This window comes from Companilactobacillus nuruki, assembly GCF_002872255.1.
In the GTDB taxonomy this organism is placed as follows: domain Bacteria; phylum Bacillota; class Bacilli; order Lactobacillales; family Lactobacillaceae; genus Companilactobacillus; species Companilactobacillus nuruki.
Genome location: NZ_NIPR01000006.1, coordinates 1 through 57671 on the forward strand (window position 1 = coordinate 1; position 57671 = coordinate 57671).

A 57671-nucleotide genomic window follows, 5' to 3' on the forward strand; every position below is an offset into this window, starting at 1 on the left:
AAGATTAATTCCAATAAATAAAAACACGATTAAATTCCTTATTAAGGTTTTTAATCGTGTTTTTATTTATTATTTAATCATTCTCATGAACATCAAAAGCTGATAACAGCATCTCTTCAACACCAGGAGCATCCGGATTGTGGGAACCATGTCCTTTATCTAAAGTACGCATTTGATCAATTTCATCATCTGTCAATGAAAAATCAAATATGTTTAAATTACTGGCAATTCTTGCTTTATGAGTTGATTTAGGTAACACAATAATTCCCTCTTGATTTTCAAAACGAAGAATTATTTGACCAACGTCCTTATTGTACTTATCAGATAATTTTTTGATAATTGGTTCATTAAATAAATCTCTATTTCCTTGTCCTAATGGTCCCCATGCTTCAATCTTAACATTGTTCTTATCCAAAACTTTTTTCAATTCTACTTGCTGAAAATATGGGTTAAACTCTACCTGATTAACAGCCGGAATAGTCTTAAAATTGGGAACAAACTTTCCCCATAATTTAGGTGTCATATTGCTAACACCAATGGATTTAATTTTTCCTTCTTTTTTAGCTTCTTCAAGAGCCCTCCAAGCACCAGCTACGTCACCATATGGTTGGTGAAGTAAATATAAATCAATATAATCTAATCCCAATTTTTTCAATGATACTTCTAAACCTTTTTTAGCAGCCTCATAACCATAATCCTGTAACCATAACTTACTTGTCACAAAGATTTGGTCGCGTTCGATACCACTATCCTTGATTGCTCGGCCAACCTCTTCTTCATTAAAATAGGCCACTGCGGTATCAATATGACGATAGCCAGCCTCCAATGCATCTAAAACTGCTTGATAAGTTGATCCATCATTAGGAATTCTAAAAACTCCAAAACCAATTGCAGGTATTTCATTACCATCATTTAATAAAATTTTTTCCATTATTATTACCTCTTTCTTAATTGTTCCAAACTAGAACCAAAAATTTGTTCAATTGTAACTGGATCACGATGATCAAAAAATTGACTTTCGTTTCTATCCAATGAAGCAATTGATTTCATTTCTGAATCCGATAATTCAAAATCAAAAACATCTATATTTTCTTGCATTCTTTCTTTATGAACTGATTTAGGAATTACGACAATTCCTCGTTGCAGTAACCATCTTAATATAACTTGACCACTAGTTTTATTATACTTTTGACCAATAGAAGCAAGTGTCTCATTAGTAAAAATATTATGCTTTCCTTCAGCAAATGGCGCCCATGCTTCAACTGCAATATCTTCACTTTGAGCAAATTCAACTTCTTCTTTTTGTTGATGCCAAGGATTAACCTCAATCTGATTAATTACTGGTTTGATATCATTTGATAACTCCAAATTTTTTAACTGATCTGCATAAAAGTTTGAAACACCAATAGCCCTGATTTTTCCAGCTTCATAGGCTTCTTCCATTGCTCTCCATGCACCTGAAACATCACCGTAAGGTTGATGCATTAAATACAGATCTAAATAATCAGTTTTTAAATTTTTTAGGGTTTGATCGATTGCCTTTTGAGCCTTAGGATAATTTGCATCTGAAACCCATAGTTTAGAGGTTACAAACAGATTCTTCCGATCAATACCACTCTTCTTAATGGCCTTACCAACTGCGGTTTCATTTTGATAAGCGGCCGCTGTATCGAGTAAGCGATAGCCTGAAGCAATTGCATCAACCACTGCAGTTTCGCATTGTTGTAAATCTGTTATTTGAAAAACTCCAAAACCTACTTGTGGCATTTCTATGCCATTATTCAATTTAATAGTTTGCACTAATTTTATCCTCCCGCTAATTCATAGATTCATTCTAGAACTTAACTTATAATTTGAAAATTACTAGATAGACATGCTACTATACAAATAACGTATACTAAGAGGCAAAAAGAATGATTGATAATTACTTATTGCAAGAATTAATTACTTTTGAAAAATATGGAACTCTAGCCGCTACAGCAGAACAATTGTCTGTTACACAACCAACAGTAACTCGTGGTATGCAAAAGTTGGAAGACGATTTGGGTGTAAGAATTTTTGATCGAAAACCTAATAAAATTACTCTAACAAAGACTGGTCAAATTGCTGCAATTGAGGCAAAGAAAGTTCTCCAGCAAAATCAGCTTCTTATCGACAGGGTTCAAAAATATGATTACAACAATAGAATCCTAAAAATAGGTTCTATTGCCCCCGGTCCTTTAATCGTCTTAAAAAACATTCAATTGGAATCAAATGTCAGAATAATTAATGAATTTATTTCTAACCAAAATATTGATTCATATTTACAGAATAACGACTTTTCTATACTCATTACTAATCAAGAAATACAAAACAACACTTTAGAATCATATTTTATTGGATCTGAAAGGTTATCAGTTAATTTAGATAAGTTTACCTTCTTAGCAAATAAAGCCTCTGTTAAATTTAAGGACTTGAAAGGTATTAGTTTTATTGTTTTAAGTGAAATTGGAATTTGGAAGGACATTATTCAAGCACAGATTCCTAATGCCAAATTTCTTTATCAAAATCAAGTTGATGCCTTTACCGAAATTACCAACTATTCTAATTTTCCATACTTCACCACTAATTTATCGAAACTGGAACCTGATCGTCATCCTGACCCAAATGATGATCGAGTTCAAATACCCATTAGTGACCACAATGCCAAAATTGATTTCTACGCCGTTTATAAAAGGGACAATAGAAGCTTAGTTAATCCCTTAATTAAAAAAATCATTCAAACTTGGATTTAGGTCATCTTATTTCTCCAAAGTACTCTAGCGGCTATATAATTGATTATGCAATCACTTACAAAAAAATTTCGAAAGTGAGGCATAAAATTGAAATATCTTACCTTTAATCATCAGAATACATCTACCATTGGTATAGGAACCTGGCATATCGGTGAGGGAAACCATGAAAAAACTAATGCAGAAATTCAAGCAATGCGTTACGGACTAGATCATGGGATTAATATCATTGATACTGCTGAAATGTATGGTGAGGGTTTGTCAGAACGACTTGTAGGACAGATTATTAAAAATTATCATCGTCAGGATTTACAATTAATCTCCAAGTTTTATCCATTTCATGCTACGCCTAAGTTAATTGAGGAAAGCTTAAAAGCCAGTCTCAAGAGACTTCAAACTGATTATTTAGATCTATACCTACTACATTGGCGGGGTAATACACCACTTGCCCAAACTGTTTTCGGTCTGGAAAAAATGGTCCAAGCAGGATTAATAAAAAATTGGGGTGTTTCTAATTTTGATTTGAGCGATCTTAAAGAATTATCTGAAATTACCAATGGTAATAATTGTCGCGTAAATGAAGATCTTTATAATATAGGTAGTCGTGGAATCGAATATTCCATTTTACCTTGGCAAAAAAGTCATCACATGTCTTTTATTGGTTATTCTCCATTTGGATCAGATGGTAGTGAATATTTAAAAATTGATCCTATTTTAATAAAAATGTCACAACAAAAACATATCACTGTTCATCAACTTCTTTTAGCATGGGTTATTCGGAACCTCGATATTTTGAGTATACCCAAAACTAGTTCTATTGAGCATATGAAGGCAAATCTTGAAGCACTTGAGATTAATTTTACAAGTGATGAATTGGATTTACTTGATCAAATTTATCCTGCACCTAAACATGAAATTCAATTAGATACTATTTAATAAAATAAACCTAGAAATATTCTATTTTTAAATAAAGAACCCGATTTAATAACTATTTGTAATGGTTATTAAATCGGGCTTTTTGTTGAAATAATTTAACTTATATATTCCATTCTGACTATTTCAAACATTCAAACAAAAAAGCCCGATAAAAGTTTCACAACTTATATCGAACTAATTAAATTCTATGAATGTTTATGATTGATTTCAAAGCCTGCAATTCCAATTAACATTGTAAATCCAACAATTGATGCCAATAGATTTTCTTTATTTCCAGTCTGTGGGAACGTCTTTCCATTATATCCATTAGCTGCATATGGGTTGGTTGCAAACGTAGATAATGATGGATAAGAACTTACCCCGTGGTTGGCACTTGTATTGCCTGTAACTTCAGGTAATTCAGGTACAACTGGTTTCAAAGATTGTCCTGGTTTATTAGGTGATCCGGGATTAGTTGGAAAAACTGGTGTCTCCGGTTCACTTGGTTTTACCGGTGGATTTGGCTTCACTGGTTTTTCGGGTTCACTTGGTTCTCCTGGTTTTACCGGTGGATTTGGTTTCACTGGTTTTTCAGGTTCACTTGGTTCTCCTGGCTTTACCGGTGGATTTGGTTTCACTGGCTTTTCAGGTTCACTTGGTTCTCCTGGTTCTACCGGTGGATTTGGTTTCACTGGCTTTTCAGGTTCGCTTGGTTCGCCTGGTTGACTAGGTTCAGTAACTTTTTCATTTGTAGCTGTCAAAACTGTTACATCATTTGGCAAAACTGTAAAATGAATTGGTGTACTATTCAATTCATATCCTTCTGGTGCTTGAACTTCTACCAATGTATATTTTCCAGGAGTTAATTCATCAAAGAAAATCTTACCATCTTTATCAGTCGTTAGGGTCTTTGCAACGACATTTCCATTTTCAAATCTTAACTCATAAACTGCTCCTGGAAGCCCAACTTTAGAAGATTTATCTGTCTTAGTTAGCTTAAATCCACCAGTTGATTCACCACTATCTGGTTTAGATACATCTAATTTAGTAAGTTGGATAGCTTCGGTTTGATCTTTTGTAATTGTAAATTCAATCGGTGTGGTATCTAACTCATAACCTTCTGGTGCTTGAACTTCAACAAACGAATACTTTCCAGGTTGGAGTCCTGAAACCTCAAGTTTACCAGTTTCATCAGTATATAGATTTTCTTTAACCACATTACCTGATTCATCCAGTAATTTGAATTCAGCACCGGCCAACCCTTCATAAGTGGTTTCATCCAATTTCGATAGAACAACTCCTCCAGTTATTGGCTGATCTGTTTGACTCAATTCAATCGGTGCTGTTTCTTTGCCTGTTACTGTAAAGTGAATTGGTTCTTTATTTAATTCATAGCCTTCCGGAGCTTCAATTTCTACTAATGTATAGTCGCCCTTAGGAATATTGTACAAATTAATCTGTCCATTTGCATTTGTTGTTAGATGCTCTCTAACTACTTTACCTTCTGAATCAAGCAAATTATATCCAGCATTTGCTAATAGTGCTCCAGTTGTAGCATCCTTCTTAACAAGAGTAATACTAGAACTAGGGACTGTGCCGCCTCCTGTTCCAGAACCTCCCCAAGTTACATCGGCACTAGAATTACCTTGAGCTTGATCTGATGTCAAAGTTGCATCATTTGTCCAAATATTCCCACCATTGGGATTAACTGTGGGTTTAACCCTAAAGGTCATATTTACCGCTTTATCAACATTACCAAAGTCAAAGCTAATTTTGTTACCTTCGACTGTAACTTTAGGTGTTAACACTTTCCCATCAGGTAAGAAAAATCCACCCATACTAATATTTCCTGTTTGTGCATAGACACTAGAATCTACATATTCTTGATCAGGTCCTAAAGTATCAGTAATAACAACATTTGTCAGGTTTTCACCATTCGGATTAAAGATGATGTTCCAGATGATGTTCTTCAACATCCCATTCTCATCGTAATCATAAACCCAACCTGCCTTACTGATATTCCAATCATAATGGTTGGGATTCTTAGCACCATTTACAGTATAATAAAGCGACCCGTGTCTACCCTCTCCATTATAATTCTCGCTAAAGGTAATCGTTCCTGTCGTCTGATTAGCGCCAATAGAAAAGCTACCAATGACTTCTCCCTGTTCATTATAAACTGGAATATTAGTCAACCCATTAACGACTTTAACGCCACTTGGAACCTCAAACGTGGCTGTATCGCCGGGGGCTATTTGTACGCCATCAGCAATAGTCCAGTTATAATTTACTGTATAGTAATTGGTAGTAATCGCATCACTGCCGCTGACTACATTGCCGTTTTTATCTTTGATTACCGCACTACCGGCATCCAATCCAGAAACTTCCAATGCAGTTCGTTGTTGGGGAGCTGCAACTTGCGCGGCTGAAACGACTTTGAAACTTAAAAACATCCACGAAATAATAGCAATCATAATCGCTATGAATGTTATTAAAAGGGGTTTTTTATTAACTTTCATGGTCGTATCTCCCTTTTAACTATTTGATCTCCATAAAAAAGTTAAGTTCAGCTTTATTCTTCGATCAAATAATATTATATGCACCATTCATTTAAGTACAAATAAATAGACCATATATTCCTTAATAATGACAATACGACTACTTCAATAAAATATAGGACTCCCCACTTAAAGTAACTAGCGACATTTTCTATCATTCCTAATTTTAAGTTCTATCAATAAAATCTTTAAATAAAGCCAATTGTTTAGAATCATCTTCCCACATATTTTCAGGATGCCATTGTACCGCTTGAACTGATGCATCATCGCTTTCAATAGCCTCGATCACACCATCTGATGCTTTTGCAACAATCCTCAAATCGCTTGGAACACTCTTAATAGCCTGATGATGTCGGGAATTAACAAAAACATTATCACCAATCGATTTGAATAACGCCGAATTATGTATTACAGAAACAAAATGTGTAGGTTGATTTCCAGGAGCTTCTTGATTATGTTTCAAAACTTTACCTGGATATTGAGCTTTTAAATCTTGATAAAGACTACCGCCTAGAGCTACATCAATTATTTGAGCTCCACGACAAATTCCTAGAATTGGAATATGCTTTGCAACTGCGGTTCTAACTAATGCAATCTCGAAGATATCACGACTACGATTAGTTATTCCTAATTCAGGGATAGGTTCCTCACCCATAAAATTTGGATCGACATCTGGACCACCCGGAACAATAATGCCATCTAATCTTTCTAATAATCCATTTACAGATTCTTTAGGCACATTAGGTAAGCCTACCGGAATTCCTCCCGCAAAAATCACCCCATCAATTGTAGAATGTGGTATAAAATTCATCAATCTTTGATTAATAATAGACGTTGCGCCCAAATATACATCCGAACTAATCCCAATCAATTTGCTCATAAGCTTATCTCCTTTCATTTCTCACTTTAATTTTTAGATTATCACTCTGTTTTAATCTGTCAAATATTTTATTAATAATATTAAATAAAAACTAATAAAAGTCTATATAAACATATAACATCTTCTAATAATTTAATTATTCCAATAAAAAAAGATATAATTTTCAAATAAACATTCTTTTTGAAAATTATATCTTAAAATTATTCTCATTTATTTTGATTCAAACCATCTTCCTGTGTAATCCGTTGAATATGAATTATAAAATACAATAATTCTTTACTACTTAATTTTACTCCCATGACATTTTCAATCTTATTAACAATTTGTTTCGCAACATAGGCGGTTCCAGGATAAGTTTTTTCCATGTCTAATTCAATCTTCTTATCAAACCCGGTATCTTGAGAAATATTATTCAGCCTTTGCGATAGATACTGTAAATGAATCATAAATCTATCGTAATAATTACTATTACTTTTGGTTCGAAAAATATTATTACGTATCAAGACTGATTGAATCAATTTATTAAAATCAACTTTATCATCAACTCGGTATTTTGAAACTTGATTACTTTTAGCATTGATAAAATGAAGTGCCAAATTTTTTATCTCTGTTTCCGGTAAAGAAATCTGTAAATTATAATTTATAATATTTAATCCTTTACTGGCAATCAAATATTCATCCAGATATTGATTACTCATATCAGGAATCTGACTGGAATGGTACTTGCCGGCTTGAAAATTCTTATATGCACCAAAGATATGATCGCTCAAAGTAATATAAATATAATCAAGCAGTTGATAATTAAACATTTTTTTCGCATAATCAACTATCTCATACGTAGTAGTAACAATATCAATTGGAATATTCTTAATTAAGAAATAAAGATTTTTCTGTGAATCCACTGTATCAAGATAAAAGATTTTTTCAATTCTTTGGCTATTTAAATAAGAATTTTTCGACTTATTATATGCAATTCCCTTACCTTTAACTATTGCTCGCTGTCCATCTCCCAAATCAATGACGGCTGTATTATTATTAAAAACCTCTTTTATAACTAATTGCATAATTCCTCCTCATGTAATTAATTATAAAGTAGTTTAATTCAATGCAAATTTCTCAATCGCCATACCAACACCACTATGATTATTATCAGCTGTAACAAAATCACTAACATCTTTTACATCTGGCATCGCATTATCCATGGCAATACCTTTTCCAACTATTTTTAGCATTGGTATATCATTATCACGATCACCCATAGCCATGCAGTCTTTTAAGTCGATATTTAAAATATTAGTTAATTTTATTAAAGCCTGTCCTTTATTGACATCTTTTGGAAAAATCTCTAAAAACCCAACACCTGTTCGAACGACAAAATAATCCTTATCAAAACGCTCATGTACCATTTCTGAGATACCATCTAGTTTCTCTTTATTACCATTAATAATTGCTTTGGCTATTTGAAAATTACTTGGCAAATCAGCTGGTTCTTTAAAGTAGAGTCCATTGGCATTTTCATATGCTTGCATAATCGTATATTTATCAATCCATTCACGATTACTTGTAAAGGTTCGACCAAGATTATCAACTACGTTGTATTGTAATTTATTCTCATGAACAAATTGAACAAATTCCCGATAGAATTCATTACTCATCATTTTTTGAAATACGATTTTCCCTTCCATATCTTCTATAATGGCTCCACCATTTGTAATTATGTACTGATCCGAACCTTTAATATCAAGGTCATTTGCATACTGCATAACGGCGTTATGCGTTCTTCCTGAGCAAAGCACAATTTTGATTCCTTGATTTATCGCCTTCTTAATTGCAATCTTGTTTTGATCAGAGATCGATTTCTGAGTCGTTAATAATGTGTCATCCATATCTAGAGCTATTAATTTATAAGTCATAATTTTCCTCCGTTTAGTATTATTGTAATATTCTTTCAAAAAAAAGAGAGCAAAAGAACTAAAAACATAGTCTAAATTTGCACTATAAATACAAAAAAACATGTTCAGCAAACTGAACATGTTTTTTCCACTCTCTTTAACTATTTCATTGTATCTGAGAGTTCTTTAAACCATAAAGCACTCTTTTTGACATAACGTTTTTGATTATTAAAATCAACATAGAAAAGTCCATAACGCTTATTGTAGCCATTAGCCCAAGAGAACTGATCTTGTAAGGACCAAATAAAGTATCCGTTGACATCTACTCCTTCAGCACGTGCTTTTAATACGGCTTGTAAATGTTGATCGACATAATCGATTCTCTTAGGATCATCATAAATATAATCGTCAGATACATTATCTGGAACCTTTTCCTTCATGCCAACACCATTTTCGGTAATATAAATCGTTTTACAATTTTGATATTCTTTATGAATTCTAGTTAGAACATCATATAGACCTTCTGGATAAATATTCCAATCCCAATCAGTTATTGGTATATCTGGATTCTTAACTGTTTCACATACTCCATGAAATCTAAATGAACTTGTTCCCTTATCGCCAGTTCCATTAAAGGTATTTCCACTTTCACCATCATAGGCCTGAACATATTGATTTTGATAATAATTTAAACCAAAGAAATCATTTTGAGTACTTGCTCTTTTCAGGATTTCCATGTCATCTTTTTCAATATCTAATTTAGCATCATTTTTGTCTAGAATTTCATTGATCAATGCCATAGTTTCTTTACTGTACTCACCCAAGAATGTTCCATCCAGTAAAAAGCGATTAATAAATGCATCCTGTAGATCGGCTGCATGACGATTTTCTGGTGTATCGATAATTGGATAAACTGGTTGAATTACATGAATCAAACCAATTCTTCCTTTACATCTCATCTCTTTGAAAAGATTAACCACTCGAGCATGAGCCAATAGTTCATTATGTTCAGCTTGAATCGCACTAGAAACATCAAAGTGATGATTTGGTGGAAAATTACCACCAATGTACTGTGACTGAGCTAAAGAAATTAATTCATTGATTGTAAACCAGTTAGTTACTTCAGAAAATTCTTTAAAACAAAACTTAGCATATTCTACAAAGGCATCAATTTGTTTGCGATTCAACCAATCCCCCTGATCAAACAGAGTTTTAGGCGTATCAAAATGATGTAATGTAACATATGGTTCAATTCCATCATCCAAACATTGCTTAAACAATCGATGATAATATGTAACACCCTTTTGATTAGGTTCACCAGTTCCATCTGGAAATATTCGTGACCAAGCAATAGAAACACGAATAGCATTCAATCCATATTCTTTTGAAAGAGCTAAATCTTCTGGATAACGGTTATAGAAATCACTAGCGGGGTCAGGACTGAAACGACCTTGTTCTTTCAAATAATCGTCCCACATTGTTTTACCTTTGCCGTCAACTTTAGTGTTACCTTCAACTTGATAGGCTGCCGTTGCTCCACCAAGCACAAAACCTTTTGGTAGTGATTTCACACGATTAATCAATGTCATTTTGCTTCTCCCTCATCATCGTTATCTTGTAATTTATTAACAATAAATTCCAATGCTTTATCAGCATGTCTCGTCAAATCAATATATTGTTTACCAGTAGTGGTAATCATTTTAACATCACTGTGATCAGCTTCTTGTTTTAATGAATCTTTCATGGCGTCCATTTGTGGTGCAAGTACAGTAACATCCATATCTGGTAACAAATCACTGTGTGCACCATAAGCAGCAGCTGCCGCCTCAACGGGTAAATCTTTTTCTTTAGCCATCTTATTCAAAGCATTGGCAAGGATACCGGAAGTACCACCACCGGCACAAATAACTAGGATATTTAATTCTTTTTTATCTTTAGTTAAACCTAGAGGAATATCACCAGCGGCCGTTGCAACAACAGCGTCTGTAGCTACATTTGCATCTGAATCAGGATTTTCAGCAACAGCCTTATCTTTTTCAGCTTCTTCCGCAACTTTTTGCATATCGTATGCTTTGAAGAATGGGTAATAAACAGCTGTATCCATTACTAGTAAAGCAACAACTAGAATCAAAGCTTGAATTGAGAATCCAACACCCATAAATAGTCCAATAGGACCTGGAGTTGTCCATGGTAAGTTGTAAATAAATCCGTTCATTCCAAAATGATCAACGAATATCTTGAATAACCAAACATTCAAAATGGGAGCACCAATAAATGGAATGAAGAATATTGGATTCAAAATAAGTGGAGCACCAAACAAGATTGGTTCATTAACACCAAATGTAACAGGAATTGCAGCAGCACGTCCAACGGCTTTCAATTCTTTTGATTTTGCCCAAAGGGCAAACATATATGTAATTACCAATGTAGCACCAGTACCACCTAATGTGGCAACAAAATATTGAGTACCTTGTGCCAAGATACTTGTAGCGTGTCCACCAGCTTGAAAAACCTTCATATTAGCTTCTACGTTTGTCAGGTAGATAGCTGTAACGGCGGGTTCAACAATTGATGGCCCTTGAATACCAATGAACCAGAAGAATGCCATGGCACCATAGACAATGGCTAAACCAACATAACCATCAGCGGCCGTAAATAATGGAGCTAGAACTTGAATAATCCAAGCAGCCAAGTTAGTACCAGTTGCCATTCTGAAGAAGACATCAAACAATCCAAAGAATGATGTTGATAATGCGAATGGAATAATATTAGCGAAAGCTGATGAAATATTCTGTGGTACTTGATCAGGCATTTTGATAGTAATGTGATTCTTGAAACATACATAGTACAAGTTTGGAACAATAAAACCTACTAAGAAGGCTGCTAGTAAACCTTTAGTACCCATGTAACCTTCTGTAAAAAATAGACCTAATTTATTTGTAAATGGATCAACTGCAACTAATAGAAAAGCAATTTGTGCAGCAAACATTACTGATGCCGTAGGAATCTGATTAATCTTTGGCAAACGTAAATTTAAGCTCTTTGTCAAAGCTCGTGCAACATTAGCAGCAGCCATTAATGAAAGAACGCCCATTGAATAATTATAAATTTTCATTAGACCATCATTAACATTGGTTGGCCAATAAAAGCCCCAGATATTAGGTACAGCTGATACCAAAATGAATAATGATGAAAAAATAATGATTGGCATCAATGAAATAAAACCATCACGAACCGCTTGCAAATAAATATTAGCTGAAAGCTTTTTAAAAAACGGTTGTGCTTTTTCAATTTGCTTAACAATTGTATTCATAAGTACTTCCCCCCAGATAATTAATAATTTCTAAATAATTAATCCTTTATATCAAGTTTTTGTTCGATTTTGTTTATACGCTCGTATTCATCAATAAAGAACTTACATTGATCCATCAACATCATCGTTGTCATCAATGTATCTTGTCCATGGACCATAATAAATGTCACATCCATATCCATCCCACCAGCTTCATCAGCTAATAGTTTTGTTTGTTCATTGTGAGCATCAACAATTGATTGATTAGCTTCTTCAACTAATTTTTTAGCTTCTTCGATCTTACCTTCACGAGCATTATCCAAAGCTTTAAGTAAAGCCGTCTTAGCATCTCCTGCATAAGCAACAATTGCAAATCCTGTCATTGAAATATCTTCTTTAGTAACTGCCATAATAATTACCTCTTATTTTTTAGTTTTCTCTTGTGTTAATCGTTGAATATGAATTATGAAGTACAATAGTTCACTACTGCTAATTTTCTTACCCAACTCGTTTTGAAGACGATCATAAATTTCTTTCGCTATTTGAAATGATTTAGGATATGATTCCTTCATCTCAAGCTCTAATTTTTTATTAAACTTTTCATTTTCATCTTTGAGATCATCCAATCGAGCTGTTAAATATTGAAGATGTATCATAAACCGATCGTAATAATTTCCATTACTGTCCTTACGGAAGATGTCGTTATCAATCAAAACCGCTTTAACAATCTTATTAATATCAATTGCTTCGCTCTGTTTTAATTGATTGTTTTGATCTTCTTCGCCTCTGGCATTAATAAAATGTAAAGCAATACTTCTGATTTCAGATTCAGGAAAATTAACACCTAAATTAGTATTTATTACATCCAATCCATGGCTTGCAATCAGATACTCAGTAGTATATTGATTGCTCATATCGGGAACTAAACTTGCTTGATATGAATGCGATAGATATCTTTTATAAGCACCAAAGATATGATCACTCAATGTAATATAGACATAATCCAAAACACTATAGTTCAGTTCTCGTTTAGCATAATCAATAATTTCATATGTAGTTGTAACTATGTCAATTGGAATATCTTTCATCAAAAAAAATAAATTTTCTTGAGATCCTTTTGTATTCAGGTAAAATATCTTTTCGATTTTACTTGTGTCCAAATTTGAACCTTTATTCTTATTGAAAGCAATACCTTTTCCTTTAACAATCGCTTGTTTATGATCCCCTAGGTTGATCAAAGCATTATTATTGTTAAAAATCTGAGCAATCTCAACCATCAAATACTCCTCCTTTCCAGACAATAAAAAAGCGAGATTACAGACACCTCCACTTATACATAATTATGGTCTTACCCATATCTACGTATCTGTGATGTGTCTAGTAATCTCGCCTAATTTAATAGTAACAATTTACTAGTTATTCATCTTTCAACACAAATTAGTATATAACAGCTTCAAACATTTGTAAACGTTTTCAGACAATATTTTTCTTTTTTAGAGAATTTTATGGTAAATAACTAAATTAAATAAAAAAATAGATTCAGATATTAAATATTCTGAATCTACATTTATAAATATAATCATTCTAAAATCTCATGTGTCTCACTTAACTTCTTAAACCAAAAAGCACTTTTCTTAACATAACGTTTTTGAGTTGAGAAATCTACAAAGAACAATCCGTAACGTTTACTATAACCGTTTGTCCACGAGAATTGATCTTGCAAAGACCACATGAAATATCCTTTAACATTTGCTCCATCATTAATCGCTTCAGCGATTGCTTTAAAATATTTTTGTAAATAATCAATTCGTTTAGGATCATCGATCACAGTATCATTATTTGCATTCTTAGGTAAACTTTCCTTTAATCCAATACCATTTTCCGTAATATAAATTGCTGGTACAAGTGGATATTCATCATGAATGCGCATTAATATATCATGCATCCCTTTAGGATAAATTGGCCAATCCCAATCGGTCGTTTCAATTCCGTCAGGTTTCTTTTCTTCACCAATACCATGTAATCTCGAAACTGAAGTTCCTTTAGCACCAGTTCCATTATGAACTGTCTCGGAAGCACCTTCATAAGCTTTCATCCACTTACTAAAGTAATTATTTACACCAACGAAGTCTAATTGATGTGCAGCCTGACTTAATTCATTCATTTCTTCTGGTGTTGTTTTAAACATTGGTTGATTATTATTAGCAAGTATTTCTTTAACTAAGGATAATGTTTCAGGACGATATTCTCCTGCCAATGTTCCATCGAGATACAAACGATTTTCAAATGCATCTTGCAACTTGGCCGCATGCTTATCTGCTTGGCTATCACTATATGGATAAACGGTTTGTAACGCATGTACAACCCCTATTTCTCCACCTAGATTCATATCTTTATAAGCATTTACAATCCTAGCATGAGCAACATTCTGATTATGCTCAGCTTGAAAAGCATTATCGAATCTACCCTTTTCCCCAGGAGGAAAAGTTCCAGATACGTGTTGTTGAATCGCCATTGATGTCGGCTCATTAATTGTTATCCAATGCTTAATTTCAGGAAATTCTTTGAAACAATACTTGGCATAATCAACGAAGGCATCTTGCATAACTGGACTTAACCAATCACCAATCTCATGCAATTCTTGTGGTGTATCAAAATGGTGTAACGTTACAAAAGGAACAATATTATGCTTAGCACATGAAGCAAATAATTTATGATAATACTCTACCCCACGTGGTTCAAGTTTATCAGTTGTTCCATTTGGGAAAATTCTGGACCAGGCAATTGAAACTCTAATGGCCTGAACACCATATTTTTCTGACAAAGCTAAATCTTCATCATAACGATGATAAAAATCAGCCGCTGGATCAGGACTGAAGCGCCCCTGTTTTTCTAAGTAGTCGTCCCAAAGGACTTTTCCTTTACCATCTTCTTTAGTAGCACCTTCAACTTGATAAGCTGCACTGGCACCACCCATTAAAAAATCTTTTGGTAGTTTAAGCATTCTTAAAACCTCCTATAAATTTAACTGTGACAAATAAAAAGAGACCACTAGCATACATCAAATGTAATTTCTACATAATCAGTAATACTGTGATCTCGCCTAATTTAATAGTAACAACTCACTGAGCCATATTCATTTCTTTCAACAAAAACAAGTATAAAACAATCATTTAATTTTGTAAACGGTTTCATTTAATTATTTTTTATATCAATCCTTAATTAATTTAATACATATTTAGAAAAAGCTTCAGCTACACCACTTTCATTATTATTTGAAGTCACGAAATCTACCATATTTTTTATCTTCATTTTGGAATTTCCCATAGCAATACTAATACCCGCCTTTTTTAACATTGGGATATCATTTTCACCATCACCTATTGCCATAGTTTCAGAAATATCTATCTTTAGAAAGTCAGCTAAACTCGCTAAAGCACTGCCCTTATCAATATTCTTAGGCATAATCTCTAAGAACCCATCTCCAGTTCTAACTATATAATAATTTTGTCCAAACCTTTGATTTACAGAATCTTCAATACTATCGAGTTTTATTTTATTTTCATTGATAATTGCTTTAGTTATTTCAAAATTCTCAGGTAACTGATCCGGTGTTCTAATGAATAACCCCTTACCATTTTCAAAAGCCTGAATAATAGTATAAGGATCAATAAAATCATTATTGCTAGTAAAGGTATTACCTAAAACATCTACGACATTATAATGTAATTCGTTTTTTTGAATAAATGCATCAATTTCACGATAAGTTTTGTTAGAAAGTGTTTTTTTATAAATAATATCTCCAGCCACACTTTCAATTATTGAACCACCGTTAGTAATAATATATTGATCATTACCATTAATACCCAATTTATCCAAATATTCTTTCATTCCTGTATGTGTCCTACCAGAACAAAGAACAACTTTTACTCCTAAATCAATTGCCTGATGAATTGCTTTCATGTTTGCTTCCGAGATTATCTGATTATCATCAAGCAATGTATCATCAATATCTAATGTTACTAATTTTATTTTTGACATTTGCTTTCCCCCGCCTAAACATTAAACTAACATGTATCCGTTTTCAAGAGTTCCTGATCATAAATATTTTTTAACAGCAAGTCATTTTAATAAAATGATATTTGAAATCCTATTAACAGGTTATTTAAAAGTAAACTTTTTCTAATACCTTTCATTATAGTATTTGAAAGCACCTACAAAGATATAGTCATACTAAAATAACGAAGATTAATACCTATATCTCCTTTATGAATTATCGTAATTAGTAAAGTACGAACATTTTACTGTTTATTTACATTAATATTCATGTTATTCTTATACATATAAAATTTAAGGAAGTGTTAGATTATCACCTATCAATTAGTTTTTGAAGGAACGGTTATTTCCTCAGCGACTTTTGACAAGGCGGATTTTACACCAGATGTTCTTATATGTGTAGACCAGTCAGGTACGATTGACCGGGTTATATCCGTTGCTGATAAAGATTATCAGTCTGTCAAACAAGCTGCAATTAATAACAGTACCTATATCCATATTTCCGAAGGTAGTTATTTACTGCCAGGATTTACTGATTTACATATTCATGCTCCACAATGGTCACAGGCTGGGTTGGCTTTAGATAAACCATTAAATGAATGGCTTAATACCTATACTTTCCCATTAGAAGCGAAGTTTAGGGATCTAGCTTTTGCTCAAAGAGTTTATCAAAGTCTCGTTGCTGAGTTATTGGCTAACGGAACAACTACCGGATTATATTTTGGTTCGATTCATACTGAGGCAAACTTGGTTCTTGCTAAGATCTGTGCTTCACTTGGTCAACGGGCTTTCATAGGAAAAGTTGCAATGGATAATCCTGACCAAACTCCAGAATATTATCGCGACAACGACTCAAAAGAAGCCCTAGAAGAAACTGAAAAATTCGTTCAAAAAATGATTCAGTTAAAACAAAGTTCTCAAGCCGAAATAACAGCTGTCATCACTCCGCGTTTCGTTCCAAGTTGTAGTGACGAAACATTGTCTGGATTAGGAAAATTAGCTCAAAAGTACGATTTGCCAATTCAATCACACTGTAGTGAAAGTATCTGGGAAGATCAATATGCAAAAGATCGATTCAATATGCATGATGCTGAGGTACTTGATAAATTTGGCCTTTTAACTGATAAATCCATTATGGCTCATGGTACACAATTAAGCGATTCAGATTTGAAACTTTTCCATAATAAGAAAACAACGATCGCTCATTGTCCTATTTCAAATATTTATTTTGGCAATTCAGTCACACGTGTCAAAAAAGCTCATCAACAACAGGTAAATGTTGGTCTAGGTACTGACATTTCCGGAGGTTTTTCTCCAAGTATTTATCGTAATATGCAACAGGCCATTATGTCATCTCAAATCTTAACCGATTCAGGCGACAGAAACGCTCGGATCACGGCTGCTAATGCTTTTTACTTAGCAACTGTTGGGGGAGCAAAGGCTTTACATGTTAAAACTGGACTTATCAAGCCTGGTTATCAGGCTGATTTTCAAATAGTAAAGGATCAATATTTTGATATCTCTTCAAATGATCCTCAAGAAATATTCGAAAGACTTGTTTATCACACTAATAAGGAAAATATCAAACAAGTTTATGTATCTGGAAAGCTAGTCCACAGTATAGGAGAAAATGATAATGGAAAATAGCAATAAGAGCAGCTTATTAGTTGGTCCTGACGACAAGATTGGTATGGGTGAAGCTGGGTTTTTAGGCTTACAACATGTTTTAGCAATGGATATCTACGTACCCCCTATTATCTTAGCTAGTATGATGGCTATGGGACTTGGAGATCAAATGGGGCTTCTTCAATCAACCTTCTTAGCAGCCGGTATCGGAACCATTTTACAAACCTTTGTTTTTATGAAAATGCCTGTTTCTCAGGGTCCTTCATTTGTTCCCCTCGGTGCAGCAGCCGGTGTTGTATTAGCATCTGGTGGATTAAAAGGTAATGGTATGGGAACCTTAATCGGAGCCCTACTGGTTGGTTCAATTATTTTAATCATCTTGGGAGCCACTGGTATCTTCCAAAAAATTATTAACCGTTTAGTTCCTGCTTTAGTTGGTGGAACAATCATTACATGCGTTGGATTATCCCTAATTCCAACTGCTCTTAATAGTAATATTTTCAATGCTCCTGGAAAAATTGATAATAATATTATTTTGGCCTCTGTTACTGCTTTAACTTTATTAGTTTCAGTTGGTATTAGTTTAAAGTTTCCTAAAGTACGTCGCTTTTTCAGAACTAGTTCTATCATTCTAGCTCTTGGTGTAGGAACTATTGTTTCAACAATGATGGGGATGTTCAATTGGAAAGAGGTTTCTGAAGCCGCTTGGTTCGGATTCCCTCAAAGAACTATTCTTCACTGGGGCATTAACTTCAGCCCTTCAGCTATCATTACATTTATTATTATCTACGCTGTAATCACAACTGAAACTACTGGTACTTGGTTCGCCATGGGTGCTGTAACTAATCACGAGATTACAGATAAACAATGGAATCGTGGTATTATCGGTGAGGGTTTAAGTTGTATGATAGCGGCCTTGCTGGGAACTACTCCTGTTACTGGATATTCAACTAACGCCGGTGTTATTTCAATCACTGGTGTTGCAAGTAAACGTGTTTTTCTATTCGCTGGTATTTGGTTCTCAATCCTTGGATTCTTCAGTAAATTATCAGCTTTCTTAGCCGCAATTCCCGCTCCTGTCATCGGTGGTGTCTTCGCAATTATCACAGTGACAATCATGCTTAACGGTTTAAATGTTATTCGTGGACTTGAAACAACTGATCGTGATCTCTATATCATTGGTATTCCAATTGTTTTGACACTTGCTTTGGTGCTCCTACCTGCCGGAGTAACTAAAAATGCTCCCCAAATTCTTCAGTATCTACTAGGTTCTCCAATTGCTGTTGCCGCAATCGCTGCAATCATTCTTAATCTAGTAATGCCCAAAACAAAGGCAGATACTCACAAAGTGAAAACAGTTTAATTATTAATAAAAAAAGTTCGATTTAGTAGCTATTAAAATAGTTACTAAATCGAACTTTTTCATTATCTAAAAATCATAAACTTAATTAACCCTATTCAGCAGTAATCTGCATACGTCCATTTCTTTTAGAATGATATAAGCGATTGTCAACTCGATTATAAAAATCATTTGGTAAAACATCATCATTTGAAATAGCCGACAAACCAACGGATATTGAGATGTAAATTTTCTTTCCATTAATATCAATACCCAGATGATTAATGGCAGAGAATATTTGATTAACAATAACTTTGGCCGCATTCAAATCATAATCTGGAAACAAGACATTAAATTCCTCTCCACCTGTTCGGTACAATTTAATTTTAGGATCATTCTCATTAATTATCGTTTGAACAACATCTACGGTATGTTTAAGAATTTTATCCCCTGCCAAATGACCATATGTATCATTAACTTCTTTAAAATGATCAATATCAAACATCATCATTGAAAGATTTAAATTATTATCACGATAAGTATCAAATAAATGCTTAATCTCTGATGTATATGCAGCAAAGTTTTGAGCCTTAGTCAAAGCATCATGATTAGCAAATTCTAAGAGCCTCAATTTCAATTCATTTTCCCGTAAAATCATCGTTACATAACTATAGAGTAACGTTTCAAATACAATAAAGTAAGACCATTCTTGCCAATAAACCATCCACGATAACGAAAATTTAATCTTCATAAACAACCAAAGGAACAAAGCAAAAATGGCTCCTAAAAACACATAATAAATAAATAGTCGATTATTCTTTTGATGTCTTCGATAGTAATTCATTGTTTGATAGAAAAACATCAATGTTATTCCATGACACTATGACTCCCAATAGCCAATAGAACCATTAAAAATCATATAGGCTATTACTATAGGAATAAAATAATAATATTTTACACGAATATTCAAAAAATATGCACAAAAAATCAAAGCTATCAATTGAAAGTTCACGAATTGCCAAGAAATCGGAGTTCCGGTTAAAGTGGCCTGCATACTAATGATAAAAACCATCATATAAATTACGCCAAACCAGGAATTCAAAAGATCATCATCAATTTCAATTTTTTTAGTATGTAAAAATGTTTTCAATCCATCATACACAACCTGATAAAGTGTAAATACACCTAAAAGAAAGAAAATACTAGTAATAAACGGCGATACACGCCATACACTCCATGTCAATAACTACAGACCTCCTGCTGAAAATATATTTAAAAACAGCAATACTATTGTTTTTAAAATTCAATGTAAAAAATTCAAAAAATATATTATTTAGCCGTTATCTGTATGCGACCATTTTCTTTTGAATGGTAAAGATTTCTATCAACACGATTATAAAAATCGTCTGGTTCTAGGTCTCTTTTAGATACAGTTGAAACTCCTATTGACACACTAATATTAATACTATTTTCGCCAACATCAATATTTAAATTATTTAAAGATGCAAATATTTCTTTGACCATAGGTTCAGTTGTCGACAATCATATAATTAATAAATTGATGTCTCTTACTTCTCATCGTTCGAATATAATTAAAGGGCCAATACGTAAAGATGATACTAGCCGCATGTAACCAAGATTGCCAATAAGTGATTGATACATTAAAAATCATATAGATCAAAACAATAGGAATAAAAAAGTAATACGGGATATGAATATTAAGAAAATAAGCACAAAATATTAACGCTATAACGATAAAGTTCATAAATTCCCAAGAAATAAATTTTCCTACAATTGTCGATTGCATTCCAAAAATAAAAATCAACATATAAAGCACGCCGAGCCAAGAATTCAATGCATTTTCATTAAGTTGAATTTTGTTAGTATCTAAAATTGATTTAATCCAGTCAAACAAGACTTGATAGAGGGTGAAAACACCTAAGACAAAAAATACACTTGTAATAATTGGCGTTATTCGCCAAACCTACCATGTCAAAGTGACTATGCCTCCATCTTATCAATTAAAATTCATTATAAAAGAATTTATTTTACATTATTTAATTTTAGACGTTTATTTAAATAAATGTCAACTTCCTATATTTTTATTTAAAATACTTTGTATAATTTCTTAGAAATAATCAATCAACTGCGGTTTATCATATACAAAAATATCATTTAATTTATTGACTTTATCAAAATCACCTTCAATATATCCACTTTCGAATAGAGAATTTAAATTGCGATAACCAAACATTGCCTTAGTTAAGGTTTGAATAGTTAATGTAAAATCCGCCTTAAAATCATCCGTAATTTGTAAGTCCACTACCCCATTGTTAATTCTTAAAGACCAAATATGATCATTATATTCAAGTGTATCTTCAACTTTAAAACATATTCTTTTCATATTATCTTTTTGAATGGGATACCTTTCAATAAAGTCTTTTAAATTGACTATCCTAGCCATCATATAAGGAACTACCTTTAATGAAGCGATTCTTGGATTTTCAAATAGGTCTGCTTTAAAATCAGGGTCAGGTGACTCATAAACAAACTTTTGAAAAATTGATTGATGTTTAGTAATAAACTTTGAAAGAATTTGACGACTTAATATATTTGTATTAACCCATTCTTGAATAAAGAAAGTCTCTCCCTGATGATAATAAATTAAATAACCTATTAATTCATTACCATCATCATATGCTAAAGCAATTTTATAGTCCTGATGTTTATCCAACATGTGATCCCACCACCATTGGGCACGGTTTAAACCTCCCATATGTGGCTGTTTAGAATATAAAACTTTAACACTATCAGGAGTGTCTCTAATATTCAAACGTTCTACATATCCATGTGAACTACTCTTTACCTTAGGAAGATTATCATTATTGATAGTTATCTGAGTGTGGTCAAATACCTGTTCATAACCAAATTGACGATAATAACCAAACGAAAATGGTGCTAAATATGACAATGTAACTTGATTCTGATACATGTCTTCTAATGCATTATTCATCAATGTACTAGCACCGCCTTGCCCTCCAAACTCTGGAGCGCTCATTACATCGCCAATACCATTCATTTTAAAATTGACACCATGAAATTCAACATCAAACGGAATACTGAATAAACCACTACCTAATTTCGAGCCATTCATAATCCCATATGATAAAGAATGGTCATATCTTTCTTTAAAAACGTTTTTTCGATGTTCAGAATCTTGCCGATTAAACGAATACAGGTACAAATCATAAAACTTTTCAAATTTATCTTCGGTTAATAAATATCTATTCATGCCTATCTCCCTATAAAAAAATACTATTCAATTGAGAATAGTATTTCTTTTATTTTATTCTGCTAATTTAAAGCTACTCCAAGGCTCAATGTAATTCAATAAGAAAGCCTCATTAGAATTTAAGTGTCCTATTACATTACGACGACCATCATTCTTAATATCTCGAAGTGCAATCTGAGTTTCACCTTTATATTGGCCGTAATTCTCATTAACAATAATTATATCGCCACGTTTGATATCTTGTGTATCATGGGCGGGAAAGTCCCCATTGCGATAATGAACTCTTGTCATGGTACTACGTAACAAGTAATCAGACGCATCTCCGCGGTATACATGGGTAGACTTCAAAATAACTTCTTTTTCGAGATCAGTTACATTCGAAGAAAAATCTACCTTCAAAACTGGATATGATGAATAAAAAGCATCTGCAGCCTCTTTTAATTCTTCATCTGAAGCATAAGTGTTACCAATAATCACATCATCAATTACACCACTTAATAGTAAATGCTTAACTTGTGTATCAATTGGTAAATCACGATCATCTTCAAGTGTTGGTAAACCGTCTTGAACGGGCCATGGACCAAATTTGGCACTATGCGAACTAACAAAAGCGGCAGAGTGAATGTTTCTTTCTTTAAAGAAATTTGACCATTTAGTAAAGAATTCTTCACCTAATCCAGTATATCTTTGAGGATAAAAATTATGACACCCGAGAAGATTGTTTGTATCAGGATGATATGAAATAATATTGTCCAAATAATGTGTACCTGAACTCATATTTATTTCAATTTTCAACCCATACGGATTGCGAGTCATTTTAGCCTCTTCCATACCTGAAAAGCCTTCATCTAATCTAATTCCAGCTGCTCCCAAATCATGGAAAAATGACAAATCATCATAACTAATACCCAATGCTTTAAACAGTCTTGGATTCATATCAACAATCGTAACAAAACCTAACTTATTTCCATAAGAAATTGTTTCTTTAAAACGATTGATAGTTTTATCCTTATCATCACCTAGTTCAAGTAATGAAGCAAATATTCGTGAATAACCAAGTTTGCTTGCCGTATCAAGATACTTCTTATCTTCTTCTATTGTTGAATGTTCTGGATATAATGATAATCCAAGTCTTCTCAAAACATGACCTCCGAAATTATTTAATCTTATTTAGCAGCCTCTTTTGCTTGTCCAAGTTCTTCAGCTAACTTATCTCTATCCATTGACTTGAAGAAGTAGAAGTAAATTAATGTATCAAGTACAATATTGATAATTTGCATTACAGAACCTGAAATATGACCAGTTGCAATAAATCCTGATAGGATTGGTGGAGTTGTCCATGGAATATAAACACCCATTGGTCTTGCAACTAAATTAGTAGCCATAGCAATATATGTAGTTGTTACGTTAACAAGTGGAGTTAGAATAAATGGAACAGCCATTTTGTAGTTCATAACAATTGGTAAACCAAAGACGATAGGTTCATTGATGTTGAACAAGGCAGGACCAGCAACAAGTTTACCTAATGTCTTAAGTTCCTTACTCTTAGCGGCAAAAGCTAATAACATAGCCAAACCAATTGTGGCACCAGAACCACCCATGTGAACAAAGTTATCAAAGAATGATGTTGTAACAATGTTTGGTAAAGCTTTACCAGCAGTAAATGCTGCGTGGTTTTGGTTCAAAGCTGTTAACCAGATTGGCATCATAACACCTGAAACAACGTTAGCACCGTGAATACCGAATAACCATAGGAATGAAACAAGGAATTCAGCAACCAAAGCACCTGGCAATGTGTTACTCAAATGACCTAGTGGATCAGCCAAGAAGAAGGAAATAATATTTGGAATACTTTGCATTGGTGTTGCTTCAACACCCAAACGAATTACCCAAACAAGTAGTAAAATCAAAAGACCTGGGAATAATGCAGCAAATGAGTTACTTACTGCAGGTGGAACTGTATCAGGCATCTTAATTGTCCAGTTCTTATGAACCATCCAAACATAAAGATCGGTAATAAATAGACCGACAATAATAGCTGTAAATAAACCAGCTGAATCAAATTGTGTCAATGGAATCCACAATGCGCCAGCTTTATCTGTCTTCAATGGAATCGTTAGGACAAAAGCACCTAATGAAACAATTGCAGCAGAGATAGGATCAACCTTATAACTCTTAGCTAAGTTAAAGGAAATACCAATAACAGCAATCAAACCCATGATATGGAATGAAGCGTTAGTTGGATATTGTAATACTGTTGCCCAATTTTTGCCGAAGATACTAGCCATAAAATCTAGATAGGCTTGAATTGGAAATTGTGCGATGATCATGAAGATTGAACCAATAATAATCATTGGAACGGCTAATGTCATACCATCACGCAATGCAATCAAATGACGAGAAGAAGCAAGCTTGCCAGCGATAGGAATAAGTTTATCCTGGACAAAGCTGCCAGATTTCTTTTCAGCCATATGCAAAACCCCCTCAATAAAATTTGTTACCAAGCAGAAACACTTGTTATCCGCTTACAAGAACTATTGTAACCCTTTTCATTAGGATATGTAGGTTTTCCTTAATAAAATAATAAGTTATCAAATAAAAAACATGTTACTAATCCGTAACATGTTCCGTGAATCTATTATCTATTTGGTCTACCATCTTATGATAGGCACAATTGGCAACTTGTTCTAACGTATATACTATAGGAACCTGAGTTGTGACATTGATATGTCCCTTACGATTTTGCGGTGTATCATAAGAAATCGAAAAATCAGTTATCTGATTCAAGACTGAATATGAATTAGCCGTCAATGCAATTGTCTCTGCGCCATTCTTTTTATAGTATCTTGCTTGTTCCAATACCTGATCCGTCTCTCCTGAAACAGAAACCAATATTAACAGCGTTTTTGAAAAATCTCGATCTGAGAATGGTTCTGGTTGAAATGGATCTATTATGGGCAGAGAATAAATTCCATAACTAGAAAGAATACTAGCACCGTATTGGGCGATGCGACCGCTGTTACCGACTCCAAAGAATAATACTAAGTCTGATGCATTAATCATATCCGCTGCCTGATTGATTTTATTATCGAAGGGTTCCTCATCAGCAACCAACTGAAAGAAATTCTTTATTGGTTCCATACTAGGATCTTGTTGAGATTTGACTGGTTGCTTCAAACTTTGTTTCAGCGCAAATTTAAATTCTGAAAAGCCACTATAATCCATCTTTTTCAAGAATCTTAAAATGGTTGTAGTCGAAACATGAGCGGCATCAGCCATTTCTCTGATGGTCATATTCTGAACTTCTTTTGTATGTCCAATAATATACTTATAAACTATTAGTTCTAAACGATTAAGTTCATGTACTTTTTGATATGGAAACATTATCTTACCTCCTTTTACTGGTCTATATCATTTTTAGTAAATATAACTGTAATTATACATGTAACAAGTAACATACTCTATAAAACAAATAAGCTGAGACAAACTAATATGGTTTTGTCTCAGCTTATTTTAATAGATTCAGTCTAATTCTGATCCGTTTGAACGGATTACTTTTTGATACCAGTAGAATGAGTCTTTCTTTGAACGTTCAAGTGTTCCGTTACCTTCATCATCTTTATCAACATAAATGAAACCGTAACGTTTAGACATTTGCCCTGTTCCAGCAGAAACTAAGTCAATACATCCCCAAGGTGTATATCCGAGAAGATCAACTCCATCTTCATTAACCGCTGTTATCATTTGCTTTACATGAGCACGTAGATAATCAACACGATAATCATCATGAATGCCATCAGATTCGACTTTATCATAAGCACCAAAACCATTTTCAACGATCATGAGCGGTTTGTGATAATGTTCAGTTAACCAATTCATTGAGTAACGTAATCCAATTGGATCAACTGGCCAACCCCAATCATTATATTTCAAATTAGGATTCTTAACAGTTTCACGATCACCGACAAATTTGAATTCAGGGTTATCATCACTATATTTAACTGTCATGGAATTATAATAACTGAATCCGACATAATCGACTGTTCCTTCACGTAAAACGACGCGATCTTCTTCAGTAATATCCGGTCTTAAATCATGATTCTTGAAATAAGCTTCCATTCCAACTGGATACTCTCCAAGTGCTTGTACATCTGACCACCAATAACGCCTTTGCATAGCCTTTTCAGCTAAAAGAATATCACGAGGATCTGATGAAGCAGGATAAACTGGAGTAAAGTTGACCATATTTCCAATTTCAAAATCAGGATTGATCTTGTGACCAATCTTTACTGCCAAAGCACTGGCAACAACCTCATAGTGTGAAGCTTGGTACATCAATGCTTCACGCTCTGCCTCTGATTCGTTATTTCTAAAAATCAAACCTGAATCAGTAGCAATTGAAAAATCATTAGTATAAGTAGTCTGGTTATTAATCTCATTAAAGGTCATCCAATACTTAACCTTGTTCTTATAGCGCTTAAAACAAACAGTTGCAAATTTAACGAAGAAATCAATAACCTTACGATTTCTCCAACCACCATATTCTTCAACTAAATGATATGGCATTTCAAAATGTGACAAGGTAATTACTGGTTCAATACCATATTTAAGACATTCATCAAACATATCATCATAGAATTTCAAGCCAGCTTCATTGGGTTCTTTTTCATCACCATTTGGGAAAATTCTTGTCCAAGCAATTGATGTCCTAAAACACTTAAAACCCATTTCAGCAAATAACTTGATATCACCTTTATATTGATGGTAGAAATCAATAGCCTCATGATTAGGATAATTCTTACCAGCAATAATACCATCAGTAATCTCACGTGGTTTTTGATATGCTCCAGCCGTCATAATATCAGATACACTGACACCCTTGCCATCAACATTCCATGCACCTTCAAGTTGGTTAGCTGCGACAGCTCCACCCCAAAGGAAATCTTTTCTTAAACCACTTTTTGTTGTTTCAGTCATATAAAAAGCCTCTCTTTTTCTTTATATGTCTTATTCAGATAGATCTGCTCCATTAGAAGCAATAACCTTTTGGTACCAAGCAAAGGAATCTTTCTTATAACGATTCAAACTTCCTTTTCCTTCGTCATCTTCATCAACATAAATCATTCCATAACGTTTCTTCATTTCACCAGTACTTGCAGAGACCAAATCAATATGTCCCCAAGGTGTATATCCGATCAAATTAACGCCATCCTCTTTAACAGCCTTTTCCATTTGTAAGATATGATCATGGAAATAAGAAATTCTATAAGGATCGTGAATACTACCGTCATCTTCTAATTTATCATATGCACCAAAACCATTTTCAACAATAAACAATGGTTTATGCCAACGTGTTGTCATCCAATTCATTGCATAACGCAATCCAATTGGATCAATTTGCCAGCCCCAGTCTGATTTTTCAACATATGGATTAGAAACAAGATCATTATGTTCATCATAGTCAAAATGAGTTTCACCCTCATGAGCTTTAGTTGTAAATGACATATAGTAACTAAAGCCAACATAATCAACAGTTCCTGCTTTTAAAGCGGCTACATCACTAGCTGTAATGTCCAAATTATAATTCTTACGAGCCCAATACTTCTCAATCCATTCAGGATAAAATCCCAATGCTTGAACATCACCAAAATAATAACGATATTGCATAGCACGTTCTGCTTTCATGATGTCAGCAGGATTTGAGGTCAATGGATAAACTGGACACATGGCAATCATTGAGCCAACTTTTAAGCTGGGATCAATTTCATGTGCAATTTTGACTGCATTGGCACTAGCTACAAACTCATAATGTGCAGCCTGGAACATTTCTTTTTCCCAATTGTCATCTTTATTCAGCTTTAAACCTGAATCCTGTAATAATGGATGCGAATCACGCCAATCAGTTTGATTATTTATCTCATTGAATGTCATCCAATACTTAACTTTGTCTTTGTAACGTTTGAAACATACAGTGGCAAATCTATCAAAAAACTCAATTAATTTGCGGTTGCTCCAACCGCCATACTCTTTAACTAAATGATATGGCATTTCAAAGTGTGACAAGGTAATTACCGGTTGAATACCATACTTAAGACATTCATCAAACATGTCATCATAAAATTTCAAGCCAGCTTCATTGGGTTCTTTTTCATCACCATTTGGAAAAATTCTTGTCCAAGCAATTGATGTTCTAAAACACTTCAAACCTAATTCAGCAAACAACTTGATATCTTCAGGATATTTGTGATAGAAATCATTCCCCCAATGGTTAGGATAAATCTCTCCATCCTTGACGCCATCAGTAACCTTTCTTGCAACATCTTTGGCTCCGGCTGTCATGACATCAGCAATACTTACGCCCTTGCCATCAACATCCCATGCGCCTTCAAGTTGATGGGCAGCCACTGCTCCACCCCAAAGAAAACCTTTGGGCATTTGAATTCCTTCACTCATTAATTTTATTCTCCCTCTTTATCAAGTCTCTTATATAAATCAACAATTTCTCCGGCTAGATCTCTAAAAGTAATAGCATTCATAATATGATCTTGTGAGTGAACCATCAAAAGTGAAACTTTCGCATGTTCACCATTAGCTTCTTTAGTTAACATATCTGTTTGTGAATTATGTGCATCAACTAAAAATTGATCTGATTCCTTTAACTTTTGTTCGGCAACAGTAAATTGTCCTTTTTTTGCAGCATTGATTGCTTCAAAAGCTGAACTTTTAGCGTTTCCTCCATTGATGATCAATCCCATTATTGTTTCTAGTTCTTCGTCATGTTGTTCTTCAGCCATTTTAATATTCTCCTCAATTTAAAGCGCTTACTTTATTTTTAAATAACTAAAGGGGTGCTAATGTGCGCCCCTTTTGGTCTTCTATTTATTAATGATTAACCGATAAGTTTCACGGCTTCACGTAAAACTTTTTCACCATTCATCATTCCATAGTCTTGCATGTTGATTACTTCAACAGGAATACTTAGCTTATCCTTGAATTGACCCTCTAGATATCTAACTTGAGGTCCAAGCATCAATACATCTGGATGTTTTTCTTCTAGCTTTGCATCTGCATCCGCAGCAGCGGCAGCAAAGATTTCTGCGTCAATGCCATCACTTTCAGCAGCCTTTTGCATTTTTGATACTAGTAAACTTGTTGACATACCTGCTGCACAACATAACATGATTGTTTTTTCGGCCATAATCGAATACCCCTCTTGGTTTAAAATTGTATATTTGTTTTTTATTTAAAACGTTTACTAAAAACGCTTTCATAGAACAATTAGATTGTATAACGTCTTGTAGATTTTATCAAGATGTTTTTGATAAAAAACAAATATTAATCGTGCTTCATCTAAAATTTACTTATAGTTGTTTATTACTATGAAACAAATTTCTCAATATACTATAAATAAAAAAAGCTTCCAACTTGTTTTACTAGTTGAAAGCTGAGTAATTTATTATTCTTTCTCTAAAGTTTCCTCTATTATTTTAGCAACACCATCTTGATTATTAGTTGTCGTAATTTTCCAAGCAACATCTTTCACGCTCTCAATTGCATTAGCCATAGCAACTCCATAACCAACTTCTTTGATCATATCTAGATCATTGCCATAGTCACCAAAACACATAAAGTTAGTCATTGGTATCTTCTCGTATTCAGAAATTCTTTGCAATGCTGACAATTTTGTTACATCTTGACCATTAATTTCAAAATAATAGTTTCCTGAACGACTAATTGTTATTGGTAAAGAAGTAAATGATTCCAATTTTTTTTGTAACTCAGTTAACATTGCTGGCGGACAACTAAAACAGACTTTATAAATATCAAAGTTTTTTTCATTATTTATTTTAATTAAATCATCCATCGAAGATGCTCTAATATGGTGTCGACTGATACCCTCAAAATATGTTGTCAGACTACGATTAGGATCATAAATATGAACATCATTTAGGCCATCCAACATTACCTTAAATTTGTTAAATTCAGTCCGCTTTAATATCTCAGCAATAACCTTCTGGTCTAATGGTCGATCAATAATCCTTTCCCCTTTAGGATTGACCACCACGGCTCCATTCAAAACAATTCGATAACCTGGCACCTTTAAATCTTTTTCAAAAAACTTATTTACTGAATGCAAAGTTCTCCCCGAACAAATAGCAAAAGTCTTCCCAGAATTGACCGCTTTACGAATCGCTTGGATATTCTTGGATGATATTTTACTGTAACTATTCAGTAACGTTCCATCTAGGTCAGTTCCAATAAATTCAATCATTAATTAAGTAACCCCTTACATTGATACGATTTATAACCTATCATACGACACTGTTTAATAAAAAAGAAGCCCTTTTCACAATTACTTAGTGACAAGGACTTTATTCAAATCGGCGATGAATCCTGGATATGAAATATCTATTGCTTCAATATTTTTTATTTTAAATGGTGAGGTTGTTAAAATGGAAGCAATGCATAACATCATTGCTATTCGATGATCATTATGGCTGTCTACATCATCTTTAACAATAATTCTTTGATTACCTTTAATAATTATCGTATCATCATTAACATCCATAATAATTCCTAATTTAGCCAACTCCACCCGCATATTTCTAATACGATCGCTTAGTTGCAAATGAACATCATGAATTCCTTCGATGATCGTTTCACCACTGGCTTGTGAGGCCATTAGGGCGATAAGAGGTATTTCATCTATAATAAATGGTACCTGTTTAGCAGTAATTGTCGTTCCATGCAACTTTTGTGATTTAACAATCAAATCACCAAACGGTTCTATATTTTTAGTTGATTTATTGTCAATAAAAATATTTGCCCCCATTTGTTTAGCAACATTTAAGAGTCCAATCCTAGTGGAATTTAATCCTACCATTGGTAAAATTAACTTACTACCGTGTGACAATAATCCTCCGACAATGTAAGCGGCAGCTGATGAAAAATCACCAGGAATGGTTAAATCCTGTCCGGTCAAATCACTATATCCATGCTTGATAACAATAATATCAGGATTAACGTCAATATTGGCTCCAAAATAATTAGCTAGAAGTTCGGTATGATTTCTTGTTGGCAATTTTCTTATAATTGTTGTATCTGATTTAGCATATATCCCCGCCAAAACTAGACTACTTTTTATCTGTGCGCTAGAAATATCTTGATGATATGTAATGCCCTTCAAGTTATCGCTACCAGTTATCGATATTGGTAAAGATTGATCTGTCTTAGATTGATACTTAACTCCCATTCTACTCAACAAATTTATTTGCCGATCAACAGGACGATTACTTAAATAGTCACCACCAACAACCTGATAACTATTTGTACTGCTAGCCAAAACACCAAATAACAGGCTTTCCAAAGTACCAACGTTTTCAATATTGAGTGGCTTATCACTTTCTTTTAACTTATGCCCTACACCTTTAATAATCATATCTTTATTACTAATCTCAGTATGAATTCTAGCACCTAATTGTTTAAAAACCTTTGCTGTTACAGCCAAATCATCAGCATAAGTAAAATTACTAATTTGAGTAACACCACTAGCCAAAGCACCAAAAGTAATTGCTCTATGAGCAATGCTCTTATCCCCTGGTACCATAATTTCACCTTGAAACTTAAACTTAGATGGTTGCGTATTATAATCAAACATTGTTATTACACCTCAAATATTCTAATAAGCTGCTCACTTATAATTAAAAGTTATCTTACGTTACTCTTACTGCTACGCTACCTAATTTTCGAATATAAAACAAATTATTAGTCTCGAAAATTTTAAAATTCCTCTTGCTTTTGTTTAAAAATGATAATTATAAATCCCGTTCTTATGGCATAGACTGCTTATTCATACTCCGCTAGATCAGATATTCAATTTTTGTAAAGAGACACGTCTCATTTTCTAATAACTAAATTAATATAAAGACAAAAAAATAGGGCATTAGCCCTATTCTATGAAACATTAAACACATAATCTATAAATAGCTTCAGCAAAGATTTCCATAGCCTTTCTCATATCTGCCTTACTCCAATTTTCATTAGCTTGATGCATAAAATCAGGAGTTGTTGGTAGCATTCCACCAAAGGCTACACAATTATGCATAGTTCTTGCGAAAGTAGCACCACCAGAAATTGCTGGTTTGGATTCTGTATCTCCCGTCAAATCTTGATAAGTTTGCATCAAAGTTTTAACTAATTCACTATCAGTTGGAACATATAATGGTGCAACATAATCAAAGTTTTCATATTTCATATCAAATTTCTCAACCGCCTCGGAAACTTGATCAATTAATTTATCATGATCAATCTTAACAGGAATTCTCATATCTATTTGCATTCTTGATCCTTCCGGAGTGATCTTTAGACTAGAAATATTAAAAGTTAATTTACCAGAAACATCATCAGATACATCACCTAATAAGTTTGTTGCATTAGCATCTTCACCAAATGATTTTAAGAATTGTAAAACTTTAATATCTGAGAAAACATCAGCTAAAGCAATTCCTAATCTAACTACAGCATTAGTTCCTTCCGGTGCATTCATTGCGTGAACTGATTTACCATGTACTTCAATTTCCCCATCTTTTTGATCAGATTCAAAACCATGCTTTTGTAAAGCAGCATAAACCTCTGCTTGCTTAGGCCCATTGTAAATGGCTTTACCTGGTACTGCATTAAAAGCATTTTCCAAATCAAGGTTTAATTCTGTTGAGCCTGGACCTGTCAAATATGATTGTTGAAGTCCCTTCTCAGCATAAATCAATGGAAATTCAGCATCAGGAGCGATACCCATATCAATTGGATCTTCCTTTTTATTGTATTCTGCCAAACATCTCCAAAGGATTTCCTCATCTGTTCCAAAGATAAAACGAATCTTTTTATTAAACTTATAACCCTTATCTAAAATTGCCTTAATAGCATAAATAGCTGAAATTGTTGGACCCTTATCATCTTGAGTTCCACGTCCATACAATTTGCCATCTTTTTCAGTCAATTTATAAGGTTCAACGTCCCATGCCTCCAAATTCCCAGCAGGAACCTCATCTAAATGTCCCACAATTCCAAAGGTCTCATCGCCCTCACCAATATCCGCATATCCATAATAACCATCAGGGTCTTCATAAGTTTTAAAACCTAATTTTTGGACCAACTCCATTGCCTTATCGAGTGCTTTTTTAGGACCTTTTCCGAATGGTGCATTAGTTTCGGCAGGTTCATTAAATGATGCAATTCCAACTAGTTCACTGAGATCCTTAATAGCCTCTGCTTGAATTTCATCTGTAATAAATTTTTCCATTGTAAATCCCTCCAGAAATTTTAAGAAATACTATTTAATCATCGAACAAACAACCAAGAACGCTGCAACAACTACAAACAAAATTGCCACAAGTTTCCATGTATATTTCCACCATTTAACAATATCTACATGTCCAATAGCCAAAGCGCCCATAACAACTCCAGATGTTGGAGTAACCAAATTTACTAGCCCTGAAGCTGATTGATAAGCCGTAATAACTAATGAGCCATCAACACCTGAAAACTTACCAAGTGGCCCCATAATACCCATTGTAGCGGCCGCTAGACCCGATGTTGATGGAATCAAGAATGACATTGGAATATAGAAAATATATGTCAACACGATGAAAACACCCGCTGATAAATGTTGCAGACCTGTTTCACCCATATGTAGAACAGTCGCTGTAATATAACCATTATTCATAATAACTTGAATACCACGCGCAACGGCCACAATAATAGCAACACTCAAGAAATCATTCATGCCGCCTAAGAAAGCATTAATATAATCTGACTCTGACATTCCAAAAACAAACATTACTACAACTGACATCATAAAGAACAAGGTCGTTATTTCAGTAAAATACCATGTTCCTAACGGTGCCAAATCTTTACCAATCAATGCTCCTAAGAATGGAACATGCGTAATCCATTTAGTAAAGTCATCGAAAAATGTCCAACTAGAATTCAAACTTGACCAAGGAATTAAACTGACAATCATAATTACAAAACTCAAAGCAAACAACCAAAGAACACTTTTTTGTTTACCAGTTAATTGTTTATCAAGATTGTTATCAGTCATTGTAAATTCTTCTAAATCTTTTTGTCGGCGTTCAAAAACGTAAGACTTAGAAGGGTCCTTCTTAATTTTATCTGCATAATGCATAACATAAAAAATACTAATAGCGGTAACAATTATTAACAAAATAAATCTTGGTATCAATCCATCACCAGGTGAAATATGAATCGTTTGTGAAGCAACACCTGTTGCAAATGGATTAACAGTTGAAGCCAAGCACCCAACCTGTGATCCAATCAAAGCAATCGAAATGGCTGTAATAGAGTCAAAACCAACACCAATCATGACCGGAATCAAAATTGGATAAAAAGCAATCGTTTCTTCACCCATTCCATAAGTAGATCCACCAATTGCAAAAAGAATCATTAAGATAGGGATCATAAGTTTTTCTTTACCTTCGTACTTCCGAACGGTCGCACTAATACCATCATCCAGGGCTTTGGTTTTATTAACAACGCCTAAGAATCCACCTATAACCAGAATAAATAATGAAATAGAAATTGATCCTTCGGTCTGATCAGTACCGACCATACCGTTGATTGGAGCTAAAAATACATCCCAAATTCCCTGAGGACTGCTTGTTCGGGCTTTGTAAGTACCTGCTATAATATTTCCTGCTTTAGTGGTCGCATACTGACCGGCAGGTATAATCCAAGTCAAAATTGCAACTAGAATTATTAGGAAAAATAAAATCGTATAAGCAGACGGCATTTGCCATTTTTTTGCCTTTTTTCCCATAAATCAATCCTCCTATTATTTAATATAGTTTCAGAATATACGATAAAATAAACTATTACAATGCCTTACATTGAAATAATTTTAAATTAATTTAGTTATCACTGCAGTTGTGTAAACGGTTACAATGCAATACAATACTATTAGATTCAAAAAGGAGACATTAGAATGCCTGACACGATAGAATTTGGCAAACAACTTACCCATTGGCCAATACTTGTTAGTTTCATCTTGAGTTTTTTTGCCGGTGGTTTTGGGTTAATTATTAACATTAATTTAGCCTTAATGTTATTTTTTATCGTTTTATTCTTACTTACTTTTATCTATTTTCCAAGTTATTTACCAATTTTATTTGGTCATTGGCAACTAGAAAATCATGGAATCTCTTATTACAAGATGAATTCTTATCGTGATAAATTAAAAATGATATTTGCACCTAATAAGGTTGAGTTTCAATTTATTAGTTATTCGCAAATTAAAAGCGTCAGAGTTGTAACACAAGATCAAAAATATTCCATAACTGATATTTTAACCATTAAACCTGATAAACAATCTGTTTTTCCTTGGCTAAGAAAACCATTTTTTCTTGAACTAGAGTTGAATAAAAATACTGTTAATTTGGATTTGTCATTCGATCAAGTACATGATCCACATAATACCTTATTTAGAATTTCTAATGCTTTGGACATTTTGGGCAAAAGAATTTAATGATATTTAATAAAAAACGTTGACTCTTGTAACCAAATGGTTATTGAATCAACGCTTTTTTTAATTAATCTTTTATACTTTTTTTGCTAGTTTATTAAATGGTTATATTGTTAAATGGCTAATAAATTCGTCTTTGTGTGAAAAGATTTTCTTTCTTTCCGACAATCTATTAGCGAATCCACTGCAAAGATATTTTTCTTCATCCGTTTCTGCAACTATTTCTGGTATCTCTATCTCTGATGTAGACCGTAAGACCATCAAAGTACAAAAACTAGTAAAGGCAATCTCAGAAATATCTGTTTTTAAATCATGACTGATAACTTTAGTAAAAACTTCAATTTGTCTCCCGGAAACTCCTGTAACAAACGATTCCAATTTAATATATTTATCAGTCGTAATTGGACGCCAGAAATTAACATGGTCATATCCAGCCGTGGCAATCTTAGCATGTACTAATTTAAAACTAGCCAAACCAGCATTTTCATCTAACAGACTTAATGTTTTACCACCAAAAAGTGTTTGTTTATCATTTAAGTCTTTATCAAAAATAATTCTTTCACTAACGGTTCGTGTATCTTGACATGTCTTTTGTTCCATAATTTACCTCACAAGCTAATTGTAACTTGTATAAGGATTATTTAACAATCAATTTTGATCAAAATATATTATGATAGAAGAAACTAGCTTTTGGAGGAAATTATGGCATTTCAACTTTGGTATACAAATTATTTTATAGATATAAATTCAAAACAAACCATCGATCCTAAATTAATTCCAGGAATAGATGAACTTGGTGAATTTTCATCCAATGGGGACAACACTGCTTGGCATTTTAAATCACAATTACGAGAGGATGATTTCAAAAGGCATTTAACTCAACTACTAACTGATAATACTCAAATCGACCCCCAAGATGTTACTGTTACTAAAGGAATCGACGGCGGTCCTTTAAAAATGTTATAGTGTCAATTTTAGATAATTTATTTTTAATTTATTCATCCAAAATGATAAGATAAAAATTATATAATGTATAAAATTGCTTTAAAAGGAGTTACTTTATGATCTTAATTGCACTATCTGCTGTTATTCTGCCACTTATATTATTAGGTATTCTCAACATGCCAGCTAATAAGGGAATGTCGATTAGTGCATTTATTGTTTTACTGGAAGGTTATTTTATTTGGAAAATGCCAACCAGGGTTCTTTTAGCATCAATCTTACAATCTATTCATAAATCATTGCCAATTCTTTGGATATTATTCGGTGCTTTAATGATGCTTAATATTTTGCAACATACTGGCGCTATTGAACGTATCAACGCTGGATTCCATACTATTTCAGCTGATATGAGACTACAAGTTCTATTGGTAGCCTTTTTATTCGGTGGACTCATTGAAGGAGTTTCTGGTTTTGGAACACCCGCTATGGTAACTGCTCCCCTGATGATAGCCTTAGGATTTACTCCTATGGCTGCTGTAACATTAGCACTTGTAGCTGATTCTACACCAGCCTCATTTGGGGCCGTTGGTACACCTCTTACTGTCGGGCTTAGTAATGTTAGCGAAAAAACCGATTTTCTTAATATAATCGGCCAACATATCACTCAGCTAGACTTGTTTGCTGGAACTTTCATGCCTTTAATATTGATCTTCATGCTTACCTTTTTATTTGGTAAAAAAGACACAAATCATCTAAAAGATTTTTTAGTTTTAGTTCCTTGGGCTCTATTTATTGGTATTGTATATAGTCTTTTAGCTTTATTAGTATCATTTAGCATTGGTTATGAATTTGTTTCAATTCTTGCTCCATTTGCCACAATTATCATTGCCATTGTTTCAATTAAGTTCAAAATATTTTTACCCAAATCAGTTTTCAATGATCCCTGGTCAACATCGACACAAACAGTCAACACGGATAATAAAATGTCTTTATTAACTGCTTGGTCACCATATATTGTTGTCATTCTAATGTTACTAGCAACACGAACAATCGCACCTTTAAAAGAATTTTTAACTACTAATATTAACTTCTCTTGGAAAAATATTTTAGGATTTAATCAAATCAACTCTGACTGGGAATTTCTCTATTCACCAGGAACACTTTTAACGATAGCAGTCTTAATAGGTTTATTAATCCAAGTAAAATCCTTAAAAAGTTTCTTACCTAATGCGAAAAGGGTCGTATTATCAATGCGATCAACCGCCTTGGCACTGATGGTTACATTGATCATGGTACAAATCTTTACTAATTCCGAATTAAACACAGCCAACTTACCAAGTATGCCGATGTATATTGCTAAAATAATTTCTAAGTATCTTTCTTCTATTTGGATTATCATTGCTCCATTCTTAGGACAATTAGGATCATTCGTAACCGGTAGCACAACAGTTTCTACATTAACTTTTGGACAAATTCAAGCGGATATTGCTACCAAAGCTGGTGTTGGTAAAGAACTCGTACTAGCATCTCAACTAATTGGTGCTGCAGCCGGTAATATGATCTGTGTTCATAATATCGTTTCCGTTAGTTCAGTAGTCGGTCTATCAGGTCAGGAGGGAAACATTTTAAGAAAAACCGTTGTTCCAGCTTTGATCTATGGTTTATTAGTCGGAATTATTGGATTTATTTTTACATTATTTATTTAAACAAAAAGTCTGATTAACAATCAGACTTTTTTTGATGTTTTAAATTGTGGCAAATTTAATAAGCAAACGAACCATTTGACTAGTAAAACTATATTCATTATCATACCAAGCTACAGTTTTTACTAAAGTTGTATCACCGACTGTTGTAACCTCTGTTTGGGTCGGATCAAAAATCGAACCATATGTTGAATTGATCACATCAGTAGAAACAATATTACGCTCATCATATCCAAATGAAGGATTGTTTTCGGTATGTTTTTTCATTGACCGATTTATTTCATCAATGGTTACCTTCTTATTAAGTACTGATACTAATTCTGTTAATGATCCATCAATCACTGGAACACGTTGAGCATGTCCCTTCAATTTGCCATTAAGCTCTGGAATCACTAATCCAATCGCTTTTGCAGCACCTGAAGAATGAGGGATGATATTGACAGCAGCTGTTCTTGCTGCGCGTAAATTATTGCCATGCACTGGTCCATCGAGAATCATTTGTGTTGATGTATACGCATGTACTGTTGTCATAGTACCAGCTTTAATACCATAATCCTTATTTAAGAAGTACGCCATAGGAGCTAGACAGTTTGTCGTACATGAGCCTGCTGAAATAATTTTATCATCACTATTTAAGGTATCATCATTAACGTTATAAACAATTGTCTTCATTTGTCCTGCTGGTGCTGAGACAATAACCTTTTTTACACCTGCATTAAGATGTGCTTGTGATTTTTCGGCTGAGGTGTAAAAACCGGTACATTCTAAAACAATATCAACATCATCATTTTTTACCCAAGGAATTTTGGCCGCATCAGGTTGTGCATAAACTCGAACCTTTTTACCATCGACTATAATTGCGTCTTTAATCGCTGTAACCTCTTTTTGATAAGTTCCATGAGCTGAATCAAATTGCAATAATTGAGCTAACATTTGAGCATTAGTCAAGTCATTGATTGCTACTACTTCTATGTTATTCTCATCCAATTCACTAATTCTTCTAAATGCCAAACGGCCGATTCTTCCAAAACCATTAATACCTACTTTAATTGTCATATTTTTGACCTCCATGTCTTTATTACATGATTAATCATAGTTTGATTTAGCATCAAAAAAAATGGTATAAATGAAGCAGTTAACTATACTTTTTGTCGGAGGGAAAATATGCCTCAAAAAGATCGTCACAAGAATCGTCAAGTTGAAATAGAATTTCATGCTCAGGAGCATTTAACTGATCTGCCATATAACAGACGTTACAGTTTGATTCTTTTAACCCAGGGTAGCTTCAAAGCCAAATTAAATAATTATCCTATTACAGTAAATTTCCCTAGTGTTATTTGTCTTAAATCTGGTGATGATTTTGAAGTATTAAACCAACAAAATATCTCCGCCTCTACCTTTTCATTTGATCCAACCTTTTTGAATACTGTCCGTTTATCTCAATCCAAGGACCTGAATGTTCCCAATACCCCTAGGATTAAAGAGGGACTTTCCCTATTTGAAAATGATCTTCAACATATTGGATTAATTGAATTAGACACTGAAATTTATTCTAAATTCCTGCAATGGTTCTTTACTTTAGGGATGGAGGTGTCTGCTCAAAGCGATGATCTTTGGGTCTGTCGCATCAAACAATATTTGATTCAAATTTTTAATTTACTAAAGCAACTAAAAGATGACGGTCAGAACTCAGCTATTGACCAAGCACTTAAATATATCCACATAAATTATGCCTCACCTATTCGTTCAGAGGATTTGACACAATTGACCCATCTCAATCGTGTTTCACTTAATGAACAGTTTAAAAAAAGACTTAATCAAACTGCTCTTCAATATTTGATGTCTTATCGTCTTAATATTGCTGAACAAATGTTAACCCATACAGGTATGAGTTTAAACGACATTGCTTTAGCTACTGGATTTGAATATGATACCTATTTCATGAAACAATTTAAACAAAAGAATGGCATTTCTCCTACGGAATATCGTAACCTTTCTCGTGAAATTGCTGTTGCACAATAAGCCTCATATTTATCTGTAATATTCAAAAATAGGACCATATCCGTCAGAATAATCTCTGATTAATATGGTCCTATTAGTTATTCTTGATGAAATGAAGCTCCCGAATTGGCATCTATTTCTTGATCTGATTCCAATTCGTCAATATCAATATCCTGTTCATTCCTTATTGGTTCTTGAACAACAGCATTCGTATATATATTTAATCTATTAATAGAATCCTTTTGAGACAAATATTTATTCATTTGATTAAGTAAGGTTGGTCCATTATAAATAAATCCTGTATAAACCTGTACCAAAGAGGCACCAGCCATCAAGGCAGCCTCTGCATCTTCAGGTGTAAATACTCCGCCTGAGAACATGATAGGCAATTCGGGAAACTCTGTATGGATGGCCCTAGTCAAACTCAATGATTTCAAAAAAATCGGTTTACCACTGAGCCCGCCACCTTCATTTTTGTTCTTTGATTTCAAACTGTTATGAACTGAACTTGGATTTGAAGCAGTGTTAGTCAAAATAATTCCATCCATCAGACCATCAGTTTCTTTTATCAATTCAATTAATTGCTTGGCGGTAATATCATTACCAAATTTAGCAAATACAGGTTGCTCAATATGCAAATTATAAATCTTTTGCAGGAGTTGTTTAGCGACTGGTATTTCTTGCAAAGTTGTTACGCCCTTTTGGTTTGGACAACTTTGATTCAAGGCAATATAATCGGCAAATGAATGTACTTCCTTAATGTCGTCAACCATTTCATCTATCATTTCTTGACTAGTCAATCCATGTCCAGGAGCCACACTGATCCCAATTTTAACGTTTTTGGGAGTCCTTTTTAGATGTTTGATTGTTTCTTTGACACCTATATTATTCAATCCCATTCGATTGATAATTGCTTTATCCTCTAGCAATCTAAAAATTCTTTTTTTCTTGTTACCTGGTTGTGCCTCCTTCGTAACACTGCCTATCTCAACAAAACCAGCACCTAAAGCACCTAAACTATTATAAAATTCTGCCTTTTTATCAAAACCCGCGGCAATTCCAATTGGTGAATCAAATTTAACACCTTTAACAGTTACTTGAATATTATTATATTTTCTTGTTTGAAACATTGATGCCAGTATTTGGGGTCTATCATTAAAAATCTTCAAACCCTTAGCTACCATTTGATGATCTATTTCTGGATCTACCTTAAAAATTGCCGGTCGAACTAACTTATACCAATCTAACATTATTTACCCCAACTTTCCGGATCTTTATACCATTGTTGTAATAAATTCATATCACTAGCATCAACATACTTTTGTTCCTGAGCTACCTCGATCATTGTTAGGTAGTTGGTTAATGTAAACAGTTCCGTTTCAGAATTAGTAAAGTTAATAGTGCTTTCAGGCAAACCATACGAAAAGATAGCAACTGTACCAATTACAATCCCCCCTTCTTCACGTACGGCTTTGACTGCCTTTAAAATACTGCCACCAGTTGAGATCAGATCATCAATTAAAACAACCTTATCGCCCTTTTGCAAACGACCCTCAATTTGGCTCTTCTTGCCATGATCTTTCTTTTGGGGGCGGACATAATTAAGTGGAAGATTCAAAATATTAGAAACACCTGTTGCATGAGGAATCCCAGCAGTAGCTACTCCGCCAATTACCTCGACATCTGGATAATGCTCCATAATCAAATCTGATAAGTCTTTAGCAATGGTTTGACGAAATTCTGGATAGGCAATAGTTAAACGATTATCGGTATAAATTGGTGCCTTGATACCACTGGCCCACGTAAAGGGTTCTTTGGGATTCAAAGTAACCGCCTTGATTTTTAATAATTGACTAGCAATATCTGCTGCAACTGCTTTCTTATCCATTATTTATTCCACTCCTTAAAGATATTTGTATATGCTTCGTGTCCATCTTTTGCTTGTGTAATTGGTCGACCAACAACAATCGCATCACTGCCTAATTCTCTTGCTCTAGATGGAGTTGCAACACGTTTTTGATCACCAACTTGAGCTGACTTTGGCCTGATACCTGGGGTAACGCACAAGAATTCATCACTTGTAATTTCTTTTATCATCGGAACCTCTAAAGCCGATGAAATAACTCCGTCTGCACCATTATCAAAGGCTAATTTTGCCAAATGTGTAACATAATCTTGAGACTTCAAAGGTACTTGTAATTCATTTGCTAGTTCATCTTGTCCTAACGACGTCAATTGGGTAACAGCTAGTAACTCAGTAGAAGAACCCTTCAAGCCTTCTTTAGCAGCGCTGATCATCTCAGCTCCACCTGAGGCATGAACAGTCAACATCTGAACATCCCACTTAGCAATCATTTCACAAGTTCTTCTAACCGTGTTAGGAATATCATGCAATTTTAAATCCAAAAAAATATTATATCCACGTTCTCTCAAACTTCTGACAAACGGATATCCAAACTGACAAAACATTTCTAACCCAATCTTCAAGAATAATTTTTCTTCCTTGGGAAATTGATTCAAAAAATTAATACACTCAAAATCATCTGCAAAATCTAACGCTACTATTACCGGTTTATTCATTTTTATCCTCGTTCCTTATTTTGAAAAAACACAGTTACCATTAACATAAGTTTTTTCAACTTGACCATAAACTTCTTGACCTATGAAAGGACTATTGGCACCCTTTGATAAAAAGTCATTTGTTTTAATTTCAAATTCATTATCTAAATCGATGATCGTAAAGTCTGCCTTTTGTCCAATTTTGATTTCCTCTGTATTTTGAATACCAAATATCTTAGCTGGAGCAAGTGACATTAAATCAAGTAATTTTTCTAAACTCATTTGACTACTCTTAACAAAATTTGTATACATTAGTGGAAATGATGTTTCAATTCCACTAATTCCAAATGCACTTTTAACAAATCCCTGATTCTTTTCATTAATAGCATGTGGTGCATGATCTGTAGCAATCATATCGATCGTGCCGTCACTTAATCCTGAAACCAAGGCCAAACGATCACTCTCAGTCCTTAGTGGTGGATTCATCTTGAAGTTAGCATTATCACTTAAAATATCCTGTTCACTTAAAAGTAAGTGGTGTGGTGAAACCTCACAAGTTACATTAATACCCGCATCTTTGGCCATTCTGATCAATTCAACCCCATCTTTAGTCGAAATATGACAAACATGGTAGTGAACCCCAGTTTCTTTAGCTAACACTAAATCTCTTGCTAATTGTGATGTTTCCGCTGCTTGCTTGATTCCTGGTAATCCTAATCTTTGTGAAGTATTACCAAAGTTGATCACGCCTTTATTAAATAAATTTTTATCTTCAACATGTGCTGCCAAGTGGCTATTGATTGCGGCAATTCTTTCCATAGCCGAATACATCGATTGAGCATTCATGATCCCATGTCCATCATTTGAAAAAGCAAAGGCACCAAGTTTATCTAAGGCCTCAATATCAACTAATTCATCACTAGTTTCTTCTTTGGTCACTGGAGCATATTGCAAAGTGTTTATAATTGAAGATTTTTCATTCAACGCTAATTGCTGTGAGAACTTAGTGACATCATCTGGTACTGGTATGACATTTGGCATTGCTCCAACAGTTGTAAAACCACCATGTGCCGAAGCCTTAGTCCCAGTTGCAATGGTTTCTTTGTGAACCTGACCTGGCTCTCTAAAATGTACATGCACATCAACAAGACCTGGAGCTACCAAATTAAATTTAGCATCAATGATTTCTGCATTTTCAGCCGAAATCTGACTGGCAATTTTAGTAAACTTACCATCCTCAATCAAAACATCACAATTGATTAAATTATTATCGTAAAATAACTTGGCGTTTTTTATTAACAATTTCATTATCAGAATTTTCTCCTTCCAAAACTGCTGCAATCATTGCCATACGCATGAATACACCGTTAGCCATTTGTGGGAAAATATACGATTTATCACATTCGACAACATCATCGGCAATCTCTGCGCCACGATTTACTGGAGCCGGATGCATGATCATTGCTGAATCTTTCATTAAATCAACACGATTTCTATTTAAACCATATTTTTTGAAATAATCTTCTTTAGAAAAATTTTCGTTTTCTTCAGCTGATAAACGTTCATGTTGAACTCGTAAAAGCATTACAACATCCATCTCTTTACAAAGATCATCAACATCCATTTGTGGACCCATTTCAGCAAACTCTGATGTATACCAAGCATCTAACCCACCAAAGTATACTTTAGCTCCAAGTCTAGTCAGGATTTCAGCATTAGAGTGAGCAACTCGTGAATGACTCAAGTCTCCAATAATTCCAACCTTCAAGCCATCGAAACTTCCAAAATGTTCATAAATTGTCATCAGATCCAAAAGCGATTGAGAGGGATGTTGACCAGTACCATCACCACCGTTGATAATATGAATTTTCAAATTATGATTATTAACTAAATCTTTGTAATATTCATCTTCTGGATGACGAATAATTGCTACACTGGCACCGATACTTTCTTCTGTCTTGATCGTATCATAAAGACTTTCACCTTTAGTTGTTGAAGAGGTTGCTGCTTCAAATTCAATTTCCTTCATACCCAGTTTCATTTCTGCTACTTGAAAACTGGATTTAGTTCTAGTACTATTTTCAAAAAATAAATTAATAGCAAATTTATCTAACCCGATAGATGATTTTTTCCCAGATTTAAACTCAATCGCTGAATCTATTAAGTCATAGACCTCTTGATTTGATAATTGTGACATAGAAAGTATATTTTTCATTGTTTTCCTCCAAATTAAAAAGGGCTAGCTTTTATCCAGCTAGTCCTCAAAGTTTGGCTAATTATCACCGACTTTTCAGACCTCACTGGATCTATTTAAAAGTTCCCTATTTTTTTTAAGTAAACAAAAAACTTCCTATCCCACAAGGAAAGGAAGTTTACACTTTTATTGTCTCTACGTGTAGTTAACCTTCCAAGCCTCACAGGACTCGATTAAAAGTTTTCGTTGCAAATAATATAAACGATTTCACACTGCTAGTCAATAGCTTATTTAATTGTGGCTAAGAAGTACTTCTTCTTTCCACGACGAATAACAATGTATTTTCCATCAAATGAATCTTTAGGATTAATTTCAAGCGTTGTATCGGTTAATCTCTCACCATTGATTCTAATAGCACCATTTTGAATATCTTCACGAGCTTGACGTTTTGATTTATCAACATTTGTTGCAATCAACAAATCAACTAAGTTAATAGGATCTACTGAGATTTCGGCACTTGGTACACCATGGAATGCCTCCGCGACTTCATCAGTGGTTAATTCTTGAATTTCACCAGAGAACAATACCTCAGTAATCTTTTCAGCTGTTTTCAAAGCTTCTTCGCCATGGACAAACTTAGTAACTTCTTGTGCTAGAGTTTTTTGAGCCAGACGCTTTTCAGGAGCAGTTTTAACCGATTGTTCTAAGTCGTCAATTTGTTCTTTGGATAAGAATGTGAATTTCTTCAACAAGTTAACAACGTCTTTATCATCTTGATTGAACCAGAATTGATAGAATTCGTAAGGGGATGTCTTCTTAGGATCAAGCCAAACGGCTCCGCCAGCAGTTTTACCGAATTTTGTACCATCAGATTTTAATAGTAATGGAATTGTTAGGGCATAGACCTTTGCTTCTTGACCTTCAGCCTTATGAATCAAATCTAGTCCAGCTGTCAAATTACCCCATTGATCACCACCACCAACTTGCAACTGAACATTATGTTCACGATATAAAGTTAGAAAATCTAATGATTGTAAAATTTGATATGTAAATTCAGTAAAGGAAATACCGACTTCCAAGCGACTAGAAATAATTTCCTTATTTAACATAGTATTAACGTTAAACAACTTACCATAATCACGCAAAAAGTCTAAGATACCGATTTGATGTGTCCAATCATAATTATTTACCATTGTAAAACCTGTGAAGATTTTATTAGCTTGATCACTTAAAGCTTTAACATTGTGATTTACTTGATCCATTGTTTGCATTGGACGTTCAGATTTTTTACCACTAGGATCACCAATTGATCCAGTAGCTCCACCAATAACGATATATGGATGATGACCAAACTTTCCAAATCTTTCCAAAGTCATAAATGGCAGTAAATGACCGATATGCATTGAGTCACCAGTTGGGTCCATACCACAATAAAGTGAAATATCTTTTGATTCGACTAATTCCTTCAATCCCTCTTCATCTGATTGTTGATTGATCAAACCACGCCAAGATAATTCGTCAATAATATTCATAAATTCATTCCTCCTAATGATAATCCCCGTTATAGAAAAAAGAGCATCCCTGCAACTATGCAGGGACGCTCTTTTGCGCGGTACCACCCAGATTCAAGTTAAATAACTTGCTCTTTACTCCTATAACGTAGGACACGAATTTTAGTTAAGTATTTCATAATTTACCCTGCTTGACTCCCACCATCCGTCAATTCTCTGTACACTGAGATAAACTATTACTTGAGTTAAAACTAAAATCTACTATAAATATGATAATACAGTGGCAATCGGTAATTTTCAAGGACTTTTTAGAATTGATTTTATTATTGTATAATATGTTTGCTTTCATAATTGGGGGAAAAGTTTATGACAAAAACACTTTATATCATGCGACACGGACAAACGTTATTTAATATTCAACATAAAATTCAAGGTTGGTCTGACTCGCCGTTAACTAAAGAAGGTATTCAACAAGCAAAAATAGCTGGTCAATATTTCAAGGACAACAAAATTACCTTTGACGCTGTATTTTGTTCCACTGCCGAACGTGCCAGTGATACCCTGGAACTTGTCACTGATATGCCTTATAAACGTCTCAAAGGCTTAAAAGAGCTTAATTTTGGTAGCTTCGAAGGTGAACACGAATATCTTCACCCTAAAGACGACCCTAAAAAACATTTTGGCAACTATTATGTTCAATTTGGTGGCGAGGATAATCAAGTGGCACAAAAAAGAGTTAACGATACTTTATTAAAAATAATGAACCAAGATAATGAATCCGTTTTAGTAGTCAGTCATGCTGGTGCTATTATGATGTTTTCTGATCTCTGGACTGATATGCAAAAACTTAGAGCTAGCGGATTTACTAATTGCAGCATCTTAAAATTTATTTTTGATAATAACAAGTTTACATTTGAAAAAATAATTAATTTCTGAAATTAAGCAAAAAAAGATGAATCTAATGACAGTTTTAACCGTCACTAGATTCATCTTTTTGTTCTCAAACATATTCTTATTTTTGCATATGCTCTTCGATCCAGTTCCAAACCTCTTCTTTACCATGCTTAGTTTCTGAACTAAACAATTGTAAATTATCAGTCTGATTAACTCCCATAGTTTTTTTGACCTGACTAATGGTCTTGTTCCACTGGTTACCTTTGACTTTATCCATCTTTGTTGCAACTACTAAAGTAGGGATATGGTAATAGCTAACAAACTGATACATTGATACATCATCTTCACTTGGTGTATGGCGACCATCCACCAAAATCACAACGCCTTTTAAAACATCACGAGTTGTTAAGTATTCTTCAATCATAATGCCAAATTCTTCACGTTGTTTCTTGGAAACTTTAGCAAATCCATAACCTGGAACATCGACTAAGTAAAGTTGATCTTCAATATTATAGAAATTTAATGTTTGAGTTTTACCGGGTGTACTGGACGTTCTAGCAAAACTTTTTCGATTGATTAACGTATTAATCAAAGATGATTTACCAACGTTAGAACGTCCTAAAAGGGCTATTTCAGGGTAGCCTTCAGCTGGATACTGTTTAGAACTAACAGCGCTTAAATTCATTGATACATTATTTACCTGCATAATTCACCTCAATGAAGTAATTTTACCATAAAGAAAAAAGGCTGCCTACTAGGCAACCTCTCCATTTTTTAGAATTAATTCTGGTTCTTTAATTTTTCTAACAGCATCTTTAGTAACTTTAACGCCTTGAACATCATCACGGCCAGGAATATCAAACATCGTATTAAGCATTGTACCTTCAACAATAGATCTCAATCCACGGGCACCAGTATTTCTTTCAATAGACATCTTAGCAATCTCTCTAAGCGCACCATCGGTGAAGGTCAACTCTACACCATCAAGTTCCAATAATTCCTTATATTGCTTAATCAAAGCATTTTTAGGCTTTGTAAGAATATTGACCAAGTCTTCTTCAGTCAATTTCTCTAAAGCTGTTACAATCGGAATACGACCGATGAATTCAGGAATAATACCAAATTTCATCAAATCTTCAGGAATAATCTGTTGCATCAAACTCTTCTCTTCAGCAATTGTAACTTGTTGTTCTGCACCAAAACCAATTGTCTTATCGCCTAAACGATTTTTAACAATTTGTTCGATACCATCAAAGGCACCACCAACGATAAAGAGAATATTAGTTGTGTCAATCTGAATAAGCTCTTGTTGAGGATGTTTTCTGCCACCCTGTGGTGGAACACTTGCAATTGTTCCTTCAAGAATCTTTAGCAAAGCTTGTTGAACACCTTCACCAGAAACATCACGTGTAATAGAAACGTTTTCGCTCTTCTTAGCAATCTTATCGATTTCATCAATATAAACAATACCATGCTCAGCTTTATCAACATCAAAGTCAGCATTTTGCAATAATTTCAATAAGATGTTTTCAACGTCCTCACCAACGTAACCTGCTTCTGTAAGTGTGGTAGCATCCGCAATAGCAAAAGGAACCTTTAAAATACGAGCCAAAGTTTGAGCTAAGAAAGTCTTACCTGAACCAGTAGGTCCAATCAAGGCAATATTACTCTTTTGTAATTCTGTCTCACCATCTTTAAGATGTTCCATTTTGCCAATTCGTTTGTAATGATTATAAACGGCGACCGCTAAGGCTCTCTTAGCATCAGTTTGACCAATTACATAATCGTCAAGAATCTTTTTAATTTCAATAGGTGTAGGAATATTATCCAAGTCGAGTGGTGCAGCTTCATTTAATTCTTCGTCGATAATCTCTTTGCATAAATCTATACATTCATTACAAATATAGACACCGGGTCCAGCAACTATTTTTTTAACTTGATCTTGTGTTTTACCACAAAATGAACAGCTAATCGTGCCAGTATTTTCTGTACTATCAAACATATGCAATTTCTCCTTCAATAGTTCCAATGCTTTAGAAATTCTAGCATTGTCCAAAATAAGAGTAAAGTAATTAGTTTTGAATTGAATTTATAAAAAAAGGAAGCCTTACGGCCTCCCAATTTTTAATAAAAGAATCGCTTACTTTTCAACAGCTGAGTCAACAATCAATTCGATTGCTTTCTTAGCAGCGATGTCATGAGCCAACATGTCATCAGAAAGAGCATTTCTAACAGCTGATTCTTCCATCTTGTATTCATCAGCAAGTGACTTAATTTCAGCCTTGATTTCATCTTCTGAAGGTTTGATTCCTTCTTTAGCAACAATTGCTTCGATAACTAAGTCAGTCTTAACACGTTCCTCAGCATCCTTAGCAAATTGTTTCTTCAAATCGTCCTCGCTTGTACCTGTCATTTGATAGTACAATTTAGGATCGATACCTTGACGACGTAAGTTAGCTAAATATTGGTTAAGTTGATTTTCAACTTCTGTATCAATCATAGCTTGTGGAATTGAATCAATCTTGGCGTTCTTAACAGCACCAGAAATTGCTTCTTCTTGAATATTTTCTTCAGCAGTTTCTTTCTTTTGATCCTTAATTTCATCATGAAGCTTTGTCTTTAGTTCTTCAAGTGTATCAACATCTTCATCAACATCTTTGGCAAAGTCATCATCTAGAGCAGGTAATTCCTTTGTCTTAACTTCATGAAGCTTTGTCTTGAAAATAGCTTTCTTACCAGCTAATTCTTTTGCTTGATAGTCTTCTGGGAATGTAACGTTAACGTCAATATCTTCACCAGCAGCATGACCAATCAATTCGTCTTCAAATCCAGGAATGAATGTTCCTGAACCAAGTTCTAGTGAATAATTTTGGGCGCTACCACCATCAAATTCTTCACCATCAACAGTACCAACGTAATCAATAATTACTGTATCGCCCTTTTCGGCTTTACCGTCTTTAAGAACTAATTCAGCTTGTTGTTTTTGTAATTCAGCCAAACGATCTTCAACGTCAGTCTTCATAACATTACGTTTTTGTTTTTTAACTTCGATACCCTTATAATCACCTAATTCAACATCAGGCTTAACAGTAATTGTTGCTGTAATAGCCCATGGTTGATCTTTTTCCATTGATTCAACAGAAATTTGTGGTTGATCAACAGGTTCTACTTTAGTCTCATCAACAGCATTTTGATAAGCAGTTGGTAAAACAGCATTCAAGGCATCTTCGTACAATGCTTCTTCACCATACATACGGTTGAAGATTTGACGAGGTACTCTACCCTTTCTAAAACCAGGAACGTTTAGATTCTTCTTTACACGATCAAATGCAGTGTTTAAACCTGCTTTGATTGTATCTTGGTCAATTTCAAACTTCAATTCACCAGTATTGTTTTCTTTTTTTGTAAATTTAGCCTTAGCAGACATTTATATTATCCCTCCGGTATTTCAACGATCTCATACTTTGTAATATTACCTTAAAATGGTGATATTGTAAACATTTGACGTGATTTATAAGTACTTTAAGACATCATGCTTTCTATTATAAAATACTTTTCCATATTTTTGAATATCTATGCATAAAAAAAAGAGCTGGATTTAACCAACTCTTTTTAAATTCATTACTACTTAGAATTAGTCTAAGATTTCTGTAACGACACCGGCACCAACAGTACGGCCACCTTCACGAACAGTAAATCTTGTACCATTTTCGATAGCAACTGGAGCAATCAAGTCAACTTCGAAAGTAACTTGATCACCAGGCATAACCATTTCTACACCTTCTGGTAGTTCAATAACACCAGTAACATCAGTTGTATGGAAGTAGAATTGTGGACGGTAGTTTGAGAAGAATGGAGTATGACGTCCACCTTCTTCTTTACTCATAACATAAACTTCACCCTTGAACTTGTTGTGAGTTTGGATTGAACCTGGCTTAGCAAGAACTTGTCCACGTTCGATTTGATCACGGTTAACACCACGAAGAAGTACACCAACGTTATCTCCGGCTTCACCAAGATCCAATGTCTTACGGAACATTTCTAGACCAGTAACAGTTGACTTCATAACTTCTGGCTTCAAACCAACGATTTCAACTTCGTCACCAATCTTAACTTCACCACGATCGATACGACCAGATGCAACAGTACCACGACCAGTGATAGTGAAGACATCTTCAACAGGCATCATAAATGGTTTTGTATTATCACGTTCTGGTGTTGGGATATATTCATCAACAACATCAAGTAATTCTTCAACGTGTTTAACTTCCTCTGGGTCACCTTCAAGAGCTTTCAAAGCTGAACCACGGATAACAGGAATGTCATCCCCTGGGAAATCGTATTCTGATAGAAGTTCACGAACTTCCATCTCAACTAGGTCTGTTAGTTCTGGATCGTCAACAAGATCAGTCTTGTTCAAGAAGACAACGATGTATTCAACACCAACTTGTCTAGCAAGCAAGATATGTTCACGAGTTTGTGGCATAGGACCATCAGTAGCAGCAACAACAAGGATGGCACCATCCATTTGTGCAGCACCAGTGATCATATTCTTAACGTAATCAGCGTGTCCTGGAGCATCGATATGTGCATAGTGACGCTTTTCAGTTTCGTATTCAACGTGAGCAGTGTTGATTGTAATCCCACGTTCCTTTTCTTCTGGGGCCTTATCGATATCAGCGTAATCTTCAGCCTTAGCTAAACCTTTGTCAGCCAAAACCTTAGTGATTGCTGCTGTTAAAGTAGTCTTACCGTGGTCAACGTGACCAATTGTCCCAATATTTACATGGGGCTTTGTTCTCTCATAATGTTCTTTTTCTGCCATTACAAAGAATCCTCCTAAAATTTCATTTCATAAGATTGATCCAAAGAAAATGTTCTTTAGACGACTCTTTACTGAAAAATTATACTACTTTCAGAGGTGAAAGCAAAGTAATTCAACGCAAATCACCGACTAAAAATATACTCTTTGGAGTATACAGGCCGTAAACGTAATTGTAAATACTCAAAGTAAAAAAAAGTTAAAAAATTTCACTCCTGAAAGGTATTAATCAGTCCATCGAACCGTTTTAACCAAGTTTTTACATCGTCCAAACCTTGATTATCACTTACTTGTGAATCATCTACTAAACCATACCTTAAAAGCATTGCTTTTGTCCAGAGTTCTGGGCTTTTTATTATTTCATTCCCAAAAGGATAGACAAAAGCGGCATAGAGTGACAGTTCACCCTTAAAGTTTTCCAATTGCGTCTCATTTTTGTCAGTTAATAATTTTTCTAGTTCGTCACACATTTTCAAATAGATATCAGTTGACATAATAGGCATTAGCTTGCTTGGATTGCAAGTTTTATTTTCGCCATAAAAAGAAATATCAAGTGTCTCGTCAACACCGAGTTTCAAAAGATTCTCCAATGCTTCACTCTTTAAAAGCGGATGTAGCAAGGGATTTTCTAATAAATCTTTAGCGTTTTTGATGTAATCTGCCCTATTAAACTCTCTTAATTTTCTTATCAATTGAATTTGTTCAGGAGTCGATTCAGTAACGATCGACAACAAGCGAGTTGCTATCTTTTCTTTTTCTGGTTTAAACGAACGCTCATGTCTGTCTTCCGCAATCTTAATTCTTTTTTTAAAATCATCGATCAAATCTGATTTAATATTTGTTTCAGAATTAGTATCGTAAAAATTTAACATTTGATTGGCCAACAAAAAATCATTATTTTCTAATATAATATCCAAAGCCAATTCAGCTGTATTAGGTTCATTGAGGTAATAATTAAAATAATCCAAAATTACTGCCTCAGCATCACCAGGCCTTTTTTGATTCAATAAAGAAGCAGCAAGCCCTTTATTAATAGAAAATGACTGCTGCATCGAATAAGCCTGTGTATATAAATCAGTTGATTCATCCCAATTACCTTGGTCAAAGGCCTCATCAGCCTGATCAACAATTTTTTTTAGATTATCTGAGTCGTCCATATAATACCTCAACACTATCCGAATAGATTAAAACTATCTTTATTTTTTAGCTTTTCTATGTCTGTTTTGGTTAACTTCCATGATGACCGGCAAAATAACAGGGTGTCTATTTGTTTGTTCATACAAGAAATGATTCAACTTGTCACGAACGCCTTGTTTCAAGTCTGACCAATCAAAGTCCTTACTATTTTGCATATAATCAACAATTGTATTAACAATAATGTCAGAACTTTCGCTTAAAAGATCACGACTGGCACGCATATATACAAACCCACGTGCCGTTATTTTAGGCTTAGCAACGACTTTTTTCTTTTTACGATCAATTGTAGCTACGGCAATAAAAACGCCATCCTCGGCCAATAATTCGCGATCACGAAGAACAATACTACCAATATCACCAACGCCAATACCATCAATCATAGTATCTCCAGCATCAACACCTTTTCCTTGATAAAATTGTCCATTTTCATAATTAATAACATCACCCTTTTTAGTGAGGAAGATATTTTGATATGGAACACCAGTTTCGTGTGCAATTCTAGCATGAGCATCCAATAGACGGTATTCACCTTGAATTGGAATAACATTTTCCGGATTCAATAAGTTAATCATTAATTGTAGATCAGATTTATTGGCATGACCTGATGAATGTTTATCATCACTAAGCGCCTTTACCTCAGCACCAGTGCGATAAATAGCATCGCGAGCTTTGGCAAAAGTTGTATCCATTGCATGTGAAGGTGTTGTTGCTATAAATACTAAATCGCCCTCTTCAATTTGAAACTTAGTTTTAGCAGCTGGATTAGCCATTTTTTGCAATAATTTAATTGGTTCACCCATCTTACCTGTCTCAATAACAACTAACTTATCTTTATCAGCATCTTTTAATTCCTTAGGTTTTAGAATCAAGTCCTTATCACTGATATTCAAATAACCCAGCTTCATAGCCGTTTTCAAAATCTTTTCGGCATCGGTTCCTGATAAAAAGACTCTTCTACCGGTTTTGGCAGATGCATCTAATACTTGTTGCATTCTTTGAATATTAGAAGCAACTTGAGCTACAATAATTCTGCCATTATGATAACTGAATGTATCCAAAATATATTCATAGATATCTTTTTCACTAGAATTTTCATATGGTGATTCCGCATTGGCAGAGTCGCTTAATAAGGCTAGGACACGTTCACTACCAATTTTAGCAATCCGACCGTAATCAGTTTTATAAGTTGGAGCAGCTGCTTGATCAAATTTAAAATCACCAGTATAAACAATCTGACCTTCGCTTGTTTTAATAACTGTTCCTAAAGATCCAGGAATTGAATGTGTTGTCTTAAAGAAAGAAACTGAAGCTTCTTCAAAATCAATCGCTGTATTCTCATCAATAATATGAAAATTAGAGAATTTTTTACTACGATTGTCATTAGAGCAAACAATCTTAGCCAACTCAATTGTCATTTCTGAACCAAAGACTGGAATATCAAACTCACTGATCAAATAAGGCAAAGCCCCAATTGCATCAGCGTGTCCATGTGATAAGAAGATACCCACTACTTTATCAATATTTTGCTTGATGTAGGTCATATCTGGAACAACCACATCAATACCATAGAGATCATTGTCTGGATACTGTAAGCCAATATCCAAAATATAGATCTCATCGTTTACTTCAACCGCGTACATATTTTTTCCATTTTCACGTACGCCACTTAACAAAATTATTTTTATTTTTTTGTCCATTTTCATCTCTCATTTCATTAAAATAGCATAGATCATAATATTCTATTGTGATTTTTAAGCCTTTTAAGACTATTTAAGCTATACCTGATTTTCATTTTAACATATCAACACCGAATAAGAGAAATTAAGAAAAAAAAAATAGGAGATCCATTGCTGGATACTCCTAAAAGTTTTATTAACGACGTAGACCCAATGATTTGATTAGTTCACGGTAACGTTGAACATCCTTGTTACGTAAGTAAGCTAGAAGATTACGACGGTGACCAATCTTCTTTAATAGACCAACATATGAATGATGATCCTTCTTATTAACCTTCAAGTGATCGTTCAATGCGTTAATGTCATATGTCAATACAGCAATTTGTACTTCTGGAGAACCAGTATCTCCGTCTTTACGTGCGTATTGTTTAATAATTTCGTTTTTCTTTGTTTTTGAAATAGCCATTTCAATTCACCTTTTCCTTATATATTTAGCCAAACTATGAATGCGTTGGTGATTCGTCAAACAGAGCATGGTTAACACAACTAAATAATTTACTACATAATAGAAAATAATGCAATACTGAAAAAAAACTGACATTTCATTGCATTGTCAAAATGAATTATGTATAATTCTATGTATTGAGTTTTAAGCTTACTAGGTAATCGGAGGTGAAATTAATGCCACAAATTAAATCAGCTATGAAACGTGTAAAGACTGCAGAAAGCGCAAACCTTCGCAACAATGCACAAAGAAGTTCAATGCGTTCAGCAATTAAGAACTTCGAAACATCTGCTGCTAACAACGCTGACAACAAAGATGAATTATTCAGAACAGCTGTCCGTGCTATTGATATGGCTAAGTCAAAAGGCCTAATTAAGGCTAACAAGGCTGCACGTGATAAGTCAAGACTTGCTAAAATGAATTAATGATGAGCAGCCGTTAGGTTGCTTTTTTATTTTAACGAAAAGACCTCAGAGAATCTCTGAGGTCTTTTTTTATGCATATTTGGCAATAAACAAATCAAATAACAGTTCCTTATCACCTTGTCCCGATTTAATTTGATAATCTAAATTGACAATATCTCCATACATGATTTGCAACTGCTGACGATTCAAAGTACGTGCCTGTCGGTAAGCATATTTTACTCGATAGGGATTCATTTTTAAATTTTTAGCGATTGTTCCTTCAGTTAACCCTTTTTCAGATAAAATTTTCACCTGAATCAATAACCGTAATTGAGAAATAATAATTGCAACTAATAATATTGGATCAATTTTTTGTAAAAGAAATTGATTATATAGCTCTTCTGCTTTATAGATATTTTTGTTAAGTATCTCCGTCATTAAGTCAAAAACATTATCTTCCAAAGATTGTGGTACCAATTCTATTACCGATTTTTGATCAATCTTTTTAGTATTTAAAGAGTATAATTTCAATTTATTTAATTGATTAATAATTAAAGAATAATTACCCTTAGTTTTATTTATCAATAAATCTAAGGCTTCATTTTCAATTTGATAACCAGCATTTTCTAGATCATTTTTTATTGTTTTTGCTAGAATTGGCCCTTCCATTTTTCCAGCATTTACAGTAATAGCTAACTTTTTGAGTTCTTTAACGATTTTTTTTCTGGAGTCCAGCTTATCATATGAAGCAAAAATCACCAATATCGTCGAAGGAGTGGGATTTTTTATGTATTTAAGCAGTAGATCAGCATTTTGATCAACGACATTCTTTACTTTTTCACCTGTTAAAAAATATGGATGTTCAGCGAAAACTAATCTACGTTCTCCAAAAAAAGGAGCCGAAATGGCCTCATTAATTACATCTCCTAAAGAAACTTCCTCCAAGTCAAAGTTGGAAAAATTCATTTCCCTTTCCTCTGAGGACATAATATCTTTAAAAGACTTTTGAATATCTTTAATAAAAACCTGCTCTTTACCCGTAATTAAATAAACATTATCCAGATTTCCTTGTTTTAAATTATTTTTTAGTTCTGCTATTTTCAAC

General features: G+C 34.0%; 54 protein-coding genes (1 of these 54 running past the window's edge). 10 read left to right on the forward strand and 44 right to left on the reverse strand.

The genetic code is table 11. From position 1 onward, the window contains the following. Positions 1–73: 73 nt before the first annotated feature. Both CBP76_RS03280 and CBP76_RS03285 read right to left on the reverse strand, forming a co-directional pair. On the reverse strand, positions 74–931 hold the full coding sequence (locus CBP76_RS03280; protein WP_102195512.1) for an aldo/keto reductase: 858 nt from the start codon (positions 929–931) through the stop codon (positions 74–76). 5 nt (positions 932–936) lie between these two features. Further along, on the reverse strand, positions 937–1809 hold the full coding sequence (locus CBP76_RS03285) for an aldo/keto reductase (protein ID WP_166667165.1): 873 nt from the start codon (positions 1807–1809) through the stop codon (positions 937–939). 104 nt (positions 1810–1913) lie between these two features. Between CBP76_RS03285 and CBP76_RS03290 the strand changes: the two genes are divergently transcribed. Both CBP76_RS03290 and CBP76_RS03295 read left to right on the forward strand, forming a co-directional pair. Beyond that, positions 1914–2774, forward strand: coding sequence for a LysR family transcriptional regulator (locus tag CBP76_RS03290; RefSeq protein WP_102195514.1), 861 nt, complete (start codon positions 1914–1916; stop codon positions 2772–2774). Positions 2775–2861: 87 nt separating this feature from the next. Continuing rightward, complete coding sequence (locus tag CBP76_RS03295) at positions 2862–3707, forward strand: aldo/keto reductase (protein WP_102195515.1); 846 nt, start codon at positions 2862–2864, stop codon at positions 3705–3707. Between the two features lie 185 nt (positions 3708–3892). On the opposite strand, the gene CBP76_RS03300 is transcribed toward CBP76_RS03295, so the two are convergent. From CBP76_RS03300 to CBP76_RS03345, 10 genes are all read right to left on the reverse strand, one after another. Then, the gene (locus CBP76_RS03300) at positions 3893–6205 is read right to left on the reverse strand and encodes an MSCRAMM family protein (protein ID WP_102195516.1); all 2313 of its coding nucleotides are present in this window, start codon (positions 6203–6205) and stop codon (positions 3893–3895) included. 205 nt (positions 6206–6410) lie between these two features. Further along, entirely contained in the window at positions 6411–7124 is a 714-nt protein-coding gene (locus CBP76_RS03305; protein WP_102195517.1) for a gamma-glutamyl-gamma-aminobutyrate hydrolase family protein, read from the reverse strand. A 206-nt stretch (positions 7125–7330) separates the two neighbouring features. Further along, positions 7331–8188, reverse strand: a complete 858-nt coding sequence (locus tag CBP76_RS03310) for a PRD domain-containing protein (RefSeq protein WP_102195518.1) — start codon at positions 8186–8188, stop codon at positions 7331–7333. Positions 8189–8221: 33 nt separating this feature from the next. Continuing rightward, positions 8222–9037: a Cof-type HAD-IIB family hydrolase gene (locus CBP76_RS03315; protein WP_102195519.1), complete on the reverse strand. Its 816-nt coding sequence runs from the start codon at positions 9035–9037 to the stop codon at positions 8222–8224. A 140-nt stretch (positions 9038–9177) separates the two neighbouring features. Beyond that, the gene (lacG, locus tag CBP76_RS03320) at positions 9178–10605 is read right to left on the reverse strand and encodes a 6-phospho-beta-galactosidase (protein WP_102195520.1); all 1428 of its coding nucleotides are present in this window, start codon (positions 10603–10605) and stop codon (positions 9178–9180) included. Then, the gene (locus tag CBP76_RS03325) at positions 10602–12329 is read right to left on the reverse strand and encodes a lactose/cellobiose PTS transporter subunit IIB (protein WP_102195521.1); all 1728 of its coding nucleotides are present in this window, start codon (positions 12327–12329) and stop codon (positions 10602–10604) included. The genes lacG (CBP76_RS03320) and CBP76_RS03325 overlap by 4 nt, the downstream gene beginning before the upstream one ends. Positions 12330–12367: 38 nt before the next feature. Beyond that, complete coding sequence (locus CBP76_RS03330; protein ID WP_102195522.1) at positions 12368–12718, reverse strand: PTS lactose/cellobiose transporter subunit IIA; 351 nt, start codon at positions 12716–12718, stop codon at positions 12368–12370. A gap of 12 nt (positions 12719–12730) precedes the next feature. After that, entirely contained in the window at positions 12731–13585 is an 855-nt protein-coding gene (locus CBP76_RS03335; RefSeq protein ID WP_102195523.1) for a PRD domain-containing protein, read from the reverse strand. Between the two features lie 302 nt (positions 13586–13887). After that, entirely contained in the window at positions 13888–15312 is a 1425-nt protein-coding gene (gene lacG, locus CBP76_RS03340; RefSeq protein WP_102195524.1) for a 6-phospho-beta-galactosidase, read from the reverse strand. A gap of 218 nt (positions 15313–15530) precedes the next feature. Further along, positions 15531–16349, reverse strand: a complete 819-nt coding sequence (locus CBP76_RS03345) for a Cof-type HAD-IIB family hydrolase (RefSeq protein WP_102195525.1) — start codon at positions 16347–16349, stop codon at positions 15531–15533. A 324-nt stretch (positions 16350–16673) separates the two neighbouring features. Here CBP76_RS03345 and guaD point away from each other — a divergent pair, with 324 nt between their 5' ends. Together guaD and CBP76_RS03355 are read left to right on the forward strand one after the other, a co-directional pair. Next, a complete protein-coding gene (gene guaD, locus CBP76_RS03350; RefSeq protein ID WP_245865581.1) occupies positions 16674–18011 on the forward strand; it encodes a guanine deaminase in 1338 nt (445 codons plus the stop codon). Further along, positions 18001–19353: a uracil-xanthine permease family protein gene (locus CBP76_RS03355; RefSeq protein WP_102195527.1), complete on the forward strand. Its 1353-nt coding sequence runs from the start codon at positions 18001–18003 to the stop codon at positions 19351–19353. The genes guaD and CBP76_RS03355 overlap by 11 nt, the downstream gene beginning before the upstream one ends. 91 nt (positions 19354–19444) lie before the next feature. Here the strand turns inward: CBP76_RS03355 and CBP76_RS03360 are convergent, their stop codons facing one another. From CBP76_RS03360 to CBP76_RS03425, 15 genes are all read right to left on the reverse strand, one after another. Beyond that, positions 19445–20191, reverse strand: coding sequence for a GGDEF domain-containing protein (locus CBP76_RS03360; RefSeq protein ID WP_342746069.1), 747 nt, complete (start codon positions 20189–20191; stop codon positions 19445–19447). An 18-nt stretch (positions 20192–20209) separates the two neighbouring features. Beyond that, on the reverse strand, positions 20210–20572 hold the full coding sequence (locus CBP76_RS13540) for a hypothetical protein (RefSeq protein WP_342746070.1): 363 nt from the start codon (positions 20570–20572) through the stop codon (positions 20210–20212). An 86-nt stretch (positions 20573–20658) separates the two neighbouring features. After that, positions 20659–20853 (reverse strand): GGDEF domain-containing protein, encoded by a 195-nt coding sequence (locus CBP76_RS13605; protein ID WP_166667162.1) that lies wholly within the window; start codon positions 20851–20853, stop codon positions 20659–20661. Positions 20854–21457: 604 nt separating this feature from the next. Next, a complete protein-coding gene (locus CBP76_RS03370) occupies positions 21458–22621 on the reverse strand; it encodes a GNAT family N-acetyltransferase (protein WP_102195529.1) in 1164 nt (387 codons plus the stop codon). A gap of 54 nt (positions 22622–22675) precedes the next feature. Next, positions 22676–23761 (reverse strand): DUF871 domain-containing protein, encoded by a 1086-nt coding sequence (locus CBP76_RS03375; protein WP_102195530.1) that lies wholly within the window; start codon positions 23759–23761, stop codon positions 22676–22678. Positions 23762–23787: 26 nt separating this feature from the next. Then, positions 23788–25092 carry a PTS cellobiose transporter subunit IIC gene (celB, locus tag CBP76_RS03380; protein ID WP_102195531.1) on the reverse strand — a complete coding sequence of 435 codons (1305 nt, stop codon included), beginning with the start codon at positions 25090–25092 and terminating at the stop codon, positions 23788–23790. Between the two features lie 139 nt (positions 25093–25231). Continuing rightward, the gene (locus CBP76_RS03385) at positions 25232–26005 is read right to left on the reverse strand and encodes a MurR/RpiR family transcriptional regulator (RefSeq protein ID WP_102195532.1); all 774 of its coding nucleotides are present in this window, start codon (positions 26003–26005) and stop codon (positions 25232–25234) included. A 138-nt stretch (positions 26006–26143) separates the two neighbouring features. Then, on the reverse strand, positions 26144–27598 hold the full coding sequence (locus CBP76_RS03390) for a 6-phospho-beta-glucosidase (protein WP_102195533.1): 1455 nt from the start codon (positions 27596–27598) through the stop codon (positions 26144–26146). Between the two features lie 30 nt (positions 27599–27628). Then, entirely contained in the window at positions 27629–29074 is a 1446-nt protein-coding gene (locus CBP76_RS03395; RefSeq protein ID WP_102195534.1) for a 6-phospho-beta-glucosidase, read from the reverse strand. A 5-nt stretch (positions 29075–29079) separates the two neighbouring features. Continuing rightward, complete coding sequence (locus tag CBP76_RS03400; RefSeq protein ID WP_102195535.1) at positions 29080–29415, reverse strand: PTS lactose/cellobiose transporter subunit IIA; 336 nt, start codon at positions 29413–29415, stop codon at positions 29080–29082. Between the two features lie 95 nt (positions 29416–29510). After that, on the reverse strand, positions 29511–29819 hold the full coding sequence (locus CBP76_RS03405) for a PTS sugar transporter subunit IIB (RefSeq protein WP_102195536.1): 309 nt from the start codon (positions 29817–29819) through the stop codon (positions 29511–29513). Between the two features lie 258 nt (positions 29820–30077). Then, a complete protein-coding gene (locus tag CBP76_RS03410; RefSeq protein ID WP_102195537.1) occupies positions 30078–30893 on the reverse strand; it encodes a Cof-type HAD-IIB family hydrolase in 816 nt (271 codons plus the stop codon). 81 nt (positions 30894–30974) lie between these two features. Then, on the reverse strand, positions 30975–32279 hold the full coding sequence (gene aroA, locus CBP76_RS03415; RefSeq protein ID WP_102195538.1) for a 3-phosphoshikimate 1-carboxyvinyltransferase: 1305 nt from the start codon (positions 32277–32279) through the stop codon (positions 30975–30977). Positions 32280–32585: 306 nt separating this feature from the next. Next, positions 32586–33920: a M20 family metallopeptidase gene (locus CBP76_RS03420; RefSeq protein ID WP_102195539.1), complete on the reverse strand. Its 1335-nt coding sequence runs from the start codon at positions 33918–33920 to the stop codon at positions 32586–32588. A 30-nt stretch (positions 33921–33950) separates the two neighbouring features. Continuing rightward, positions 33951–35456 carry a YfcC family protein gene (locus CBP76_RS03425; protein ID WP_102195540.1) on the reverse strand — a complete coding sequence of 502 codons (1506 nt, stop codon included), beginning with the start codon at positions 35454–35456 and terminating at the stop codon, positions 33951–33953. 165 nt (positions 35457–35621) lie between these two features. Between CBP76_RS03425 and CBP76_RS03430 the strand changes: the two genes are divergently transcribed. Next, complete coding sequence (locus CBP76_RS03430) at positions 35622–36161, forward strand: hypothetical protein (RefSeq protein WP_102195541.1); 540 nt, start codon at positions 35622–35624, stop codon at positions 36159–36161. Positions 36162–36263: 102 nt separating this feature from the next. Here the strand turns inward: CBP76_RS03430 and CBP76_RS03435 are convergent, their stop codons facing one another. Continuing rightward, complete coding sequence (locus tag CBP76_RS03435; protein ID WP_102195542.1) at positions 36264–36758, reverse strand: acyl-CoA thioesterase; 495 nt, start codon at positions 36756–36758, stop codon at positions 36264–36266. Positions 36759–36860: 102 nt separating this feature from the next. Here CBP76_RS03435 and CBP76_RS03440 point away from each other — a divergent pair, with 102 nt between their 5' ends. Both CBP76_RS03440 and CBP76_RS03445 read left to right on the forward strand, forming a co-directional pair. Then, a complete protein-coding gene (locus CBP76_RS03440; protein ID WP_102195543.1) occupies positions 36861–37124 on the forward strand; it encodes a hypothetical protein in 264 nt (87 codons plus the stop codon). A 95-nt stretch (positions 37125–37219) separates the two neighbouring features. Further along, positions 37220–38806 carry an L-lactate permease gene (locus CBP76_RS03445; RefSeq protein ID WP_102195544.1) on the forward strand — a complete coding sequence of 529 codons (1587 nt, stop codon included), beginning with the start codon at positions 37220–37222 and terminating at the stop codon, positions 38804–38806. A 39-nt stretch (positions 38807–38845) separates the two neighbouring features. On the opposite strand, the gene gap is transcribed toward CBP76_RS03445, so the two are convergent. Beyond that, positions 38846–39859 (reverse strand): type I glyceraldehyde-3-phosphate dehydrogenase, encoded by a 1014-nt coding sequence (gap, locus tag CBP76_RS03450; RefSeq protein WP_102195545.1) that lies wholly within the window; start codon positions 39857–39859, stop codon positions 38846–38848. A gap of 108 nt (positions 39860–39967) precedes the next feature. On the opposite strand from gap, the gene CBP76_RS03455 reads away from it, so the two are divergent. Continuing rightward, complete coding sequence (locus tag CBP76_RS03455) at positions 39968–40825, forward strand: helix-turn-helix domain-containing protein (protein ID WP_102195546.1); 858 nt, start codon at positions 39968–39970, stop codon at positions 40823–40825. Positions 40826–40902: 77 nt separating this feature from the next. On the opposite strand, the gene CBP76_RS03460 is transcribed toward CBP76_RS03455, so the two are convergent. The 6 genes from CBP76_RS03460 to tyrS all read right to left on the reverse strand — a co-directional run bounded on the left by CBP76_RS03460 (position 40903) and on the right by tyrS (position 47089). Beyond that, on the reverse strand, positions 40903–42054 hold the full coding sequence (locus tag CBP76_RS03460; protein ID WP_102195547.1) for a quinone-dependent dihydroorotate dehydrogenase: 1152 nt from the start codon (positions 42052–42054) through the stop codon (positions 40903–40905). Further along, positions 42054–42692 carry an orotate phosphoribosyltransferase gene (gene pyrE / locus CBP76_RS03465; RefSeq protein WP_102195548.1) on the reverse strand — a complete coding sequence of 213 codons (639 nt, stop codon included), beginning with the start codon at positions 42690–42692 and terminating at the stop codon, positions 42054–42056. Before pyrE ends, CBP76_RS03460 begins: the two co-directional genes overlap by 1 nt. Next, positions 42692–43384, reverse strand: coding sequence for an orotidine-5'-phosphate decarboxylase (gene pyrF, locus CBP76_RS03470; protein ID WP_102195549.1), 693 nt, complete (start codon positions 43382–43384; stop codon positions 42692–42694). Before pyrF ends, pyrE begins: the two co-directional genes overlap by 1 nt. A gap of 15 nt (positions 43385–43399) precedes the next feature. Continuing rightward, positions 43400–44671 carry a dihydroorotase gene (locus CBP76_RS03475; protein WP_102195550.1) on the reverse strand — a complete coding sequence of 424 codons (1272 nt, stop codon included), beginning with the start codon at positions 44669–44671 and terminating at the stop codon, positions 43400–43402. Continuing rightward, entirely contained in the window at positions 44631–45578 is a 948-nt protein-coding gene (locus CBP76_RS03480) for an aspartate carbamoyltransferase catalytic subunit (protein ID WP_102195551.1), read from the reverse strand. Before CBP76_RS03480 ends, CBP76_RS03475 begins: the two co-directional genes overlap by 41 nt. Before the next feature lie 266 nt (positions 45579–45844). Beyond that, on the reverse strand, positions 45845–47089 hold the full coding sequence (tyrS, locus tag CBP76_RS03485) for a tyrosine--tRNA ligase (RefSeq protein WP_102195552.1): 1245 nt from the start codon (positions 47087–47089) through the stop codon (positions 45845–45847). A gap of 345 nt (positions 47090–47434) precedes the next feature. On the opposite strand from tyrS, the gene CBP76_RS03490 reads away from it, so the two are divergent. Continuing rightward, complete coding sequence (locus CBP76_RS03490; RefSeq protein WP_102195553.1) at positions 47435–48004, forward strand: histidine phosphatase family protein; 570 nt, start codon at positions 47435–47437, stop codon at positions 48002–48004. Between the two features lie 76 nt (positions 48005–48080). Here CBP76_RS03490 and yihA read toward each other — a convergent pair whose 3' ends face one another. The 7 genes from yihA to rpsO all read right to left on the reverse strand — a co-directional run bounded on the left by yihA (position 48081) and on the right by rpsO (position 56123). Further along, on the reverse strand, positions 48081–48668 hold the full coding sequence (yihA, locus tag CBP76_RS03495) for a ribosome biogenesis GTP-binding protein YihA/YsxC (RefSeq protein WP_102195554.1): 588 nt from the start codon (positions 48666–48668) through the stop codon (positions 48081–48083). 48 nt (positions 48669–48716) lie between these two features. After that, on the reverse strand, positions 48717–49964 hold the full coding sequence (gene clpX, locus CBP76_RS03500) for an ATP-dependent Clp protease ATP-binding subunit ClpX (protein ID WP_102195555.1): 1248 nt from the start codon (positions 49962–49964) through the stop codon (positions 48717–48719). Positions 49965–50102: 138 nt separating this feature from the next. Beyond that, a complete protein-coding gene (gene tig, locus CBP76_RS03505; protein ID WP_102195556.1) occupies positions 50103–51389 on the reverse strand; it encodes a trigger factor in 1287 nt (428 codons plus the stop codon). Positions 51390–51596: 207 nt separating this feature from the next. Continuing rightward, complete coding sequence (gene tuf, locus CBP76_RS03510; protein WP_102195557.1) at positions 51597–52787, reverse strand: elongation factor Tu; 1191 nt, start codon at positions 52785–52787, stop codon at positions 51597–51599. 206 nt (positions 52788–52993) lie between these two features. Beyond that, a complete protein-coding gene (locus CBP76_RS03515; protein ID WP_102195558.1) occupies positions 52994–53941 on the reverse strand; it encodes a hydrolase in 948 nt (315 codons plus the stop codon). A gap of 39 nt (positions 53942–53980) precedes the next feature. Then, a complete protein-coding gene (locus CBP76_RS03520) occupies positions 53981–55678 on the reverse strand; it encodes a ribonuclease J (RefSeq protein WP_102195559.1) in 1698 nt (565 codons plus the stop codon). A 175-nt stretch (positions 55679–55853) separates the two neighbouring features. Then, positions 55854–56123, reverse strand: coding sequence for a 30S ribosomal protein S15 (gene rpsO, locus CBP76_RS03525; RefSeq protein WP_102195560.1), 270 nt, complete (start codon positions 56121–56123; stop codon positions 55854–55856). A gap of 215 nt (positions 56124–56338) precedes the next feature. Between rpsO and rpsT the strand changes: the two genes are divergently transcribed. Further along, positions 56339–56587 (forward strand): 30S ribosomal protein S20, encoded by a 249-nt coding sequence (gene rpsT, locus CBP76_RS03530; RefSeq protein WP_102195561.1) that lies wholly within the window; start codon positions 56339–56341, stop codon positions 56585–56587. 69 nt (positions 56588–56656) lie between these two features. Here rpsT and holA read toward each other — a convergent pair whose 3' ends face one another. Together holA and CBP76_RS03540 are read right to left on the reverse strand one after the other, a co-directional pair. Continuing rightward, a complete protein-coding gene (gene holA / locus CBP76_RS03535; RefSeq protein WP_102195562.1) occupies positions 56657–57670 on the reverse strand; it encodes a DNA polymerase III subunit delta in 1014 nt (337 codons plus the stop codon). Further along, positions 57645–57671, reverse strand: the end of a protein-coding gene (locus tag CBP76_RS03540; protein ID WP_102195563.1) for a ComEC/Rec2 family competence protein. The gene runs 774 nt beyond the window's last position; 27 of the gene's 801 nt are visible here — the last part of the coding sequence; its start codon lies beyond the right edge, outside the window — the gene reads right to left on this strand; it ends in the stop codon at positions 57645–57647. Before CBP76_RS03540 ends, holA begins: the two co-directional genes overlap by 26 nt.

Bases quoted from the DNA above. Each gene is read 5' to 3' on its own strand.
- CBP76_RS03280 (WP_102195512.1), bottom strand. From the start codon at position 931: ATGGAAAAAATTTTATTAAATGATGGTAATGAAATACCTGCAATTGGT.
- CBP76_RS03290 (WP_102195514.1), top strand. From the start codon at position 1,914: ATGATTGATAATTACTTATTGCAAGAATTAATTACTTTTGAAAAATAT.
- CBP76_RS03300 (WP_102195516.1), bottom strand. From the start codon at position 6,205: ATGAAAGTTAATAAAAAACCCCTTTTAATAACATTCATAGCGATTATG.
- CBP76_RS03305 (WP_102195517.1), bottom strand. From the start codon at position 7,124: ATGAGCAAATTGATTGGGATTAGTTCGGATGTATATTTGGGCGCAACG.
- CBP76_RS03310 (WP_102195518.1), bottom strand. From the start codon at position 8,188: ATGCAATTAGTTATAAAAGAGGTTTTTAATAATAATACAGCCGTCATT.
- CBP76_RS03315 (WP_102195519.1), bottom strand. From the start codon at position 9,037: ATGACTTATAAATTAATAGCTCTAGATATGGATGACACATTATTAACG.
- lacG (WP_102195520.1), bottom strand. From the start codon at position 10,605: ATGACATTGATTAATCGTGTGAAATCACTACCAAAAGGTTTTGTGCTT.
- CBP76_RS03325 (WP_102195521.1), bottom strand. From the start codon at position 12,329: ATGAATACAATTGTTAAGCAAATTGAAAAAGCACAACCGTTTTTTAAA.
- CBP76_RS03330 (WP_102195522.1), bottom strand. From the start codon at position 12,718: ATGGCAGTTACTAAAGAAGATATTTCAATGACAGGATTTGCAATTGTT.
- CBP76_RS03335 (WP_102195523.1), bottom strand. From the start codon at position 13,585: ATGGTTGAGATTGCTCAGATTTTTAACAATAATAATGCTTTGATCAAC.
- lacG (WP_102195524.1), bottom strand. From the start codon at position 15,312: ATGCTTAAACTACCAAAAGATTTTTTAATGGGTGGTGCCAGTGCAGCT.
- CBP76_RS03345 (WP_102195525.1), bottom strand. From the start codon at position 16,349: ATGTCAAAAATAAAATTAGTAACATTAGATATTGATGATACATTGCTT.
- CBP76_RS03355 (WP_102195527.1), top strand. From the start codon at position 18,001: ATGGAAAATAGCAATAAGAGCAGCTTATTAGTTGGTCCTGACGACAAG.
- CBP76_RS03360 (WP_342746069.1), bottom strand. From the start codon at position 20,191: ATGTTTTTCTATCAAACAATGAATTACTATCGAAGACATCAAAAGAAT.
- CBP76_RS13605 (WP_166667162.1), bottom strand. From the start codon at position 20,853: ATGGTCAAAGAAATATTTGCATCTTTAAATAATTTAAATATTGATGTT.
- CBP76_RS03370 (WP_102195529.1), bottom strand. From the start codon at position 22,621: ATGAATAGATATTTATTAACCGAAGATAAATTTGAAAAGTTTTATGAT.
- celB (WP_102195531.1), bottom strand. From the start codon at position 25,092: ATGGCTGAAAAGAAATCTGGCAGCTTTGTCCAGGATAAACTTATTCCT.
- CBP76_RS03385 (WP_102195532.1), bottom strand. From the start codon at position 26,005: ATGTTTCCATATCAAAAAGTACATGAACTTAATCGTTTAGAACTAATA.
- CBP76_RS03390 (WP_102195533.1), bottom strand. From the start codon at position 27,598: ATGACTGAAACAACAAAAAGTGGTTTAAGAAAAGATTTCCTTTGGGGT.
- CBP76_RS03395 (WP_102195534.1), bottom strand. From the start codon at position 29,074: ATGAGTGAAGGAATTCAAATGCCCAAAGGTTTTCTTTGGGGTGGAGCA.
- CBP76_RS03400 (WP_102195535.1), bottom strand. From the start codon at position 29,415: ATGGCTGAAGAACAACATGACGAAGAACTAGAAACAATAATGGGATTG.
- CBP76_RS03405 (WP_102195536.1), bottom strand. From the start codon at position 29,819: ATGGCCGAAAAAACAATCATGTTATGTTGTGCAGCAGGTATGTCAACA.
- CBP76_RS03410 (WP_102195537.1), bottom strand. From the start codon at position 30,893: ATGATTGAATTTATTGGAACTGACCTAGATGGAACGTTACTGAATAGT.
- aroA (WP_102195538.1), bottom strand. From the start codon at position 32,279: ATGTTTGATTATAATACGCAACCATCTAAGTTTAAGTTTCAAGGTGAA.
- CBP76_RS03420 (WP_102195539.1), bottom strand. From the start codon at position 33,920: ATGGAAAAATTTATTACAGATGAAATTCAAGCAGAGGCTATTAAGGAT.
- CBP76_RS03425 (WP_102195540.1), bottom strand. From the start codon at position 35,456: ATGGGAAAAAAGGCAAAAAAATGGCAAATGCCGTCTGCTTATACGATT.
- CBP76_RS03430 (WP_102195541.1), top strand. From the start codon at position 35,622: ATGCCTGACACGATAGAATTTGGCAAACAACTTACCCATTGGCCAATA.
- CBP76_RS03435 (WP_102195542.1), bottom strand. From the start codon at position 36,758: ATGGAACAAAAGACATGTCAAGATACACGAACCGTTAGTGAAAGAATT.
- CBP76_RS03440 (WP_102195543.1), top strand. From the start codon at position 36,861: ATGGCATTTCAACTTTGGTATACAAATTATTTTATAGATATAAATTCA.
- CBP76_RS03445 (WP_102195544.1), top strand. From the start codon at position 37,220: ATGATCTTAATTGCACTATCTGCTGTTATTCTGCCACTTATATTATTA.
- gap (WP_102195545.1), bottom strand. From the start codon at position 39,859: ATGACAATTAAAGTAGGTATTAATGGTTTTGGAAGAATCGGCCGTTTG.
- CBP76_RS03455 (WP_102195546.1), top strand. From the start codon at position 39,968: ATGCCTCAAAAAGATCGTCACAAGAATCGTCAAGTTGAAATAGAATTT.
- CBP76_RS03460 (WP_102195547.1), bottom strand. From the start codon at position 42,054: ATGTTAGATTGGTATAAGTTAGTTCGACCGGCAATTTTTAAGGTAGAT.
- pyrE (WP_102195548.1), bottom strand. From the start codon at position 42,692: ATGGATAAGAAAGCAGTTGCAGCAGATATTGCTAGTCAATTATTAAAA.
- pyrF (WP_102195549.1), bottom strand. From the start codon at position 43,384: ATGAATAAACCGGTAATAGTAGCGTTAGATTTTGCAGATGATTTTGAG.
- CBP76_RS03475 (WP_102195550.1), bottom strand. From the start codon at position 44,671: ATGAAATTGTTAATAAAAAACGCCAAGTTATTTTACGATAATAATTTA.
- CBP76_RS03480 (WP_102195551.1), bottom strand. From the start codon at position 45,578: ATGAAAAATATACTTTCTATGTCACAATTATCAAATCAAGAGGTCTAT.
- tyrS (WP_102195552.1), bottom strand. From the start codon at position 47,089: ATGAATATTATTGACGAATTATCTTGGCGTGGTTTGATCAATCAACAA.
- CBP76_RS03490 (WP_102195553.1), top strand. From the start codon at position 47,435: ATGACAAAAACACTTTATATCATGCGACACGGACAAACGTTATTTAAT.
- yihA (WP_102195554.1), bottom strand. From the start codon at position 48,668: ATGCAGGTAAATAATGTATCAATGAATTTAAGCGCTGTTAGTTCTAAA.
- clpX (WP_102195555.1), bottom strand. From the start codon at position 49,964: ATGTTTGATAGTACAGAAAATACTGGCACGATTAGCTGTTCATTTTGT.
- tig (WP_102195556.1), bottom strand. From the start codon at position 51,389: ATGTCTGCTAAGGCTAAATTTACAAAAAAAGAAAACAATACTGGTGAA.
- tuf (WP_102195557.1), bottom strand. From the start codon at position 52,787: ATGGCAGAAAAAGAACATTATGAGAGAACAAAGCCCCATGTAAATATT.
- CBP76_RS03515 (WP_102195558.1), bottom strand. From the start codon at position 53,941: ATGGACGACTCAGATAATCTAAAAAAAATTGTTGATCAGGCTGATGAG.
- CBP76_RS03520 (WP_102195559.1), bottom strand. From the start codon at position 55,678: ATGGACAAAAAAATAAAAATAATTTTGTTAAGTGGCGTACGTGAAAAT.
- rpsO (WP_102195560.1), bottom strand. From the start codon at position 56,123: ATGGCTATTTCAAAAACAAAGAAAAACGAAATTATTAAACAATACGCA.
- rpsT (WP_102195561.1), top strand. From the start codon at position 56,339: ATGCCACAAATTAAATCAGCTATGAAACGTGTAAAGACTGCAGAAAGC.